The sequence below is a fragment of the Undibacterium sp. Xuan67W genome (assembly GCF_049340165.1).
Lineage (GTDB): Bacteria > Pseudomonadota > Gammaproteobacteria > Burkholderiales > Burkholderiaceae_D > Undibacterium.
In genome coordinates this window covers 1-57,671 of sequence record NZ_JBMPPN010000014.1, presented here as the reverse complement: position 1 = coordinate 57,671, position 57,671 = coordinate 1, and the positions used below count along the sequence as shown (strand labels likewise).

Genomic DNA, 57,671 nt, shown 5'->3' with positions numbered 1-57,671 from the left:
GGAGACCATCATCTGAAAAGCGCGCGAATACAGGAAGTCACCTACCAAAACTGAGGCAGCATTGCCAAACAGTGCGTTAGCTGTTTTTCTGCCGCGACGCATGGATGATTCGTCGACAACATCATCATGTAGTAATGTTGCTGTGTGGATGAATTCGACAATTGCCGCCAGCTCGTGGTGGTGCGTGCCTTGGTATTGGTAAGCGTTCGCCATTAGTAACACCAGTACCGGGCGTATTCTTTTTCCACCGGCGCTAATAATGTATTCAGCGATTTGATTGACCAGAGGTACTTCCGAATGAAGCTTGGTGCGTATCACCTGATTAACTAAAGCCATATCGGTGGCGATGGATTCAGTAATACTATTTTGAGTAGATGTTGTGGCAGACAAGGCGGTACCTGCAAAAAATGCGTGATTGCTTGAGAAGCGGGGATTATACGATGCCCTTGCTATTTCGCGCTGCACCTTACGGGAACTTCAGTGTAGCTTTGCTGCAAACTAATGGCATTCTTCTGATAGCTTGGGTGGAGGACGGTGCTTGAACCTAATGGGTAAAGCGCAAAAAGCAGAATTGCAGGAATGTTTTGACCGACTCGCTAAGTCTATGTATAATTGGAGGTTTTCCCGATTTCAATGCTTCATTCGGGTCAAAAAATTCGATTATTCATATCATTTGATGAGGTTTCACATGTACGCGGTCATAAAAACCGGTGGCAAACAATATAAAGTTGTCGCTGGTGAAAAACTTAAAGTAGAACAGATACCTGCAGACATTGGCTCCGAAATCACCATTGATCAAGTGCTCGCTTTGGGCGCAGGTGACACCATTAAATTTGGTGCTCCTTTGGTCGCAGGTGCTACGGTGCTGGCTACGGTAATTTCGCAAGGTCGTCACGACAAAGTGCGCATTTTCAAAATGCGTCGTCGCAAGCATTACCAAAAGCGTCAAGGCCATCGCCAAAATTACACAGAACTGCAAATCGTTTCTATCAACGGCTAAGCCGGTTGATTTAACTGACAATCCAAGGAGCTAATAAATGGCACACAAAAAAGGCGGCGGCACCACGCGCAACGGCCGTGACTCAGAGTCAAAACGCTTAGGCGTTAAAGTTTACGGCGGCCAAGCTATCAACGCTGGCGGCATCATCATTCGTCAACGCGGCACACGTGTTCACCCAGGTGAAAACGTCGGTATGGGTAAAGACCATACTCTGTTCGCATTGGTTAATGGCAAGGTACAGTTCGCAATCAAAGGCGCTGCTAAGCACCAATACGCGATTGTTGTAGCGGCGTAATTAGGGCCTTACAGCTAGTAGAATAAGGCGAAAGCCTGATAAAAAAGGCTCTGCCGTTGGTAGAGCCTTTTTAGTTTCAAGAGGTCCTGTATAAGTCAGCCTTTGTGTTTTACGGCGATTTATACAAGCTCTTTTTTGTTTTGGCAGTCTTCAGGCAAGATTGCAGATTCTGCTCTTTCTTTTCACGGGAACTGAGAATCGAAGTGCATATTGTTCCTATTCGGACGCACTGAATTTATAGGTGATACAAATGAAATTTATCGACGAAGCACGGATTGAAGTAATTGCAGGTGACGGCGGCAATGGCATTGCCTCGTTCTGCCGTGAAAAATTCAGACCTTTCGGTGGTCCTGATGGTGGTGACGGTGGCAAGGGCGGCAGTATTATTGCCGTCGCAGATCGTAATATCAATACGCTGGTCGACTACCGTTTTTCTAAGTTGCATAAAGCAAAAAATGGTGAAAATGGCCGTGGTGCAGACTGTTATGGCAAAGGTGCGGATGATATTTTCTTGCGTATGCCGGTAGGTACACAGATTGCAGATCGCAATACGGATGAAGTCATTGCCGATCTGACGGAGCACGGACAGCAGGTTGTTTTGGTTAAAGGTGGAGAAGGTGGCTGGGGCAATATCCACTTCAAATCTTCCACTAATCGCGCGCCACGTCAGCGTAGTGATGGTAAAGAGGGTGAACGTCGCGAACTGCGTCTCGAATTGAAAGTATTGGCTGACGTAGGGCTGCTGGGCTTGCCGAATGCGGGTAAGTCTACGTTTATCACAGCAGTATCCAATGCGCGACCTAAAATTGCCGACTATCCGTTCACGACCTTGCATCCGAATTTAGGTATGGTTCGAGTCAGTCATGAAAAAAGCTTCGTGATCGCCGACATCCCAGGTTTGATCGAGGGCGCTGCCGATGGTGTTGGTCTTGGCGTGCAATTCCTTAAACATTTGCAACGTACAGGCTTGTTATTGCATATTGTTGATCTCGCCCCATTTGATGATGGTGTTGATCCAGTTAAAGATGCTAAAGCTCTCATCAAGGAGTTGCGCAAATATGATGAGGCCTTATACGATAAGCCGCGCTGGCTAGTGCTTAATAAGCTCGATGTATTGACGGAAGATGAGCGCAAGAAAAAAGTAAAAGATTTCGTCAAGCGTTTTGGCTGGAAAGGTCCTGTTTTCGAAATCTCTGCCTTGAATCGTGAAGGTTGTGAAGATCTCGTTACCGAAATTTATGCATATCTTGCTGAAAAGCGCTTGCAAGAACAGCGCTCCCAGGAAACCCAGATGACGGAAGAGGCGCAGGGGATTTTGTCGATTGATCCTGATGATCCGCGTTTTAAAGTGTTGGATTGATCGATTCCTGTATTTTTTAAAAAAAGCCTGTTTTTCAGGCTTTTTTCATTTGTATTTTTAGAAATTTTTCCAAGAACTATATTTGTGAATTAAGAAATTTTTTTGGAAGTGAGAAAGATAGAAAAATACTTGATTAGTCGGATTTAATCTAAATTTTCGGAATGAAATTTAGTTTTTATGATTTCTATCCATATAAAGTATAATTTTGAGTGTTCTAGGTATCCTGTAGCTTAATTAAATTCGTACATCAACGATCATCTCATGCACTCAGTTATTCAAAGCACCAAGCGACTCATCATCAAAGTAGGCTCCTCACTTGTTACCAATGACGGCAAAGGGTTGGACCGCGTTGCCATTGAAAAATGGGCGGGTCAAATCGCTGAATTGCGTAAGCTGGGTAAGGAAGTGGTGTTAGTCAGTTCAGGCGCTATCGCCGAAGGGCGGCAGCGCCTCGGTTTTGATAGGCGTCCAACGGGAATACACGAATTACAGGCCTGCGCCGCAGTTGGGCAAATGGGCTTGGCGCAGATTTATGAAACCAGTTTCCGTGCGCATGGACTTGGTACCGCGCAAATTTTATTGACGCATGCTGATCTGGCAGACCGCGAACGCTACCTGAACGCGCGTTCTACTTTATTTACTCTACTTAGGTTTGGCATTGTTCCGGTAATTAATGAGAATGATACCGTCGTGACGGATGAAATTAAGTTCGGCGACAACGATACTTTAGGTGCTTTAGTCGCCAACCTGATTGAAGCTGATGCGCTGATCATTCTGACCGATCAAAAAGGTTTATATACGGCAGACCCGCGTAAGAATCCTGACGCACAATTTGTACGTGAGGCCAGAGCTGGTGATCCTGCCCTGGAGGCGATGGCTGGAGGCGTAGGCTCAAGCCTGGGAAGCGGTGGCATGCTGACCAAGATATTAGCCGCAAAGCGCGGTGCCAGTTCCGGAACGCATACGGTCATTGCGTGGGGCCGTGAGGATAACGTGCTGGTGCGCTTGGCTAAAGGGGAGGCGATTGGTACGCAACTGATCTCGCAAATGGCGCCGTTGGCAGCACGTAAGCAATGGATGGCAGATCATTTGCAGACAGCGGGACAAATCGTGCTAGATGCTGGTGCAGTACAAAAATTGATCACTGAGGGAAAATCGCTTCTGCCGATTGGTGTGCTTGATGTTCGCGGCGAATTTGGGCGTGGTGCTGTTGTGACTTGTTATAACGAAGCTGGTCAGGCAATTGCCAGAGGTCTGAGTAATTATGCCAGTGCCGAGGCACGAAGGATTAAGCGACATCCCTCGTCTGAGATTGCCGCGATTCTAGGTTTTGTAGAAGAGCCAGAATTGATTCACAGAGATAATATGGTACTGCTCTGATTGCTTAAAATTAAAGCAGCACCATCATCATTTCAACATAAGGATGCTCAGATCAACGCAGATTAATAAGGCTTAATAATCTGATGTCGTTTAATCCTGTCAACTATGACGCTGACTTTACCGGCGATGGAATTGCCTTCGCAAAAATAGTCATTAAATAGCGTGCTATGTTGTTTGTTGGCGCTCAATGCGGAGATGTTATCCCATTGATTGCGACGTGAGCGTGACCAGCTTCCATCGGGCCTGCCAAAGGCATACAACTTTTTTTCATAAGTTGCACAACGTATTCCTTCGTAACTCACATTTTTAGCGCCATTACTGCTCACGGCAATCAGACTGTAGCGAATAATGCCGTCACTGGTGATCGTGATGGATTTGCTGTCAATGGCAAAAGACTGGCTGCCGCTGTCGTAAAAGGAAACCATATTGCTGGCCTCTGGTGCTGCCGGAAGCTGCAATGCAAGTTCTTTCCATTCCTTTTCTGCCTCGTCGTCCACAGTTTGCGCATGCACGGGCAGTAACAGGCCAGATGCCAGCAATAAGGCAGTAGCGGCGTAAATTTTTTTTAACATAGTCGAAAATTCTGCAAAAGCGGCACGGTTATTCGGTTTTTTCAGAGGGCGGTGCCGAATCTGCATCCGCTACTTTAATGAGGTCAGACGTTGATGTGACAACTTGCAGATCAGGCTGCTCAACATGATGAAGCTCTTTCGTTGGTTGAGGGTTCTGCTTTAATTGACGATTCCCCTGACGCCCCGAACCTGGATGTTCGGTCCTGTGTACAAAACGTGACAACTCCTGGAGCGCCAGTTGATACACGCCGCGTTTGAATTCAATCACGACATCCAAGGGAACCCAATACTCATGCCAGCGCCAGGCATCAAATTCAGGATGGTTACTGGCTCGCAGGTTCACATCGCAATCACGACCCAGCATGCGCAGCAAAAACCAGATTTGTTTTTGTCCGCGATAGTGCCCGCGAATTTCGCGTTTAATGAAATGATCGGGAACCTCATAGCGCAGCCAGTCGCGTGTGCGACCAATGACCTTAACGTGCTCCGGCAATAAGCCTGTCTCTTCCTCAAGTTCGCGAAACATCGCTTGCTCAGGAGATTCTCCATACTTAATGCCACCCTGGGGAAATTGCCAGGAGTGTTCGCGTACACGTTTGCCCCACCAGACTTCATTGTTGGCGTTGAGCAATATAATGCCTACGTTAGGCCGAAAGCCTTCACGATCGAGCATGACCCTACCTCAAAACTTTCTGCGGCCAAGCGTCTTTTTCAGCAATTTGACGTAGTTCTGTCATCAGGAATTCATCGATGACAGTGATAATCATCGATCAATCAGCGCATTTTTTATGCGCAATATCCTTATTTATGTCGATCTCTGGTTGATTTCGAGCATATCGAGCGGTTTTCCATCATCAAATTGCTAAACAGTAGGCGCATTAGCCAGCTAATCCTTTAAAATTGAGTCGATTATAACCCTCAATTTTTGAAAAGAATCATTGTCATGCGCGCTACACGATTTTTTATTTCTACTTTAAAAGAAGCTCCTGCCGATGCGGAAATTGTCAGCCACAAACTGATGATGCGGGCGGGCATGATTAAGCGCCTCGGTTCCGGCATTTATAACTATATGCCGATGGGTTTACGCGTGATTCGTAAAGTGGAAGCCATCGTCCGCGAAGAGATGAATCGCTCCGGTGCCGTCGAGATGGTAATGCCGGTGGTCCAGCCTGCTGAGCTGTGGCAAGAGACGGGACGCTGGCAGCAATATGGTCCGGAACTCATGCGGGTGAAAGACCGGCATGGTCGTGATTTTATTATTCAGCCGACTTCGGAAGAGGCGATCACGGATGTGGCACGTCAGGAAATCCGTTCATATCGCCAGTTGCCGATTAATTTTTATCATATTCAGACCAAGTTCCGCGATGAGCGCCGTCCTCGTTTTGGATTGATGCGCGGTCGCGAATTTACGATGAAAGATGCTTATTCTTTTGATCGTGATGTCGAAGGCTTAAAAAAATCTTACCAAGTTATGTACGACGCGTATGTTCGTATTTTCACTCGCTTCGGTCTTGATTTTCGCGCGGTGGCTGCTGACAATGGTGCCATTGGCGGTTCCGGCTCGCATGAGTTCCACGTAATTGCCGATACCGGCGAAGACGCACTGGTATATTGCCCAACCTCCGAATTCGCCGCCAACATGGAAGCGGCAGAGGCAATGCCGCTGTTCGCTGAGCGTCAGGCTGCGACACAGACATTGACCAAGACGGCGACGCCAGGCAAAGCCAAATGTGAAGATGTTGCTGCCCTGCTGTCTATCCCTCTGGAACAAACAGTCAAGTCCATCGTGCTCACTGTCGAGACTGAAGAAAAAGACAAAATCAGCAAACAAGTCTGGCTGTTACTGCTGCGTGGCGACCATGAGTTGAATGAAATCAAGGCGAGCAAAGTCCCGGGGCTGGCGGACTACCGTTTTGCCACCGAAGACGAGATCGTAGAGCACTTCGGAACTAAGCCAGGTTACCTCGGTCCTATCAATACTAAGTTGCCGGTCAAGGTTGTTGCAGACCGTACGGTGGCGATGATGAGTGATTTTGTTTGCGGTGCGAACGAAGAAGATTTTCATTTTACCGGCGCTAACTGGGTGCGCGATTTGCCCGAGCCACTTGTTGCCGATTTGCGCAATGTAGTCACTGGTGATCCATCGCCGGACGGCAAGGGAGTATTGGCAATTCAGCGCGGAATTGAAGTCGGTCATGTATTCCAGTTGGGGACACGCTATTCCGAAGATATGAAAGCGACTTTCCTTGACGAAAACGGCAAGCCGCAATTCTTGCAAATGGGATGTTATGGAATCGGTGTGACGCGTATTCTGGGTGCGGCGATTGAGCAGAATTTTGACGACAAAGGCATTATCTGGCCTGCGGCGCTGGCGCCGTTTGAAGTTGTGATCTGCCCGATGGGCATGGAAAAAAGTGATGCGGTGAAGGCTGAGACCGAAAAGTTATATCAGGCACTGCTCGATGCAAATGTCGATGTCATGCTTGATGATCGTGGCGAGCGTCCAGGCGCGATGTTTGCGGACTGGGAGTTGATCGGTGTGCCGCATCGTATCGTCATCGGCGATCGTGGTTTGAAAGAAGGCAAGCTGGAATACAAAGGTCGTCGCGATGCTGAGGCGAGTGAATTACCCGTTGCCGATATGCTGGAATTTGTCTTAACCAAGTTAAGAGGTAAATAAAATACTGGTATGGAGTATGTTTTTAAGGTCCAGTCTTTTGTGCGCATTAAGTAGGTTTTTGATGGGTACTCCCTCGAAGAGTCGTGGTGTGTTTGCCGTGAGTGGGCTCTTGTTGCGTGGTGTTATATGCGCCGTTCTGCTTCGGGCAGGGGGTGCACAGGCGGGTAATCAAAAAGAAGAAGCGATGGCGGACTCAGTCCGTCTCGCTTTATCGAAAGCGGTGACCGATACCCGGCCGCCGATTCCGAGTTTTGACGACATCAATGCGCGCATCAGTTATTTGCATTGGCTGGGCGAGATGTCTGATCGCTTAAAACGGCGCTTGCCTGATTCTCAAACGCGACAGGAATTTCTGAAATCCGTCTGGTATGAATCCAAGCGTGCCGGCCTGGAGCCGGCAATGGTATTGGGTCTTATCCAGGTCGAGTCAGGGTTTCGTAAATATGCGACCTCGGTTGTCGGTGCGCGCGGTTATATGCAGGTCATGCCGTTCTGGTCACGAGTGATTGGCGACAGCGATGCGCAGAAGCTATTTCAGATGCAGTCGAATCTGCGTTATGGGTGTGCCATTCTGCGTATGTATATTGATATGGAAGCGGGTAATTTATATCTCGCTCTGGGGCGCTATAACGGTAGTCGCGGGCGACCCGAGTACCCGAATGCTGTTCTGGCGAACTGGAAGAACTGGGAATTTAAACGATAGGGTGGTTTCAATGCGATCTGCGAAAATCTGCGTTGCGAGGCGTTCAGTTTGAGCTATCAGCGAGAGGCGCGCTGGCCATGGCTGCTTTTTATCGTGGCAGCGCACATCGTTTTTATCATCGCTTTGTCGTCTGCCGGCAAGCGGCTGGAGCAGGGAGTGTCTTTATCAAGCAATTCGACTTTATTGGTTGAATTAATTTTTCCCGCGAAACCGCAGCAGCTCACACCATTGAACACGGGTGCAACGGTAACGACTCCGGTTACCAAGCAACCGGTATTATTGCCCGCCACTAAATCACCACAATCGACTCAAGCCGATATCGAGCGACCTGTAACGCCCACCGGATCTGTCTTTTCCATCACAGCGCCTGTCATCAGTACAGAGCCTGGGCTCAACCTCAATTTGGATACGCGTCAGATCAGCAAGGATTTGCAAGCACAGCAACGTGCATTGCCCTTTGCGCCAAAGGCCTCAGTGCCTGCCATTGCGATATTGGCAGACAAAATGGCCGCTGCAGCGATTCCCGGAGAGGTCACTTTTAAAACATTTACTACAGCAGACGGCACCCTGATTACCAAGGTGATGAGCGGACGAGGATCGTATTGCGTGATCGCCCCCAATCCTGCTGGCGGAGCAACCGTTATCCAGCGAGAAGCTCGCTCAAACCGTGTTGTGAGTTGCGGTAATTATTAAATCCAAGTTTCCTATTAGACCGATATCACTTTGTGACACGCAGGGGTAACAAGACTTCCCAAGGAATCATGCCGTCGCGATGTGAGTTCAGGCTTCACCGCTCGCTAATGGGCGACTGCTCTTCTGCAGCACAGCCTCACTATCGCCATCAGGCAGCTATTTCGCCAGATGCGCTTTGTAAGGGGTCATTGAAAAATCCTGCTGAAGCCGATTGATCTAGGTTCATGGGTCTGATCGGTTGCGGATCTCGATTAATGACTCAGTATGTCACTGAAGCAGATTGCGTTTAAAAACAAAAACGCCCGCGCGATGCGGGCGTTTTTGTTTGGGATTGGGATGCCATCTGCTACTTACATGGCCCCAATAAGTCTCCCAAAGCGACTACGATCAGCTTAAGACAGGTGACCGGAAATCAGCTTTGTCATTTCAAACATGGAGACTTGTTTTTTACCGCCAAAAACGGCTTTCAATTTGTCATCCGCGTTGATGTTGCGCTTGTTCGCTTCGTCTTGCAGTTGGTGCTTCTTGATGTATTCCCATACTTTTTTAGTCACTTCAGTACGTGGAATTGGTGCTGCACCGATGACTGCTGCCAATACTGGAGAAATTGTCATTGGCTTCATGAACGCTGCATTTGGCTTACGTGCAGGTGCTGCTGCTTTTGCTGCAGGAGCAGCTTTCTTTGGTGCAGCCGCTTTTGGAGCTGCTGCTTTTGCTGCTGGCTTTTTAGCTTCTGGAGCTGCTTTAGCCGGTGCTTTTTTTGGTGCTGTTGCCATATTGAGGCTCCTTCACAAATATCTTGGAAAATGCGCCATTTCACGCATCGCTAATAGTGGTGCGCTTTGCAGAGGGATGCAAGTGTTTTTTTGGCTTTTTGTTGAAAATGTATCGTAATGCGCAGAGGACAGCGTTTCATAGTGAAAAAAAACCGGATCAGGCCTGATTTTAGTGTGCTCAGGTCGATCCGGCTGACGGGTTCCGATGTGATCAGGCGCTAGCGTTTACCCGGCATCATTCCTTTCATGCTGCGTAACATTTTCATCATGCCACCACCTTGCAGCTTCTTCATCATGCTTTGCATCTGTTCAAATTGATTCAGCATGCGATTGACTTCCTGAATCTGTACACCTGCACCTGCTGCAATACGGCGTTTGCGTGAGGCTTTGATTAAATCTGGTTTTGCACGCTCTAGAGGAGTCATGGAATTAATCATACCTTCCATACGGCGTACATTTTTTTCGGCCTGGTCCATATTTGCACCGCTTGCTGCCTGTTGCATTTGGGCCGGAAGTTTGTCCATCAGATTCGATAAACCGCCCATCTTTTTCATCTGACTCAGTTGCAGTTTAAAGTCGTTCATGTCGAACTTGCCACCACCTTTGATTTTGTGGGCGAGATCTTGTGCCGCGGCGACGTCCATGCCTTTTTGGGCGGATTCGACCAGCGCCAGAATATCGCCCATACCCAAAATCCGATTTGCCATACGAACCGGATCAAAAGCTTCCAGGCCATCGAGTTTTTCAGCAACGCCGGCAAATTTAATCGGCTTGCCGGTGATGTGACGCACCGATAAGGCCGCGCCGCCTCGCGCATCGCCATCGAGCTTGGTGAGTACCACGCCAGTCAGGGGCAAGGCATCATTAAAGGCTTTGGCGGTATTCACGGCATCCTGACCCAGCATCGCATCCACCACAAACAAGGTCTCAATCGGCTTGACAGCAGCATGCAGGGCGGCGATTTCTTGCATCATCGCTTCATCAATACCAAGACGACCGGCAGTATCGATAATCAAGACATCGTGATAATGTTTTTTTGCATAATCGAGCGCTGCCAGCGCGATATCAACCGGTTTATCCGTTGGCAGTGACGGGAAAAAATCTGCACCAACTTGTACCGTAACCGTCTGCAATTGGCCAATCGCAGCGGGACGATATACGTCGGCAGAGACAGTCAGAACTTTTTTCTTTTTTTGCTCGCGCAAATATTTGGCGAGCTTACCGACAGTCGTGGTTTTACCGGCACCTTGCAAGCCAGCCATCAAAATAATTGCAGGCGGTTGTGTGGCAAAACTCAGTTGCGAAGCCTCTGGCCCGAGATCGGCACCCATCAGGCTGGCCAGTTCTTTTTGCACCACGCCGACCAGGGCTTGCCCTGGAGTCAGAGAGCTGATGACTTCTTCGCCCAGCGCTTTTTCTTTCACACGGGCGATCAGTTCACGTACGGCTGGCAAGGCGACGTCGGCCTCCAGCAAGGCCATGCGCACCTCGCGCAACATTTCAGCGGTATTGGATTCTGTCAAACGAGCCTCGCCACGCATGGTTTTCACCACTTTGGCAAGGCGTTGGGTCAAATTATCAAGCATGGATAGAATCTATATGAGTAAGTGAAAAACAATATTGCAGAGAGTAATCGCCTGAAGCGCTATAGCCTGACATTTTACCTGATCGCACCTTGTCAGACCTTGAATTAGTTCAGTCACCCCAATGCTAGAGAGTCTGACGAGTCTGGATTGCCGGAAAATTGATCGGCCTCAGGCTGAAAATCCGCACATATCAGTAGTAATACCGATGTTTCAGGAGGAATACTCATGTTAAATGAGAGACTTGTACTGTGATGCATAATAGGAACGTTTTCTGCTTAGTAAGCTGAAACACAGTAACAAACTATAAAAAATACGGAGACCATCATGTTGAACAATCGTTCGCGCCGCCTGGCGCTGAGGCTTTGCGCCTGCCTCAGTCTGTTATCCCCACTTAGTATTGTGCATAGCCATGCAATGGCCGAGGATGGGATTACGGACAGCGTGATTTTGCTCGGACAAACGGTAGGTCTGAGCGGTCAGATTGCCGGGCCGGTAAAGGAAATGAATGCAGGGGCGAATGCCTATTTTGAGCATATTAATAAAAATGGCGGCGTCAACGGTCGCAAAATCGAAGTCAAAATTCTTGACGATAAGTTTGATCCCGCTATCTCGGCGACCAATGCCGAGACACTGATCAAGAAAGAACACGTGTTTGCGCTGTTTCAGTCGCGCGGCACGCCGCATACCGAAGCTCTGCTGCCAGTGCTGGCGGAGAACAAAGTCCCGCTGATCGCGCCCAGTACAGGCGCTTCTCTGTTCCATGCACCAGTCAACCATTATCTATTTAATGTCCGTGCTAAATATCAGGACGAAGTACGGCGCGGCGTCGAACAATTTAATACGATCGGCTTGAAAGATATCGCCCTATTACATGTTGACGACACCTTTGGCCGCGATGGACTGGTCGGCTTTAATCAGGCGATGACTCATCATAAATTAGCGCCGGCGGCAATTGTGACATTTGACCGGGCCAAGCCGGATGTTGCAGCCGCAGTCAGGGCGGTGGTTGGTAGTAAGGCCAAAGCCGTCATTATTATTGGCTCCGCCGTTACTACAGTTGAGCTTATTAAAGAAGCGAGGGTACAGAATCCCGGATTGCAAATCATGACCTTATCGAATAATGCGTCCCAGTCTTTTGTCGATTCTCTTGGTAAGACTGGTATCGGTGTGATGGTGTCACAGATTATGCCCGCGCCACATACAGTCTCATCGGTCCTAGGACAAGAATTTAAAAATATCGCTATTGCGCAAGGCGTGAATGCATCCTATGCCGCGATGGAAGGTTTTGTCGCAGCCAAAGTCATGGTGGAAGGTTTGCGTCGTGCCGGACGTAATTTGACTAGGGATGGATTGATCCGCGCCTTAGAATCGATACGCCGTTACGATATTGGCGGCGTGATGCTTGGATATAGCGAAAAAGATCATACTGGCAGTGAGTTTGTCGAATTAACCATGATAGGTAGAGATGGTAAATTCCTGCGATGAATTTAATGTGGACTTAGGATCGCATGTAGGTGCGGGATGCCGGAATCAGGCGTGAGTTCAAGTTGAAGATTTCCGGTTTTTCGGAACGATTACTAAGTAAGCGATTATTTAGTCATTAAAAATCAGATACTTGCAAAAGCAATCGAGTTGGCACAGAGTCTGCTATAAATACGGAACAAATCACATGGATTGGCATAAAGTCGTTTTTGCAGCGTTACGCAACTATTTTATGTGAGGCCCAATTAAAAACACTGGAGACCACGATGTTAAAACCTGTCGCACCACAAACTTTGCTTACCCTGAGAAAATCACCAGTTGCCTCCATTGCCGTTTCTGTCATGCTGTTATCTTTCAGTATGCTAACGGGCGTTGCGCATGCCGACGACACAGTACGGCTTGGTAATCTCAAATTTGCGCATTATGGCGCGGTATCCTACATCAAAGAAATCGCCCCGAAATGCGGTATCAAGGTGGATGAAAAAGTTTTCCCTAAAGGGCTGGATGCAATGCAGGCGGTGATTGCGGGCGAACTGGATGTGGCCGCTGTATCGTCGGAGGCAGTGATTTCAGCCCGTGCCAGTGGTGCGCCGATTTTCATCGTGGCAGGTTTTGCCAAAGGTGGTGCTCGTTTGGTTACGCGCACCGATCTCGGTATCAAATCGATTAAAGAATTAAAGGGGAAAAAAGTCGGCGTCACCCGTGGCGGTATTCAGGATATTTTGCTGGCGGCAGAACTCTCACAGAATGGCCTGACGTACTCCGATCAGCCGGGTAAAGATGTGCAGATTATTTATCTCGGCTTCCCGGATCTGAATCAAGCCTTGCTGGGCAAAAACATTGATGCGATCATGCAGTCCGAACCGTATTCTGCGCAGGCAATCAACAAGGGTTTTGGTACAGAATTGCTCAAGCCCTATGACACGCCTATTGGCGAGCCAGTTCGTACCATGGTGATGACAGAAAAATTCTATAAAGAGAATCGCCCTCTTGCAGAAAAATTCATGCGTTGTTTTGTCGAGGCAACCAAGACCTTTATTGATAACAAAGACTTGGCTGAAAAATATGTCCGCGAAACTATCTTCAAAGGACAAATTACTAAAGATGACTTCGTCGCTGCTATTGGTAATTCGCCATACTCTTACGATGTGACGATCGAGCATATTCAGGTCACCACGGATCTGATGCAAAAATACGGCGTCGGCAAGATGGCCAAACCTCCGGTTGCCAAAGACTGGGTAAAAACTGATCTGCTTGATCAGGCCAAGAAAAACCTGAACATCAAATAAATAGTCAATAATCTACAAGCATCGCAACACACTAAACCCGCTGGCAAGATTGAGCGAGATGAGATCGTTCTCTTCTTGTCAGCGCGGATATTCTCAGAGGACAAAAGATGAAGCTGAAATGGCGTGAAATTGGCGCAGGGCTGGTTGTGCCTGCCATATTGATTGCAGTCTGGCATACCGTTACCACGATGGGCTGGGTGAATCCCCAGGTCTTGCCTGCACCTTTGGCAGTTGTAAAAAAATGGTGTGAATATGCGTCGCCCCTGGAGGCATTTGATCCGGCAAGTATGTCCCGTCTGGGCTGGCTATTTTCCGGTGAGTTGATACGTGACACGATCGGCAGTATGTACCGGGTGCTGGTCGGATTTATCGTCGGTGCCGGACTGGCATTGCCGCTGGGACTGGCGATGGGAGCCAGTCAGCGCGCTTATGCCTGGATGAATCCGCTGATGCAGGTCTTGCGTCCGATTCCGCCGATTGCCTATATCCCCTTATCGATTTTGTGGTTTGGGCTGGGGAATCCGCCGGCAATCTTCCTGATTGCGATTGGCGCTTTCTTCCCTGTGCTGATGAACACCATTGCCGGTGTACGCCATGTGGACGGCATCTATATCCGTGCGGCCCGTAACCTTGGTGCCAGCCAGACCACATTGTTTGTACGTGTGATGCTGCCCGCAGCAGTGCCCTATATTTTGTCGGGTGTACGTATCGGGATCGGTACGGCTTTTATCGTGGTGATCGTATCGGAAATGATCGCTGTGAATAATGGTCTGGGTTTTCGTATCCTCGAGGCGCGTGAGTACTTTTGGTCAGACAAAATTATCGCCGGCATGATCAGTATCGGTATGCTGGGTCTGGCAATTGATCTGGCGATGAACAAACTGAATAATCATTTACTGCGCTGGCACCGCGGTCTGGAGAATTAATATGACAGAGCAAGTGCAAATCAAAGTGAACGCGGTCAACAAGATTTTTAAAACCAGCGACCGCGAAGTTGTAGCATTAAAAAATATTCAGCTGGACATTCCGGAAGGGCAGTTCGTCTGCCTGCTCGGCCCATCTGGTTGCGGTAAATCGACACTGCTGAATGCCGTTGCAGGTTTTTCGCTACCCAGCTCGGGGACGATCATCACTGATGGTAAGCCGGTCTCCGGACCTGGTCCGGATCGTGGCATGGTGTTCCAGGAATATGCCTTATTCCCCTGGATGACGGTCGAGCAAAATATCGCCTTCGGTCTGGAAATCAAAGGTCTTGGCAAGGCCGAGATCCAGAAAAAAGTGATGGACTTACTGGCGATGCTGGGCTTGAGTGATTTCAAAAGTCGCTTTCCGAAAGATCTGTCGGGCGGCATGCGTCAGCGTGTGGCGATTGCCCGCGTACTCGCACTGGATTCACCTATCATGCTGATGGATGAACCTTTTGGTGCTTTGGATGCTCTGACGCGTCGCAATCTGCAAGATGAGTTATTGCGGATCTGGTCGGAGTTGAAAAAGACGATTATCTTTGTCACTCACAGTATTGAAGAGGCGATTTATCTGGCGGACCGTATCATCGTGATGACCTACCGCCCCGGTACTGTGAAGCGTGATCTGATCGTCGATTTGCCTCGTTTGCGCGATCCGTCCTCTGCAGAATTCAATGCCTTGAAACGTGAACTGGGCCAGCTTGTGATGGAGGAGCAGCAGCGACATCACACCGATGAATTGAAAATGGCGGCGGTAGACTGATTTCAGCAGGTCTGGTCCAGCCTCTCAATGCTATGCAAAACTAATGTTGCCGACTGATGAGACCTGCCCGATTTTTTCTGATCCGCTCAAAACTCGCCAGTATCGCATTGCTGACCGCATTGGTGATGCTGGCGATTGTTCTGGTGTGTTCTACGTATTGGGTCGCCACGACATTCGCCAGAGATGAGTTGCATCGTAGTGGCGATCGCCAGCTAAAACTGATTTCCCTCGATCTTGAGTCAGCGCTGGAAAAATACGAGACCCTGCCGTACTCAATATCTTATCTGCCGCTCGCTGCCCGGCTCTTGGCACAGCCTGATAATCAGCGACTCGTTTCTGAATTAAATGCATTGCTGCGAGACTTGCAGCTACAAGCCAAAGTTGCGTCTATCTATTTGATGGATGCGCAGGGTAAGACGATTGCCACCAGCAACTGGGACACGCCGCAAACCTACATGGGACAGAATTTCAGTTTCCGTCCCTATTTTCGTCAGGCGATGACGGGGCAGGCAGGACGTTTTTATGCCATCGGCAATACGACGAATATTCCCGGTTACTTTATTGCGCAAGCTGTCTATCCGGAAGGTGTACGGCCGTTTGTCAGAAATTCTTCGGCACAAGGTTTTTCTGCATCTGGACCGGCAACCGCGATTTCAGCAGCGCCTGTCAATCACATTCAACGCTCACCGATCGGCGTCATTGCGGTCAAAATCAGCCTGACCGAATTCGAGCAAGCCTGGCGCAGCAGTGAGGAGCCGATTGCTTTATCGGATCAACATGGGGTGGTGTTTCTCAGCAATCGGCCCGATTGGCAATACCACAGTTTGCGCGTACTCGATCCGGCGGCACAGCAAGCACTGGGGGCGACTTTACAATATGGGGGTAAAGCGATTACAACGATTAGCAGCTTGAATAGATCGTCGCGCCTCGATTTTGGTAGCTATGTCGCCCGACCAGTGGGGCGCCTGTCATGGCAATTAATCTTGTTTCCGTCCGAAGTAAAAATCCGGCTGGCAGGCGTCAAGGCCTCACTGGTTGCTTTGTTGCTGTTGGTTTTGAGTGCGACCGCTGCCGCAGTGGTGTATCAGCGTCGCCAGCGCATGAAAGAAGGTCTGCTGGCGCGCCAGGCATTACAAAGCGCTGCTGACGAATTAGAAGTGCGTATCGCACAGAGAACGCGGGAGCTGACGCTGGCGAATCAGCAACTAGCCGGTAAATATAGCAAACTTCAGGATGCAGAAAATCTGTTGCGCTCAACCCAGGATGAGATGGTACAAACCGGCAAACTCGCTATGCTAGGGCAGATGGCAGCCGGAATGACGCATGAGCTGAATCAGCCGCTGACCGCAATCCGCGCTTTTGCGGATAACGCAGTGACCTTTCTGGCACGTGGCAATCTGACGCAAGCTGGTGATAATCTCGCCCATATCAGTGATGCCAGTGCCAGGATGGGGCGCATCATTGCGCAGCTAAAAGGATTTGCCAGAAAAAGTCCTGAAGCCGTGGCGGTCGTGGATGTTGCGCAGTCTTTACGTGCTGCCGCCTTGCTGTTGCACAGCGACTTTGACCGGCACGGAGTGATATTGAACTTGCCGGATCAGCGCGGGATGCTGGTGCTCGGGGATGCGGTCCGGATCGAGCAGGTATTGATCAACCTGATACGCAATGCTCTGGACGCGACGCTGCAAATGCCAGTTACCGGCAGCCTGCAACAGGTCAGCGTTGAACTAGATGCCGATGCGCAGTACATCATTATTCGTATTATTGATGCCGGGACGGGACTACCTGATCATGTGATTCAGCATTTGTTTGAGCCGTTTTTTACGACCAAACCGTCGGATCAGGGGTTGGGTCTGGGGCTGGCGATTTCATCGTCGATTGTTCAGGCGATGAACGGCACTCTGAGTGCATCAAATCGTGTTGGCGGAGGTGCTGAATTCGTGGTCAGTCTTCCTCGTAGCGTGGATAAGTCTGACAGTCCCAGGAGTTGACAGATGGCAGATCTGGTGCTGGTGATAAGAGTGAAAAATAACATACTCTCCCTGAGTATTTTTTATATCGCCAATAGAATATTGCGCAATTAAGGGTATTTTTCTTCATTGATAGGGGAGTATATGATTTCAGGCGCGCTGAAAGTATCCGTGTCATCACATAAGTAGTATCAGGAGACAACGTTGGAAGCACTATTGATTGAAGATGAACAGGCCGTCAGACTGGCGACCTCGCAGACGCTGGAGCTGGGAGGCTTCAAGGTGCATGCTTACGCGAGCGTCGAGACGGCACAGTCCGCATTGCATCCGGCTTTTGCCGGCATTATCGTCAGCGATGTGCGCTTGCCGGGGCAGTCTGGTCTGGAGCTACTGACACAAGTACGCGCGCTCGACGCCGATTTGCCCGTCATTCTGATTACCGGACATGGCGATGTCAGTATGGCCGTCGCTGCGATGCGGGTTGGTGCTTATGATTTTATCGAAAAACCGTTTGCCTCGGAGCGCTTGCTTGAGACCTGCCTTAGGGCACAGGAAAAGCGCAAACTGGTCATGGACAATCGGCAATTGAAACAGCAACTCGCCAGCCAAAAATCGGTGCCGGAAATGCTGGGACATGCGCCGGTTATTGAACAGGTGCGCAAATTCATTCGTGCTATCGGGCCGAGTCCGGTTGATGTACTGATCAATGGTGCGACGGGCTCCGGCAAAGAAGTCGTGGCCCGGCAATTGCATCTGGCGAGTGGTCGCAGCGGTGAATTTGTCGCTATCAATTGCGGCGCATTGCCGGAGGCGATGTTTGAGAGTGAGATTTTTGGTCATGAAGCAGGGGCTTTTACCAGCGCGCAAAAACGTCGTATCGGCAAACTAGAATATGCTCACGGAGGTACGGTATTTCTCGATGAAATTGAGAGTATGCCGCTCGCATTGCAGGTGAAACTGCTACGCGTCTTACAGGAGCGGCGTCTGGAGCGTCTGGGTGGCAATGCCCAGATTGTTCTCGATTGTCGCGTGATCGCGGCGAGTAAGGTGGACTTATTGCAACTGAGTGAAGAGGCGAAGTTCCGTGAAGATTTGTATTATCGCCTCAGCGTGGTGAGTATTGATTTGCCTGTGCTCAAGCAAAGGCGCGAAGATATCCCGCTCCTGCTGAAGCATTTTGCCGACGCGGCAGCACAGCGTTATCAGATGCCAGTCCCACCATGGACGCCTGAGCACATGGCGGAATGGCAGCAACGCGACTGGCCGGGAAACGTGCGGGAACTTCGCAATTTTGCGGATAAATGGGTGCTTGGCGTGGCCGATCTGATACCAGCATCTGCCCGTGACCCTGTTGCCCCTATAAAGATAGCGGAGGTCGATAGTTTGCCCAGGCGTCTCGATGAATATGAGTCCAGCCTGATTCAGCACGCCTTGCAAGCTCATGATGGCAATGTCGCGCTGGCGGCAGAGCAGCTCGGTATTCCGAAAAAGACACTGTACGACAAAATAAAGAAGTACCAGTTAGCCGTCCGTCCTGCCTGATTTTGCCTTTGCTTGATTTGAGTCGATTATGATGACTGAGCTCTCTCAGCATCGTCTGTCATCAACGGAAACAAATCCCGAGCTACAGACTTGCTGACATGGTGTAAACTTAAGTGATGCAAACTTATCTTTCTTTCCTCGCAGCTGCTCTTTATGTGCTTGGCAGTTTCGTCCCTAATCAGCGCCGCTTGCTTGAGTCTGGTTTTACCTTTGCCGCATGGCTGATACATGCGGCCGCTTTATGGTTGACGATCTTTACGCCGGATGCGCTGCGTGTCGGTTTTGCCGTGATGCTTTCCTCTGCGCTCTGGGTATCGGTACTCGTGTATTGGCTTGAGAGCCGCAATCTTTCGCTGGACGGATTGAAGGTATTGCTATTGCCAAACGCGGCCCTGATGGTGATTCTGCCGGTATTTTTTCCGGGTAGTCTGGTTGCTCTGGCAGGGAAGACGACCATGTTTCCATGGCATTTGGGGATTGCCTTATTGTCGTATAGCACACTGACGATTGCTGCTTTTCATGCGGTTGTGATGATTTTGCAGGACGCACATTTGCATAAACCGAATAATCAAAGCCTGCCCGCCTGGCTGAATGCCGCGATTGAGCGCTTGCCTGCCTTGCTGACGATGGAAAAAATTCTGTTCCGCTTAATCACCATTGGCTTTGTTTTACTGAGCTTGACCGTTCTCTCCGGTGTGGTGTTTTCTGAACAGGTACTGGGTATTGCATTTAAATGGGATCACAAGACCGTATTATCCTTGTTCTCATGGTGTTTGTTTGGCGTCTTGCTGGTTGGTCGCAAGTGGCGCGGCTGGCGCGGTAAGACGGTGCTGAGTTTTACACTGAGCGGTTTTATTACGTTGTTGCTGGCATATGTCGGTAGTCGCTTTGTTCTCGAAGTGTTGTTGCACAGGAGCCTGTCATGAAATTATTGATGTGGCTGGTATTGGCCGCACTCGTTGTGCTTGCGATTCGTAAAAAAAGCCAGCAGCAGCCTGGAGCCGGGCAGGATGGCGGTGCCTTTACTGCTGGTCATCCGTCTAATCCGGCTAATATGGCGCAGGCATCAGCACAAAACGCTGAGGCGATGGTGTGCTGCGAAACTTGCCAGATTCACTTCCCCGCATCCGAGGCGGTCTACCGTGAGCAGCATGTGTATTGCAGCGTCGCCCATGCGGATCAGCATGCGTAGTCTTTCATATGCCGGCATTACTCAGCTTTGGCAGTATTCTTTAATACCCTTCAGTATTCTGATGATCATTGATCATGCCGACTGAAAACTCCTTATCGGCGTTGCCTAGCGCGACCTTCTGGCGTTCTTTACAAACGCTGAATGTATCGCGTCTGGTCGTGGCGCTTGTTTTACTCGCTTACCTGAATTTACGTAATGGCAAGGACTCGTGGCTGAGCGAGCAGTTATTGCTGAGCGAGGCTTGCGTGGTATATCTGTTGATTGCCATTGCTTTCATCGTCTTGAAATATCGCTACCAAAAACATTTCAAGTTACAGCTAGCCGCACAGATTGCGCTGGATATTGTCGTGATCTCTGTTATGTATCTGGCTTCGGGAGGGAATAAAAGCGGTCTGGCGATTTTGTATTTATTCCCGCTGGCGGGCGTCGGGATTCTGGCACCTTTATTGTGGGGATTGTTTTTTGCGGCTTTTGTGACCTTGTTCCTGCTACTGGAAAGTCTTTACAGAATTTTGCAGCAAGAAGATATTAATCTGAGTTCTCAGGCCGGTTTATATGGTGCTGCGTATTTTGCTGTCGTGTATGTGGTGAACCGGCTGGCAAAGAATCTGATACAGCAAGAAGCTCTGGCTGCCGAGCGTGGCCACGCACTGGCAATCCAACAGGCGATTAACCGACTGGTCATCTCAGATATGGGGGACGGTATTCTGGTGGTCGATCAGGCAGACCATCTGGTCGAGATGAATCCGGCTGCCGAGCGCATGCTGGGCGCGCATCTGATCAAGGAGGTCAGTCATATGCGCTTGCGGGATATTCCCGCCTTAAAACCGATCGCTGAAGTGCTGTCGACCAGGAGTGGTGCAACTCTGAATACGACGATGACGAATACTGGCATCATGCCCTGGGCGATGGAGGAAAATATTTCCTTCATCTCAATTCGTCATGCGGGAGATGCAACCTTCGACAGCAATTTGCCAGAAAACAATCTTCGCTCCGATTTTGTGACGCATCTTAAATTGCGCTTCATGGACGTGGATAGTGCCGATATTGATGGTTTTGGTCAGGATCAGGCGTCTTATACGATTATTTTTATGCAGGATGTCTCAGACATTGAGAATCAGGCACAGCAACTCAAGCTGGCGTCGATGGGGCGGCTGACTGCCAGTATTGCGCATGAGGTCAGAAATCCCTTGTCTTCGATCTCGTATGCGGCATCCTTGTTAAATGAAGACATAAGCAATCCGGCACAGACCCAGCGATTATTGAAAATCGTTGACGACAATGTGGCGCGCCTGAACCAGCTGATCGAAGATATTCTGAAATTATCACGCAAAGCACAGGCCGATACCAAGCCGTTTTCTTTGCTGCCGCTGGTGATTGAAATTGTTCAGGACTTTGTGGAAACCCGCGGACTCGATCCAGACTTGATTTATGTCGATCGTGCGATCACATTTCCTGTCGTATTTGATGTGGGGCATTTGCGCGAGGTGATTGTCAATCTATTGTCGAATGCCACCAGATATGCCAGTGGCGCACTGGGCAGCATCAAGATATTTGCTCAGGCCAGTACGATGCACAGGATGGAGTTACACATACAGGACGATGGACCGGGTATTGGTGCGGAAGTGCGTTCCCATCTATTCGAACCTTTTTACACGACATCGAGCAAGGGAACCGGACTGGGTTTGTACATGGCACGTGAGCTATGCTTGAATAACCATGCTTTGCTCGATTATGAATACCATGCCGATGATCCGACCACGATGTTCGGTGAATCGAGAGGTCGCTTTGTGATTAATTTTTCTTTGACTGAGTCATCTGCCCATGAGCACTAAAGACCTGCCAAACAGTCCGCGTATTCTGGTTGTGGATGATGAGGCGCATTTACGTGAGTTGCTGGAAATCACGCTCATCAAGATGGGACTCGATGTCGATAGTGCCGAGACCCTGGAGGTTGCGCGCCAGTATCTGAGTAAAACGACGTATTCGCTGGTTCTGACTGATATGCGCCTACCGGATGGTTCCGGGATGGAGCTGGTGCATGAAGTCGGCCTGCAATATAAAAACACGCCGATTGCGGTGATCACGGCATTTGGCAGTGCGGACAATGCGGTTGTAGCACTGAAAGCTGGTGCATTTGATTACGTGTCCAAGCCGGTTGCACTGGATCAGCTACGCAAACTGGTGCGCTCGGCATTGCAGACCAGTGAAGTACAAAGCAAGCAAAACGTCGAGACTGCACAGGTAGAAAAAATCACGGCATCTTCACTGATCGGACAGTCTGAGGGAATCCGCCATGTGCGTGCCCAGATCAGCCGCTTAGCCCGCAGTATGGCGCCCGTGATCATTACCGGCGAATCGGGAAGTGGCAAAGAACTGGCTGCCCGCGAAATCCATTTGAATAGTGCCCGCTCCGAAAAGGCTTTTATTGCGGTCAACTGCGGAGCCATTCCCGAGGCATTGATGGAAGCCGAATTTTTTGGTTATCGCAAAGGTGCTTTTACTGGTGCCAATGATGATCGCGATGGATTTTTTCAGGCGGCCAGCGGTGGCACGCTGATGCTGGACGAAGTCGCCGATCTGCCTCTGGCGATGCAGGTCAAGTTGCTGAGGGCAATCCAGGAGCGCCGGGTACGCAAGGTCGGCGCTACGACGGAAGAGCCAGTTGATGTTCGCATCATCAGTGCAACGCATCAGAATTTGGCGAATTGCGTGACCGCAGGGAAATTTCGTCAGGATTTGTACTATCGTCTGAATGTGATTGAGTTGCATTTGCCGCCATTGCGCGAACGCCTGACGGATATAGGCGAATTGTCCGAAGGGATTTTACAGCGGCTGACTGCATCCGCTCATACGAACCCCGATCGTTGTGCGACCTTGTTATCCGATAGTGCGCGTCAGGCACTTGCCGAATATGATTTTCCTGGGAATGTCCGCGAATTGGAAAACATCCTGGAGCGTGCGCTAGCCTTCGCCAACGACGGCTGTATCGAAGTCAGTGATCTGGCTTTACGTCCTTCGGCGAAGCCGCTAAGTAGCTCTGTCTCCGGGGCGAGTCTAGTGAGTACGGCATTGCCGGCGACCGTGGTAAGTTTGGATTCTGGTGATGCCTCGTTAGAAAAAGTGTTGTTACAGGACGCAGTCAGCGCCAGTCCGGTGACAACACTGCCGGGTGTTCATGCTGATATATCGATTTTTACTGAGCCGGAATTACCTTGTTCTTTGCCCGATTATCTGGAGCGTATTGAGAAAGAGGTGATACGCCGTGCCTTGGTCAAGACCAGGAATAACCGTACCCAAGCGGCTGAGCTCTTGGGGGTCAGTTTCCGGCAACTGCGCTACCAGATACAAAAACTGAAGATTCATGAGCCGGAATAAACCCGTTCTGCATCCTGCACAACCGGCATGGATGATCGATGCCGGTGGGCGTTGTCCTCAAGCTGAACAAAAGCCGTCGCCGAATTGTGATCATCGTCCCGACGGCGCTGAAATCTCACTATTGGTCATTCACAACATTAGCCTGCCAGCGGGTCAGTTCGGCGGTAGCGCCATTACTGATTTGTTTTTGAATCAGCTCGACGTCATGGCACATCCCAGTTTTACCTCGTTACAGGGCGTCCGGGTCTCTACCCATTTTTTGATACGGCGCGATGGCCAGGTGCTGCAATTCGTTCCTGTCAACTTGCGTGCCTGGCATGCTGGAGTCTCATCGTTTCAGGGGCAGTCAGCGTGTAATAATTTTTCAGTCGGGATTGAGTTGGAGGGGAGTGATCATCAGGCATTCGAGGAGGCGCAATATCTGTCACTGCAGAAATTGACTTTGGCCTTGATACAAGCCTGTCCGATACGACATATCGTCGGCCATCAGGATATTGCTCCTGGCCGCAAGACCGACCCCGGGCCATTTTTTAATTGGAAACAATATAAAAAATTGCTTGTTCATGCTGTTCAGCATGAATCCATGTTAGTACCCACTCATGCGCTGCCTAGCTTTCCTTTAATGCTTTGACTTTGTCAATCTGCAAAGCCAGCCGCAACAATAAAAAATATTCTCTTTTTAACAAAAAAAGCGATTGCGTATCTGCCAGCGCGGCACTAGAATTAGTGCAAATCAAATCTTGCGCACTACATATAGTGGTTTGATTCCAGTTTGTGGCCATTCTCTGTAATGAAGTTTTACTCTGTTTTAATGAGATAAATGATTTAAAAAACAGAGACTTGGCTAAGGTTTTAGATCTGAACTATGCAGTGTGCAACACCAGAAATCACGTAAAAGATCGATGATTGAATCAATGTCTCAATCAATGAGTACATCAAGGATTGCGTCATTCATATCATCGTTAAAGTTAATCAATTAAGTCTCAACCAATGCTGACCCCGGAGGCCAAATGCACTCTTCTCTAGAAATATCAACACCAAGTACCGCTGATCTGTCCGCTTTACAGTCGTCATCAGTCCACCATGCGCCAGCGACGCAAACGCCTGCCTATGGTGAGTACCGTATCATCCGTCGTAATGGTGCTGTAGTTGGGTTTGAGCCTTCCAAAATTGCTATTGCTGTGACTAAAGCCTTTTTGGCCGTTAACGGTGGCCAGGGTGCAGCATCGGCACGTATCCGCGAGCTCGTCGAGCAGTTAACCGCCAGTGTTGTGTCTGCTCTGGTGCGCAGACAGCCAACCGGCGGCACGTTTCATATAGAAGATATTCAGGATCAGGTTGAACTGGCATTGATGCGTTCTGGTGAACATGATGTTGCCCGTGCCTATGTCTTGTATCGTGCTAAGCGTCAGGAAGAACGTCGCCTTCAGTTAGAGTCACAACAATCCTCCAAAACAGATATCGCCGCACCGCAAATTCACGTCGTTGTTGACGGACAGCGCGTCGCACTCGACATCGCACAAGTACGTAAGCTGATCACAGCTGCCTGCGTCGGTCTGGACAAGCTGGCTGATCCGGAAGCGATTTTGTCCGAAACCCTGAAAAATCTGTACGACGGCGTACCGGTGGAAGAACTGCATAAATCAGCAATCCTGGCTGCGCGTGCGCTAATGGAAAAAGAGCCTGCATACAGCCAGGTGACGGCACGTCTCTTATTACATACAGTCCGTAAAGAAGTGTTCGGTAAAGAAGTTGCTCAGCAAGATGCGGCAGCCGAGTATGTGGATTACTTCCCTAAATTTATCAAAAAAGGTATTGAAGCTGATTTGCTGGATGCCAAGCTTGGTCAGTTTGATCTGAAAAAACTTGCCGATGCGCTGGTTGCCGATCGTGATCTGCAATTTGGCTATATTGGTTTGCAAACTTTGTATGATCGCTACTTCCTGCATGTGCGCGGCACCCGTATTGAAATGCCACAAGCATTCTACATGCGCGTTGCGATGGGTTTGGCGATCAGCGAAATCGATCGTGAAGCCCGTGCGATTGAGTTCTACAATCTCCTGTCCAGCTTTGATTTCATGAGCTCGACGCCGACTTTGTTTAACTCCGGCACACAGCGTTCACAGTTATCCTCATGCTATCTGACTACGGTAGCCGATGATCTCGATGGTATTTACGAAGCGATCAAAGAAAATGCCTTGCTGGCGAAATACGCCGGTGGCCTCGGTAATGACTGGACGCCAGTGCGTTCTCTTGGTGCGCACATCAAAGGTACGAATGGTAAATCACAGGGTGTAGTGCCGTTCCTGAAAGTCGTCAACGACACAGCCGTCGCGGTCAATCAAGGTGGCAAACGTAAAGGTGCTGTCTGCGCTTATCTCGAAACCTGGCACATGGATATCGAAGAGTTCCTCGACCTGCGTAAAAACACGGGTGATGATCGCCGCCGTACACATGACATGAATACCGCTAACTGGATTCCTGATCTGTTCATGAAGCGTGTCATGGAAAAAGGCGACTGGACTCTATTCTCCCCATCCGACGTACCTGATCTGCATGACAAATTCGGTAAAGCCTTCGAAACTGCTTACACCGCGTATGAAGCCAAAGCAGCCAGCGGCGAACTCGAACTGTCGAAAAAAATCCCGGCACTCGACTTGTGGCGCAAGATGTTGTCCATGTTGTTTGAAACAGGCCATCCTTGGATTACCTTCAAAGACCCATGCAACATCCGCTCACCGCAACAGCATGTTGGCGTAGTTCACTCGTCGAATCTGTGTACGGAAATTACCTTGAACACCAACGATAGTGAGATCGCGGTGTGCAATCTGGGTTCGGTCAACATGCCTGCACACATGAAAGATGGCAAGCTGGATCACATCAAGTTACAAAAAACTATCAGCACAGCGATGCGTATGCTGGATAACGTGATCGACATCAACTATTATGCAGTCAAGAAAGCGCGTGACTCGAATCTGCGTCATCGTCCGGTTGGTCTCGGTATCATGGGTTTCCAGGATTGCCTGCACATGATGCGTATCCCTTACGCTTCGATGGACGCAGTTCAGTTTGCTGATACATCGATGGAAGCCGTGTGTTATTACGCTTACCTGGCGTCGACAGAATTAGCAGAAGAGCGTGGTCGTTATAGCTCGTATCGTGGTTCGCTGTGGGATCGTGGCATCCTGCCGCAAGACTCTCTGAAGCTGCTGGCAGAAGAGCGTGGCGGATATCTGGAAGCTGATTTTTCTGAAACCATGGATTGGACAGTGATCCGTGACCGTATCAAACAATACGGTATGCGCAATTCGAACTGTGTTGCGATCGCGCCGACAGCAACGATCTCTAACATTATCGGTGTGTCTGCCTGTATTGAACCGACTTACCAGAATCTGTATGTGAAGTCGAATCTGTCCGGTGAATTTACTGAGATCAACGAACATCTGGTACGTGATCTGAAGGCACGTGGCTTGTGGGACGAAGTCATGATCTCTGATCTTAAATACTTTGACGGCAGCCTGGCAAAGATTGACCGCATTCCTGAAGATCTGCGCGAACTGTATGCAACCGCTTTTGAAGTCAGCCCATCCTGGTTGGTAGAAGCAGCATCCCGTCGTCAGAAATGGATAGATCAGGCGCAGTCTCTGAATATCTATATGGCAGGTGCGTCCGGTAAGAAACTGGATGAAACCTACAAACTGGCTTGGTTGCGTGGTTTGAAAACAACTTACTACCTGCGTACGATAGGTGCAACCCACACTGAAAAATCCACCAGCAAAACGGGTGCGCTGAACGCAGTGGCGGTTGATGGCGGCAGCGGTGGTTATTCTGCAAGCTCTGATACACCGGTAACGGCAGCGCCTGAGGCGGACGGTGCTGCGTGCTATCTGCGTCCCGGTGATGCAGGTTTTGAAGAGTGCGAAGCTTGCCAATAAGCTGGACGAGTCAGCGCTAGCTGGGAACATGTCGAGCAGAAAGAGCACTGTCTGACGACGGGCGCTTTCTGCCAGTCGCAAAGAACGATCTATTTAATAAGTAAGGAATACCAAATGCTTTCTTGGGATGATGAAGTCGCACCAGCCTCTGCTGCGCCAGCCGGATCACCAAAATCTGTTCAACAACCGGATCATGTGCAAGCGGGTCTGAGCTTGCGCACTCAGGAGATTGCGTTGAATCCCGCGCTGGTCGCCAAACCAGCCGTAGTAGCTCCGCAGGATATCGCCCGCCGCGTTAATGCCGCTGACAAACGCATCATCAACGGTCAGACTGACGTTAATCAACTTGTGCCGTTTAAATACAAATGGGCTTGGGATAAGTATTTGGCAGGTTGCGCCAATCACTGGATGCCGCAAGAAATCAATATGCAACGCGATATTGAACTTTGGAAAAGCCCAAATGGTCTGACCGAAGATGAGCGTCGCCTGGTCAAGCGCAATCTGGGATTTTTTGTGACAGCAGATTCACTTGCTGCAAATAATATTGTGCTGGGAACTTATCGTCACATTACAGCGCCAGAATGCCGCCAGTACCTGTTGCGTCAGGCTTTTGAAGAAGCGATTCATACGCACGCCTATCAATATATTGTTGAGTCACTGGGCCTAGATGAGGCTGAAATCTTCAATGCTTACAATGAAGTTGAGTCGATTCGTGATAAAGATCAGTTCTTGATTCCGTTCATTAATGCTTTGACCGATCCAGAATTCAAGACCGGCACAATGGAGACGGATCAGACATTGTTGAAGTCCTTGATCGTGTTTGCCTGTCTGATGGAAGGTTTATTTTTCTACGTCGGCTTCACACAAATTCTGGCGCTTGGTCGTCAGAATAAAATGATGGGCGCGGCAGAACAATATCAATATATTTTGCGTGATGAATCGATGCACTGCAATTTCGGAATCGATTTGATCAACACAATCAAGATGGAAAATCCGCATTTGTGGACCGCGACATTTAGAGATGAAATTAAATCGTTGTTTTTGCGTGCGGTAGAGTTGGAATATCGCTACGCAGAGGATACAATGCCGCGTGGAGTACTAGGTTTGAATGCGCCAATGTTCAAAGGTTATTTACGATTCATCGCAAATCGCCGTGCGCAACAAATCGGACTTGATACTTTGTTTCCGCAGGAAGAAAATCCTTTCCCGTGGATGAGCGAAATGATCGACCTGAAAAAAGAACGCAACTTTTTTGAAACCCGTGTGATTGAGTACCAAACTGGCGGCGCCCTGAATTGGGAATAAAACGCAGCAGCATTCAGATGCATCTGGATGTCTACTCAAGTTCACATGATGTGAAAAACGCGAGAGGCCTCACCAAACTGAATGGACAGTCATAGACCGAATCGATCTACTCTGTTTGTGCCGCGACACCACATAAGTGTCGCGGCTTTCGGTTTTGGAAAAACTCTCGAAACACAAGATACCGACGCCGGCATTTTTTAATGCGGGCGTTTTTTTTGGCTGATTGATTCTGGATGAGCTTATATCCGACGCAGATACATTCTGTGTCGATACGCTTGAGATCAAGCTGCCATATGGCTGAAGTGCTGCATCAGAAGAGGAGATGGAGCAGTTCAGCCGGTGCCAAATTCATTAGCGCAACCAACAGTTTGTTTGCGCCCATGAATAATCCGCTCGTTTCAGAGCTTCATTGAGCGGATTTTAATTGATCAATTTTTTCCATCAAATGAAGGAGAAACAAAATGGCAACAGCACCAAAACCACCAGAGGCAAAGAAAGCCGCTGCGAAAAAACCTGTAGCAAAAGCAGCAGCAAAGCCAGCAGCGAAAAAAGCAGTAGCTAAACCAGCGGCAAAGCCAGCAGCGAAAAAAGCAGCAGCTAAACCAGCGGCAAAGCCAGCAGCGAAAAAAGCAGCAGCTAAGCCAGTGGCAAAGCCAGCAGCGAAAAAAGCAGTAGCTAAGCCAGCGGCAAAGCCAGCAGCGAAAAAAGCAGTAGCTAAACCAGCGGCAAAGCCAGCAGCGAAAAAAGCAGCAGCTAAACCAGCGGCAAAGCCAGCAGCGAAAAAAGCAGCAGCTAAGCCAGCGGCAAAGCCAGCAGCGAAAAAAGCAGCAGCTAAGCCAGCGGCAAAGCCAGCAGCGAAAAAAGCAGTAGCTAAGCCAGTGGCAAAGCCAGCAGCGAAAAAAGCAGTAGCTAAACCAGCGGCAAAGCCAGCAGCGAAAAAAGCAGCAGCTAAACCAGCGGCAAAGCCAGCAGCGAAAAAAGCAGCAGCTAAACCAGCGGCAAAGCCAGCAGCGAAAAAAGCAGCAGCTAAGCCAGCGGCAAAGCCAGCAGCGAAAAAAGCAGCAGCTAAGCCAGCGGCAAAAGTAGCAGCTAAACCTGCGGCGAAGCCAGCAGCAAAAAAAGCAGCAGCAAAGCCAGCAGCTAAAGTAGCAGCTAAGCCAGCTACGCCAGATGCCAAAACCGTGGTGAGCCCAACAGCAGCTTGGCCTTTCCCGACAGGCACACGTCCAGCTTAATTCAGATAGCTTGGACGCCTGATCTTATTCAGGCACAATACCCACTGTGTGATATTCACTCAGTGGGTTTTTTTTAGGGGTCGTCCTGTGTTGCACGGAATTTTTACTTTTGTTATTGATACGATTGCTGGCCTGTTTGCGGGCTTTCTCTTACTCCGTTTCTGGATGCAAGTACAACGTGTCCGGCCTCCAATGGGACTTGCCCAATCAATCTTTCAATTAACAGACTGGCTAGTGCATCCGATCAGACGCGTCATTCCAGGATTTGCCGGTTACGACTGGGCGAGTCTGATTGCCGCTTTTTTCGTCGCATTACTAACGACGCTGGCCGATTTTCTGGTGGTATCCCAAGTGTCCTTGCCCGTGATCGCATTGCTGGCATTATTTAAATTGCTGCAATGTATCCTGTATGGTCTGATGGCATTACTTGTGCTGGAAGCGGTATTTAGCTGGGTCAATCCCCATGCGCCGTTTGCACCGTTTATCCGCACCCTGAATGATCCTATCTTGTCACCGATAAGAAAATTACTGCCTCCGCTTGGAGGGATCGACTTTTCACCGATGGCTGCATTAATCTTGCTTCAGGTATTTAATCGTCTCTTAGTTGAGTTGTTGCCAAGGCTGTTGTTGATGTGAGCAAGACCCTAAGCAGGTGCTGGTCCGGTCGATTGACGCACGGTCAGCTTGGTCTCCAGCATTTCACGTCGCAGCGGTAATTCTGCGTTGACGATACGGTTCACGAGGACACGTGCGGTCAATACCCCGATTTCGTATTTAGGCTGTGCAATGGTGGTCAGCGGAGGTGTGCTGAACGAAGCCAGAGCGATATCATCGTAGCCGATTACTGATAACTCTTCCGGAATCCGCACACCTGCTTGCTGGGCGGCACACAATCCCCCTATTGCCATCAGATCATTGCTCGCAAAAATGGCAGTAGGGCGATCGGGCAGGGCCAACAACTGCTGAAACGCGCTGAAGCCACCCTGGCTGGTAAAGTCGCTGTGTGCAAGGTAATCGCTGTTGAAATCTATGCCCGCCTCTTTCAGTGCACGCAGATAACCGGATACCCGGTCTCCACTAGGCAATAAGGTTTTCGGGCCTGATACGCAGGCGATACGGCGATGTCCCAGATCCAGCAGATATTTGGTCGCCAAATAGCCACCTTGTTCGTGGTCGGCTTCAATAAAATCAGCTGCGACACCGGGAACTTCCCTATCGACCAAGACCTTGGGAATCGCTTCGTCTGCCAATAATTGAGTAAGCTCCAGATCAATCCCAGACGACACCAGGATCAGGCCATCAATCCGTTTTTCCATGAGCACACGGGTGTATGCCGCTTGCTTCTTGGGATCATCATAGGAATTGCAGAGGATAATGTTATAGCCTAGCCGAAAGCTTTCATCTTCGATCCCCTGTATCACCTCAGCGAAATAAGGATTCGAATTATTCGGGATCATCATACCCAGAGTATGGGTCTTGTCATTCTTCAGGCTACGAGCGACGGCACTGGGGATATAGCGCAGCTCCTGAATGACGGACAGTACGCGTTCACGAGCATCTTCGCTGACGACGCGGGTATTGTTGATGACGTGAGAAACCGTGGTGGTGGACACGCGTGCTTTCTCAGCGACCTGCTTCATTGTTGCCATAAAATTTCATCCTCTCTCTGCATGAATTATGACGCATGAATTACAGAAAAAGGTGACTTTTAAAGAATTGACAATGTTGTTTTGATCTTTTCTTGATGCCTCAGGCTGGTTTTATTGCCAGTCCCGCCAGTACCATATCGACGATCAGTTTTTCCGCGTCGTCAAAATCTTTTTTACTCAATTGTTTGCGATTCATGACAAGGTTCATTTGCGTTGCGAAATCGGCATAGGATTGCGTCATTGCCCAGATTGCGAATAGCAGATGGGTAGGATTTACGGCGGCGATCTTACCTTCGGTGATCCATTTTTCAAAAATTTCTATGTCCTTGCGCAATAAAGGGACAACTTTTTTCCGGATATCGGCACCATACACTTTGGCTCCGCCGATGACTTCCATTGCATAGACCCGTGAACCCCAGGGCTGGTCACGTGAAAAGCGGAGTTTTGCCACGATGTAATCACGCAGCAATTCTTCCGGCTCACGGCTGTCGTCAGCAAGACTATTCATACGTTCCAGCCAGACATGCAATACATCATCCAGCACGCGCTGATAGAGCGCTTGTTTGCTTGGGAAGTAATACAGCAGGTTCTGTTTGGACAAACCAACTTGTTCCGCAATTGTGGCAACCGATGTGCCCTCGTAACCGCATTCGGCAAACAGGCGTACCGCTTGTGCCAGAATTTCTGCTTCTAATTTATCGCGATTTTGCAGACGCCGGTTAATCGTCGCTGATTTTGCTGAAGGCGCTTTACCGGGGAGATTTTTTTCAATGTCCAATAGTGTCATGACAGGTGCGTAAGAAGTGACTCAGTTGTTCGGAATTGGTATAGGCAACATTGAAACGGAACCAGACCGTACCGGCGGGGGCGATCGAAAAAAAATCGCCCGGGGACAATAATATGCCTGCTTTTAACGCCTGGTCTGCAATCAGTTTGGCGTTGAATTCTGGCGTAGACGGGGTTTGCCAGCCAGCGCTGATAAACATGCCGCCACGAGGTTTTGCCAATGGCCTCATGCCAGCCTGCTGCAACATGTGCATGCTGCTTTCCCGTGCAGTATCTAGCTGGTGGATAAGTTGTTCCAGCATCCGGCGATAAGGCCGGGCCGTAATTGCATATAACACCGCGCGCTCATTAATCTCCGAGGTAGTCAGTCCGGCCAGCATCTTGATCCGCACTAATTCGCTCACCAGGGAGGCTGATGCCGTGATCGAACCAACTCTTAATGCCGGTGATAGTGTTTTAGAAAAACTACCGACCCGTATCACACGACGTAATCCATCCATCGCGGCCAAAGAAGGATCGCTGCGTGCGCTCAGGTCCCGGTAAATGTCATCTTCAACGATCCAGAAATCAAAACGTTCTGCCATGCTCAGCAGACGGTGCGCCTGCGCATGGCTGAGTGAGGTGCCGAGGGGATTGTGTAACACGGTATTAACAAACATCAGCTTGGGCTGATGAATGGTCGCTTTCTCTTGCAGAACATCAAAATCCAGGCCTTGTTCGTCACGTGGTATGCCAACGGGGATGCAACCATGATGGCGAATCAGCGACAGCAGATTGCTATAGCCAGGATCTTCCACAAAAACACAGTCGCCCGGCTTTGTCAGCGTTCGCAAGATCAGATCAAAGCCATGGGTAGCGCCATGTGTCAGCACAATCTGATCCGGCTCAACTGCAAACAGCGCATCTCCCAGGCTGCTTGCCAGATGCTGCCGCAAACTAGGGAAGCCCAGTGGATTACCATAGCCGCGCATGCGGCAGGTCGGGATGCGCATCGCATGTCGAACCGCGTCCAGAATTGTTGATTCCCCATACCATTCCGGCGGCAGCCAGCCAGAACCCGCAGGCAGTGCATCTGATACACCGGTATATAAATCAGGACTCAACGCATCGATACTGAGGGGTAACACTTGTTGAGTCAGTGCAGGACGGGCAGAGGGACTTTCGCACCGCGCTACAAAATAACCCGAACCACGGCGTGACGACAGCAGACACGTTGTCAGCAAACGGTCATAGGATTCGACCACAGTAAAGGTGCTGACGCCATTCGATTTGGCAAACTGCCGCACCGAGGGCATCTTCGTGCCTATACCTAAGTCACCCGCATTCACCAGGGCAGTGATTGCCAGCACAATTTGATCCACCAGGCTGCCACGCTTGCTGCGATCAAGTTGCAGTACGGGCCAGCGCACTTCCTTGTCATCACCGTTCCGGTTGTCTGGCAATTTATCAACAGCATGGCCACTCTCTATTCCCTGTTGCATCTATACACCTCTACCTTATTCAATATTGCCCAATCTGATTACGAGTGATGACGCGCCTCAATAGCGATGCGCATCAACCGACTTTCATTGAACACGAGCCGGCGGTGTCTGACGGCATTCAGCTGGATTACCAACTGTAGTGCCTGGCTGACCAATACGGTTGCTGGTTTTTTCTGTATCTGTCTATGTCGCCATCTATGCTGCCGTCCTTATGCTGCTGCCTACTATTGCAACATAGTTTTACCAGATGGTAAATAGTTTTTCCAATAACAGGAGCTTCCCATGTATGAATCCCGTCCCGAAGAAATGAATCCGTTCTGGATGCCTTTTACTGCTAATCGTGATTTCAAAAGTAATCCGCGCCTGCTGGTCTCCGCTGAGGGAATGCATTACCGCGATGTCGATGGCAATACCATTCTCGATGGTACGGCAGGGTTATGGTGTGTACCGCTGGGACATGCACAGCCGAAATTGGTGAAAGCAGTGCAGGACATGGTGGCGCAACTGGATTTTGCGCCGACTTTCCAGATGGGGCATCCTTCCGCTTTTGAACTCGCTGATCGCCTGATGAGTTATACCAATCATCGCTTTGGCCAGGTTTTTTATACCAATTCAGGATCAGAGGCGGTCGATACCGCACTCAAGATGGCACTGGCATATCACCGTGCACGCGGCGATGCAACGCGTAACCGCCTGATCGGTCGCGAGCGCGGTTATCACGGCGTGGGCTTCGGGGGTATGTCTGTCGGTGGTATCGCGAATAATCGCAAAACTTTTGGCAGCTTGCTACCAGGCGTCGATCATTTACCGCATACCCATAATCTGGAAAAAAACGCATTCACCCGCGGCGAGCCAGAGTATGGTGCGCATCTCGCGGATGAGCTGGAGCGTCTGGTCGCTTTGCATGATGCCTCGACGATTGCGGCTGTCATCGTAGAGCCACTGGCAGGCTCTACCGGTGTCTTAGTACCGCCCAAAGGATATCTGAAACGGCTGCGGGAGCTTTGCACCAAGCATGGCATCTTGCTGATTTTTGATGAAGTGATTACGGGCTTCGGTCGCCTGACGACACCGTTCGCTTTTGATTATTTTGATGTTGAACCGGATCTGGTGACGGTGGCCAAAGGCTTGACGAATGGCGTGGTTCCTATGGGGGCAGTTTTTTCTAAACAGCATATTTATGATGCCTTCATGCAGGGTCCTGCCGGTATTGAGTTATTCCACGGCTATACCTATTCCGGTCATCCATTGGCCTGCGCTGCTGCACTAGCAAGTCTGGATATTTTTGAAGAGCAAAAAGTGCTTGAGCATGCGCGTGGCATGACAGAGTATTGGGCCGATGCCGTGCATTCGCTGAAAGGCTTGCCGCATGTAATCGATCTCCGCAATCTGGGACTGATTGCAGGGGTTGAGCTGGCATCCATACCAGGCAGGCCCGGCGCCAGAGCGTTCGATGCATTCAAACGCGCATTTGCCGATGGCATTCTGATCCGTGTCACGGGCGACATCATCGCTTTATCACCACCGCTGATATTAGAAAAATCACATATCGACGAACTCTTCGGCAAGCTGGCAAAAATTTTAAAAACGCTCGATTGAGTGATCTCTTCAACTCAATAACTATGAGCGTGTATCAGACCTAAGCCAGACGACTAACTATACAAATAATGAACCAGGACTTACTCAAAAAGACAAGCTGCTTACCATAATCAATATGGAATCCGCAGGTTCTATGCGGCTTGCGGAGGCATTTCGTGCCAACAGGCGCATGCAGCCTGCGGAGTCGTTTTGGGAATTTCTAAAAACCCTTTACCGATATCCCATGGAAACGCTTATTCCTATTTTTTCTATGTATCAGCGTTTCCGTTTTTTTGTGATGAGCGGTCTTGGTTTTTGCGTTATTCCTATGAACTAATTAACTAACTAACTAAATAAGTAAGAACGAAATGAGAAACCCATTATGAGTGCATTGATGAACCGAGATACCATTCCCCACTTCATCGCGGGTGAGAAGCAGGATACCAGCAGCGGGCGTTATGCCGACGTCTACAACCCGGCGCTGGGCGTGCCGGTTGCCCGTGTTGCACTGGCATCGGTTGAAGAGGTCGACCAGGCCGTTGCCGCCGCTGCCAACGCGTTCCCGTCCTGGGCAAATACGCCGCCACTGACGCGTGCGCGCGTGTTGTTCAGGTATCTGCAACTGCTGCAAGAACATGCAGATCGTTTTGCCGAAATGCTGACGCGGGAGCATGGTAAAACCTTTGCCGATGCCCAGGGTGAGGTTGCCCGCGGTATCGAAGTCGTCGAATTTGCCTGCGGTATTCCTCACCTCCTGAAAGGGGAATTCAGCGACCAGATCGCGCGTAGTATTGATGCCTGCTCATTCCGTCAGCCACTTGGCGTGGTCGCAGGGATTACACCATTCAATTTTCCGGCGATGGTACCGATGTGGATGTTTCCGGTAGCGCTTGCCTGCGGTAATACTTTTGTACTGAAGCCGTCGGAGCGTGATCCTTCGCCATCGATTCTGCATGCCGAATTGCTGAAGCAGGCTGGCTTGCCGGATGGTGTGTTCAATGTCGTACAAGGTGACAAGACCGCGGTTGATGCCTTGCTAGATCACCCGCAGGTACAGGCAATCAGCTTCGTCGGCTCCACCCCGATCGCCGAATATATTTATACCCGTGGCAGCGCCAATGGCAAGCGCGTACAGGCATTGGGCGGTGCAAAAAATCATATGGTCGTGATGCCGGATGCCGAGATGGAAATGGCAGTCGATGCCCTGATCGGCGCGGCATATGGTTCAGCGGGTGAACGTTGCATGGCAATTTCTGTCGCAGTTGCTGTGGGTGGTGCGGCCGATGAACTGGTTGCCGCCCTCGCAGAAAAAACACGAGCATTGAAAATCAATGACGGCATGGCTGCCGGAGCCGAAATGGGGCCGGTCGTCAGTCTCGCGGCCAAGCAGCGTATAGAAAAACTGATCGGTCAAGGCGTAGAGCAGGGCGCTGATCTGGTGGTTGACGGGCGCGGACACAAAGTGGCCGGGCGTGAGAATGGTTTCTTTATAGGGGGCACTTTATTTGATCGCGTAACGCCAGAAATGACGATTTATCAGGAAGAGATTTTTGGACCCGTATTGTGCGTGGTACGTGTGCCTGATATTGCGAGTGCGGTTCAACTGATCAATCAACATGAATATGGCAACGGCGTCGCGATTTTTACCCGCGATGGTGGTGTGGCGCGTGAGTTTGTCCGACAAATACAAGTCGGTATGGTTGGTGTCAATGTGCCTTTGCCTGTGCCGATGGCCTTCCATAGTTTTGGTGGCTGGAAGCGTAGTCTGTTTGGCGATCATCATGTCTATGGCCCTGAGGGGGTACGTTTTTATACCCGCACCAAGGCGGTCATGCAGCGCTGGCCTGATTCTGCAAAAGGCCATGGCAGTGCCGGTGCAGAATTTGCCTTTCCGCAAATGAAATAATAGGCAGAAATGTTCTGGAATGGTGCAGTGCAAATCAGAAATGTGCCAAATAGCAGCGTAAAAGTGGTAATTTTTGTTTTTACCAAGTGGTAAATATTGGCACGAGGTTTGCTAGCTGTTTCAGGGAATACCGAATGGGTGCCAGCAGCATTGTTAGTCGTCACAGATACTCAAAATAGCCACGGATAGCGGAATGAGAATGTCCGCTGTTTTCCCAGTCAAGATAATAAGTAGGAATGCATGATGATTGAATCTTCCTCTCCGCTGACACAGTGTTCGCCATTGTCTCAGCTAGCACATCTCGCTCAGCCAGATGCGAGCAACGAAGCACTCGCGGCGCGTTTTACTGACCTGGCTCCCGCCCTGAGCATGCGTCAGGCACTGATAGAAAGCCAGCGTTGCCTGTATTGTTACGATGCGCCTTGCACCCGTATTTGCCCATCTGATATTGATGTTGCCAGTTTTATCCGTAATATCGCCAATGAGAATATCAATGGCGCTGCCAAGACTATTCTGCAAGAGAATATTCTAGGTGGCAGTTGTTCTCGTGTATGCCCGACTGAAATCCTGTGTGAACAAGCTTGCGTGCGCAATCATGATGCTGAAGCTCAGCCGGTCAAGATCGGGCTGTTGCAGCGTCATGCGATTGATCATATGGATTTTCAATCTCATCCATTTCAGCGTGCTGCCGCGACTGGGCGCACGGTCGCGGTGGTTGGCGCGGGACCCGCTGGCCTGTCCTGCGCGCATCGCCTGGCGATGCTGGGCAATGACGTCGTTATTTTTGAATCCCACGCGAAACCGGGTGGCCTGAACGAGTATGGGATTGCCAAATACAAGCTGACTGAGGATTTTGCTCAGCGTGAAGTGCAGTTCTTGCTTGAAATAGGCGGCATCACGATTCAGTACGAACATACCTTGGGCGGTAATTTACAGCTCAGCGAGTTACGTGAAAAATATGATGCGGTGTTTCTCGGTATCGGTCTTGGCGCTAGCCGTCAACTTGGCCTGACAGGAGAAGATGCTCCCGGTTTGCTGGCAGCAGTCGATTACATTGCCGAATTGCGTCAGGCTAATGATCTGAGTAAATTACCGCTCCCATCAACATGCCTTGTGATCGGCGCAGGGAATACCGCCATTGATATGGCAGTACAGATCGCCAAACTTGGCGCGGAGGATGTCACCGTAGTGTATCGCCGTGGCACAGAGGCGATGTCAGCCACCGGGCATGAGCAGGAGATCGCTAAGGCGCATCAGGTCAGATTAAAAACCTGGGCTCAGCCTCAGCAGGTATTGCTGGATGATGCCGGTAAGGTACGTGGTATGCTCTTTGAGAAAACGCGTATGGAAGGCAATCGTCTGATGGGTACTGGTGAGACATTTGAACTGCCTGCACAGGCGATTTTTAAAGCCATCGGTCAGTCTTTGGATGCAGTCTCACTCAGCGATCCTCTAGCCCATGACCTGTCAAAAGACGGCGATAAAATTGCGGTCGATGATCAGTTCCGTACCTCACTTATTGGCGTCTATGCGGGAGGCGATTGCGTGGCTCCCGGGCAGGATCTGACAGTGCAGGCAGTTCAGCACGGCAAACTTGCCGCTGCAGCGATTCATCAGAACCTGATGTCTGCAGCATTGTCCACAACATCGCCCGCTCCATCATCCAGCTCAACGACAAAAAGGGAGGTTGCATAATGGCCGATCTCAGCATTAATTTCGCCGGTATTAAAGCACCGAATCCATTCTGGCTCGCGTCCGCACCACCGACAGACAAAGCCTATAACGTGATCCGAGCCTTTGAAGCCGGTTGGGGTGGTGTTGTCTGGAAAACTTTGGGCGAAGATCCGGCACCCGTGAATGTGTCTTCACGCTATTCCGCGCACTTTGGCAAAAATCGTGAAGTCATCGGTTTCAATAATATTGAGCTGATCACCGACCGCAGCCTGGAGATTAATCTGCGTGAAATCACGCAGGTAAAAAAAGACTGGCCGGATCGCGCTATGATCGTTTCCATGATGTATCCATGCGAGGAGTCAATCTGGAAATCCGTATTGCCACTGGTGGAAGCAACCGGCGCGGACGCGATTGAACTGAATTTCGGTTGCCCGCACGGCATGCCAGAACGCGGTATGGGGGCGGCGGTAGGGCAGGTGCCGGAATATGTAGAAATGGTCACGCGCTGGTGCAAGCAATATTGCTCTTTGCCAGTGATCGTTAAACTCACTCCCAATATCACTGACGTCCGTATGCCAGCACGCGCTGCGCATAATGGTGGCGCCGATGCAGTCTCGCTGATCAATACCATCAACTCAATTACCTCGATTGACCTTGATAGCATGGTAGCGCGTCCTATCGTCGGCGGTAAGAGCACGCATGGCGGTTATTGCGGTTCTGCCGTGAAGCCAATTGCTTTAAATATGGTGGCAGAAATCGCCCGGGATCCTGCGACGCAGGGCTTGCCGATTTCCGGTATTGGGGGCATCGGTAACTGGCGTGACGCGGCAGAATTCATAGCTCTCGGTGCGGGTTCGGTGCAGGTGTGTACAGCAGCGATGTTGCATGGTTTTCGCATCGTCGAAGACATGAAAGATGGTCTGTCACGCTGGATGGATGAAAAAGGCTACACCACGATTGAGGATTTTCGTGGCAAGGCGGTTGCTAACACGACCGACTGGAAATATCTGAATACGAACTTCAAATCCATCGCGCAGATCAATCAGGATAATTGTATTCAATGCGGCCGTTGCTATATCGCCTGCGAAGACACATCGCATCAATCGATCGCTCAGCTGATCGCTGAAAATGGTCAGCGCACATACGAAGTAATTAAAGAAGAATGTGTAGGCTGCAACCTCTGTCAAATCACGTGCCCGGTTGAAAACTGTATTACGATGGTCGCAGAAGACACAGGCAAACCGTATATGAACTGGACCCAGGATCCGCGTAATCCACGAGCAGAAAATTTGATCAAAGCATAAAAGTGCCTCCATCAATCTACGGATTGCGCTCGATCCAGAGCGCAATCCTTTTGCATTCATAGGCAGCATCGCTAGCGTAGCTAAACCGATAATACCGATAACACTGGCATTACGGACAGCACAGATAAACCACCGAAGGAGAGGCAAACGTGAACAAATCAGCGGCAAGCAGCGAACTCTGGAACGAAGATCTGGCACCGACCAGCGAGGCGCAGCGCACCTGGCGCTGGTATCATTTTGCGGCTCTGTGGGTGGGTATGGTGATGTGTATTCCTGCCTATACTCTGGCGGCAAGCCTGATCGAAGGCGGTATGTCTGCATCAGAAGCCGTGGTGACGGTTTTCCTTGCGAATGCGATCGTGCTGGTGCCGATGCTGTTGATTGGTCACGCTGGTACTAAATACGGTATTCCTTATGCTGTATTGGCGCGTAGTTCCTTCGGCACCAAAGGCGCACGCCTGCCAGCCTTGATGCGGGCGATTGTTGCCTGTGGCTGGTACGGTATCCAGACCTGGTTTGGCGGTATGATGATTTATACGCTGGCAGGTGTGTTGCTCGGCCACTCTCTCGGTGGCGACAAGATCGCCGGTCTCGGCATCAATGGCGCGCAGTTCGCTTGCTTCCTCGCTTTCTGGGCTATCCAGTTCTGGTACATCTTTCACGGTATGGATTCCATCCGTAAATTAGAAACCTACACGGCGCCCTTAAAAATCGTGATTTGTTTTGTCTTGTTGGGCTGGGTATATCACAAGGCAGGCGGTTTTGGCCCGATTCTTGATCAGCCATCGCAGTTTGTCGAAGGCGGTAAAAAAGCAGGGCAGTTCTGGACAACATTCTGGCCTTCACTGACAGCAATGATCGGTTTTTGGGCGACGCTGGCATTGAATATTCCTGACTTCACACGCTTTGCTAAATCACAGCGCGATCAGGTGCTGGGACAAAGTGTCGGTTTGCCGGTACCCATGGGTTTGCTGGCGATGCTGGCAGTGATCGTGACTTCGGCAACCGTAGTGTTATATGGCAAGGCGATCTGGGATCCGGTCGATCTGGCGAGCCGCATGACGGGAGTAGCGGTGCTGATTGCGTTGCTGATTTTGCTGATTGATACCGTCAGCGTAAATCTGGCTGCGAACCTGGTAGGACCTGCCTATGATTTTTCTGCACTCAGTCCCAAACTGATCAGTTATAAAACCGGTGGCTACATCACAGCGTTTATCGCGATTGCGTTGATGCCATGGAAAATACTGGAATCAACGCAGGGATATATTTTTACCTGGCTGATCGGCTATTCTGCTTTGCTGGGGCCGATTGCCGGGATACTGATTATTGATTATTACTTCATCCGTAAAACCACGCTCGACGTTGATCAGTTGTATCAGGAGAATGGCAAATATTCTTATGGAAATGGCTGGAATATGGCGGCCATCGCCGCCTTCGTCATCGGTGTGGTGCCGAATATTCCCGGTTTCTTGAACGCGGCTTTCCCTACCTCATTCCCTGATACCTCCGATCTGTTTAAAACGATCTATACCTACGCTTGGTTTGTCGGCCTGGTGTTGTCGGGATTCGTGTATCTGGTCCTGATGAAGGGCAAGCCGGATCAACTCCTAGTCGTACCGCAACCGCAATAAAGCATGATTATTGATTGAATCATCGTTACGCTATTCCAGAACTATCAGGAGACCAGTATGAGCATATTGATACGCGGCGGTACCGTCGTGAACGCAGACCGTGAATTCAAGGCAGATGTCTTGTGCGCTGATGGAAAAATCGTCGCTATCGGCGAGAATTTACCTGCGCCTGCCGGTGCTCAGGTCGTTGATGCAGGCGGACAATATGTCATGCCAGGCGGGATCGATCCTCACACACATATGAATCTGCCTTTCATGGGTACGGTTACGGCAGATGATTTCTTTACCGGCACTGCTGCTGGTCTGGCTGGTGGTACGACGACCATTATCGATTTTGTGATCCCGAATCCACAGCAGTCGCTGACGGAGGCCTATCAGACCTGGCGCGGCTGGGCGAAAAAATCAGCCGGCGACTACAGTTTTCATGTAGCCGTGACATGGTGGGACGATAGCGTACATGCCGATATGGGAACGCTGGTACGTGACTACGGCGTGAATAGTTTCAAGCATTTTATGGCCTATAAAAACGCCATCATGGCCGATGATGAGGTCCTGGTAAAAAGCTTCAAGCGTGCTTTAGAGTTGGGCGCAATGCCGACGGTACATGCTGAAAACGGCGAGTTGGTTTTTTTACTTCAGCAAGAGTTATTGAAAAAAGGGTTTACCGGTCCGGAGGCGCATCCGTTATCACGCCCGCCTATGGTCGAGGGCGAGGCGGCGAATCGCGCGATTGCCATTGCGAATGTCCTGAATACGCCAATCTATATCGTCCATGTCTCTTGCATTGAATCACTGGAAGCGATTACCCGTGCCCGTAGCAAAGGTCAGCGCGTATTCGGTGAAGTATTGGCCGGGCATTTGACGATTGACGATAGTGTCTATCGCCATCCTGATTTTGAATATGCTGCTGGTCATGTGATGAGCCCACCATTTCGGTCTAAAGAACACCAGGCGGCATTGTGGCAAGGGCTGCAAGGCGGCAACCTGCATACAACGGCGACCGATCATTGCACCTTTTGCGACAGCCAAAAAGCGGCGGGGAAAAATGACTTTACCAAAATCCCGAATGGCTGTGGTGGTGTAGAAGATCGTATGGCCGTCATCTGGGATGCCGGTGTCAACAGCGGCAAACTGACACCCTCTGAATTCGTCAAGGTGACCTCAACCAATGCGGCGCAGATTTTTAATATCTATCCGCGTAAAGGCGTGGTTGCGGTTGGTGCTGATGCCGATATCGTCATCTGGGATCCGCAGGGATCAAGGACGATTTCGGCCAAGACACAATTTGCGAAAGGCGGCTTTAATGTATTTGAAGGACGTACTGTGCGCGGCATTCCTAGTCATACAGTCAGCGGCGGCAAGCTGGTATTTAAACAGGGTGAATTGTTCGCGGTAGAGGGCGCGGGACAACATGTGGACAGACCGGCGTTCTCACCAATGTTTGATGCCCTGGGACGCATGGCCCAGCATGCTGCACCTCTTGCTGTGCAGCGCTAATGCCGATATTCAGGCAGTAATTCTGCCTTAAAAACAGACTGTAAAAAGAGACTTTAAAACCGGACTAACAACAAGCTTCAAAACTAAGTTCTAATCTGTAGTAAAGAAAAGGAATAAGCATGAATACGGATGGCGTAAGAATTAACGGTGATCGTCTGTGGAACTCGCTGATGGAGCTGGCGCAGATCGGCGCCACCGCTAAAGGTGGCGTGAAGCGCCTCGCTCTGACGGATCTCGATAAACAAGGTCGCGATCTGGTAACTGGTTGGGCCAGAGAGGCAGGTATGTCGGTCACAGTAGACCAGATCGGTAATGTATTTATGCGTCGCGATGGCACTAACAATGCCTTGCCACCAATTGTATCTGGAAGCCATATCGACACCCAGCCAACCGGCGGCAAGTTTGATGGCAATTACGGTGTGCTGGCTGCGCTTGAAGTAGTGCGAACCCTGAACGATCATCAGATCAAAACGGAAGCGCCGATTGAGGTCGCATTCTGGACTAATGAAGAGGGTTCGCGCTTTGTTCCTGTCATGATGGGTTCTGGTGTGTTCTGCGGCGCATTTTCGCTAGAGCATGCGTACGCGGCTAAGGATGTCGATGGCAAGACCGTCAAAGATGAGCTTGAAAGGATCGGCTATCTGGGTCAGCAAACACCCGGTGATCATCCCATCGGTGCGTATTTTGAGACCCACATTGAACAAGGCCCGGTACTCGAAGATGCCGACAAAGTGATTGGTGTTGTTCCTGCCGTGATGGGCTTGTCCTGGTATGACTGTGTCGTTACCGGCATGGAAGCACACGCAGGTCCGACGCCAATGCATCTGCGTAAAGACGCTCTGCAAATTGCCACCAGAATCATGCAGGAAGTGGTCAACATCGGTAATCGTTATCCGCCGTACGGACGCGGCACGGTCGGCATGGTGCAGGTTTTTCCGAATAGTCGTAATGTGATTCCCGGTGAGGTCAAATTCAGTATCGATTTACGCAACGTCAATGATGCCTTGCTAAATACCATGCATGAAGAGATTCTGACATTTGTCGGTAAGACAGCGAGTGACAGTGGCCTGAATATCACGATTGACAGAGTGTCCTACTACCCGCCTTGCCCATTCCATCCCGACTGTGTTGATGCGGTGCGCAGCGCTACAGATAAACTCGGTTATTCAACGATGGATGTTGTATCCGGAGCAGGGCATGATGCGATTTATACAGCGCGCCTGGCACCGTCCGGTATGATTTTTGTCCCGTGCAAAGACGGGATCAGCCACAACGAAATTGAAGACGCAAAGTCAGAGCATCTTGAGGCAGGCTGCAATGTCTTGCTGCTGGCAATGCTGGAGCGAGCTAAAGTCGTCGCGTAATCCAGCTGAGGTGAATGCTTAGTGTTAGATGCGCAGGGCTTAGTGCTTAGTATTTAGTACTTAGTTTCACCACCCAAGCTTGCCATGAATGTAGATTCAATTCCTGTTACTGGTTGATATTCGAACCGCTAGTGCGAATGTCAACCGGATCGGGAGGCGTAATTAGTTTTTCTCCTTCTGCTAAAGCACACATTTCAAAAGCATTGTTATTGTATTATTGCCACTCTTTCTTTGATTTGAGCAGATGATGATCACTACAACGATGCAGCGCGTATTTTCTTCCGTGTTTCTGCTTGCACTAAGCTGGTCCGCACAAGCGGCGATCACTCTGTCTGACCCAGTTCCTGTCGGGCCGCAAGTGAAAATCGGTAAACTCGCTAACGGCCTGACCTACTATATCCAAAAAAATACCAAACCCGAGCAGCGTGTCGAGCTCAGGCTTGTGGTCAAAGCGGGCTCTATTTTAGAAGACGAAGATCAGCAAGGTCTCGCTCACTTCACCGAGCACATGGCGTTCAACGGTTCTCGCCATTTTAAAAAACATGAACTGATTTCTTATTTGCAGTCGATTGGCGTGAAATTTGGTGCTGATCTGAATGCCTATACCAGTTTTGACGAGACGGTGTATATCTTGCCCATCCCGACAGACAAAAAAGATAATTTAGAAACGGGATTCCTGGTTCTTGAGGACTGGGCGCAAGGCATCTCGATGAATGACGCTGATATTGACAAAGAGCGCGACATTATTCTGGAAGAAGCACGTCTCGGCAAAGGCGCGACTGACCGTATGAATAAACTGGTATTACCGGAGGTATTTAACGGATCAAAATATGCCGAGCGTTTGCCGATTGGTAAAGAAGACATCATCAAAAACTTTAAATATGAGGCCATCAGACGGTTCTACGCTGACTGGTATCGCCCTGATTTAATGGCAGTTGTTGTGATCGGTGATGTTGATCCGGTTCAGGCTGAAAAAATGATCGTTGCACATTTTTCAGGCTTACAAAATCCGGCGAAAGAGCGTGTCCGCGACTATGCAAAAATTCCCGACCGTCCTGAATCAAAAAGCCTGGTAGTCACGGATAAAGAGGCGACTAATAATGTTGTCCTGATCCGTTATCCTGTTCGCACATCCGCTCAGGAAAAGACCATGGCGGATTATCGTCAGAACATGATAAAAAGACTTGTCGCTAATATGATGGCGCAGCGTTTGCAAGAACTGACACTACAGGCAACGCCGCCGTTTTTGGGTGCGTCGAATTCACTGGGAATGATCGTTCGCGGCTATGAGTCATATTCATCCTATGCCGTGCTGGGACGCGGTGGCGTTGAGCCGGCAGTCCGTGCGGTGGTTCAAGAGAATGAAAAAGCGCGTCAATATGGCTTTAGTAACGAGGAACTGGAACGCGCTAAAAAAATGCAGCTACGAAATATAGAAAGTGCCTATAACGAACGTGATAAAACTAATTCCGTTACTTATGCTTCCGAATATATTCGTCATTTCCTGACGCAGGAAACCATCCCCGGCATCGTCAATGAATTCGCTTATTTCAATGAGCTTTTGCCTGGAATTAATCTGGCTGAGGTGAACGATTATGTGCGTCGTTCTATTCCCGTCGCAACACAAAAATTAGTAGTCTATATGGGCTCGGATAAGACTGAGGTACCTGCGCCGACAGAGAGCGCATTACTGCAATTGGTCAATGCCGCGGAAAAAATGCCTGTTGTGGCGAACGAACAAAAAAAGGTCGCCGCTAGCCTGATGGAGCGTCCGGTAAAACCGGGTAGCATCGTGTCAGAAAAACCCAATAAAGACCTCGATCTTCTTGAGCTTGAATTATCAAACGGCGTAAAGGTGATTCTCAAGACCACCGATTTTAAAAACGATCAGGTCCTGATCAGTGCCACTCGTTTCGGAGGTCAGTCTCTGTATGGTGACAAGGATAATTTCAATGCCCGTTATGCTAACGCGGTTGTCTGGAATATGGGCTTAAAGACGTTTTCGCCGACGGATATTCCTAAGGTACTGGCAGGAAAGTCAGCCAATTTGCAGACCAGCAGCGGTTTTTATACCGAGAGCTTTAGCGGCAATGCCGGCACCGCCGATGTAGAAGCCTTATTCCAGTTACTGTATTTAAGAATGACAAGTCCTCGTAAAGATGAGGAATTATTTAAAGCATTCGTTAGTAAAAGTCAGGACGCCACAAAAAATACCATGGCCAATCCTGAATCGATATTTAACGACACGCTGATATCGACACTCTTCAATGACCATCCTCGTCTGGTACATACTGCAAAGCCAGAAGACTTTAGCAAAATCGATCTCGACAGATCAATGACGATTTTTAATGAACGTTTTAGCAGCGCAAAAGGATTGACCTTTATCATCGTTGGCAGCTTCGATGTCGATAAAATGAAACCGCTGATCACTAGCTATCTGGCAAATTTGCCGACGTCGGAGCTCCCCGTTAAATACAAGGACCTAGGATTGCATGCCGTATCGGGCGTTATCAAGAAAGAGGTAAGAGTCGGCAGTGAACAAAAGAGCCGGGTTTCTATTACGTTCAACGGCGATGCTCGTTATTCCAAAGAAGAAAACTTACGTTTCCACGCGATGATTGAAGTCATGAATTTGCGTATTACAGATATTTTGCGCGAAAAAATGGCCTTGATTTATGGTGGCGGTATGAGCGGTGCGCTTAGCCGCACACCGACGCAAACTTACCGCATCGGTGTCATGCTGCCATGCGGCCCTGACAACGTAGACAAAGTGATTGCAACGATGTTTGCAGAAATTGAAAAAATGAAAATAGTAGGACCATTGCCATCTGATCTCAATAAGGTCAAACAGAACTGGCTTAAAGAACGCCAGACCCAGATGCGCACTAACGGATATTGGCTGGGTAATTTGCAGGATTCAGTGTTATATGGAACCGATATGGCAGAAATGCTGAGTTACGAAAAACGACTTGAGGACGTTACCGTCTATGATGTGAAAGAAGCGGCTAAGCTCTACTTTAATACGAACAATTATGTGCAACTCGTGATGTATCCTGAGAAGTAATTAATGCAGTAGTGCAGTAGTGCAGTAGTGCAGTGATGAATGCAGTGATGCGGTGAAGTAAACGATGTAAGCAAGAATGACTATCGCTTATTTTGCTGAGGTGTCGCAATAGAGCAGTGTGCAGAATGGGTTGCGCTCTGCTCTTTTTTTGTTGGTATGGGTCTGGAAGAAAAAATGAATCTCTTGCATCCTGCGATCAGCATGCTGCACTAATTACTGCATGCAGCATCGTCTTTATTTTTATTCGCTTTTTCACTTTACATCACAGGGACATCCATGGATCTGATCATACGACATGCCAATTTGCCAGATGGTCGCCGCGATATTGATATCGCGATACAGGGCGGACGTATTATGGCTGTCGATCACGCGCTTCCTATGCAAGCCAGTGAGGAGATCGATGCTGCTGGCGATCTGGCGTCTCCTCCTTTTGTTGATGCACATTTTCATATGGATGCAACGCTGAGCTATGGGCAACCGCGTGTTAATCAGTCAGGTACTTTATTGGAAGGTATTGCTCTGTGGGGTGAGCTCAAGCCTTTACTCACACAAGAAGCCTTGGTTGAGCGGGCAATGCAGTATTGTGATTGGGCGGTGGGTCGCGGCCTGCTCGCGATCCGTTCACATGTGGATATTTGTGACGATCGTTTACTGGCAGTCGAGGCTTTGCTCGAAGTGAAAAAACGTGTAGCACCGTATATCGATCTGCAATTGGTCGCTTTTCCACAAGACGGTATTTTGCGTAGTGCAACGGCATTCGATAATTTACAGCGCGCCATGTTGATGGGTGTTGATGTGGTCGGAGGAATTCCGCACTTCGAGCGTACCATGGCGGACGGCGCAGAATCGGTCAGACTGCTATGTGAGTTTGCCGCGCAAAAGGGCTATCGCGTCGACATGCACTGTGACGAGTCCGATGATCCCATGTCGCGCCATATCGAGACACTCGCCTATCACACACAGAGGCTAGGCATGCAAGGCAGGGTCACCGGCTCGCATCTGACATCAATGCATTCAATGGACAATTACTATGTCAGTAAATTATTGCCGCTGATCCGCGAAGCCGGCGTAGCCGCAATCGCAAACCCGCTCATCAATATCACATTACAAGGCCGTCACGACAGCTATCCGAAGCGCCGCGGCATGACCCGTGTGCCTGAGATGCTAGCAGCCGGAATCACCGTTGCCTTTGGTCAGGATTGCACAATGGATCCCTGGTACAGCCTGGGATCAGGAGACATGCTGGAAGTCGCCCACATGGGACTACATGTCGCGCAAATGACCGGTCAGCAGGCAATGCAGCAATGCTACGCAGCGGTGACGGAGATGCCGGCGCAAATTCTAGGCTTGGAGAATTACGGTATCTACGCGGGTGCCAACGCCGACCTCGTGATTCTCGATGCAGGCAGCACCATCGAAGCAATCCGCCTGCGCGCGCCGCGCCGCTGTGTGATACGGCGTGGCAAGGTAATCAGCCAAAGCCCTGCTGCGTTGGCGAGTTTGAGTTTGCCGGGGCGACCTGCATTCGCCGATTTCCGGCTTCGGTCATAAATGCTTACAACATACAGCCCTGAATATCTGAACTTTACTTAATATTCTGCTTCTAATTTTCAATCTTGTATTACCGTGATGTTGCATCATGTTATTACCTTATGCTGTTTTGATCGTTCACCTAGTCATCCTAGTTACCAAGAGAGGCTTCTCATGCACAGACCCATTTCAGCCAGTCTATTACTACTCTCCCTTGCCGGAAGCGCTTACGCACAAGTCGTGCAAAATGATGAGCAGCGCAGCACTCTGAGTGATCAGCAGGAAGTTGCTGTGACGATTTACAACGAGAATCTTGCGCTGATAAAAGATCAGCGGAAGTTGCAATTGAAGCGTGGCGCATCGGCGCTTGCTTTTCGCGATGTCAGTGCCAGAATGCGGCCAGAGACGGCCTTGTTGCGTAGCGTGACAGCACCGGGTAGTTTGTCTGTCGTTGAGCAGAATTTTAATTTTGATTTGCTGACACCACAAAAACTATTGGAAAAATATGTGGGTCGTAACGTCAATATTATTCGCACCAATACGGCAACCGGAGCGGAAACGACCGAGTCGGCTCAAGTGTTGTCTGCCAATAATGGCGTGGTGTTGAAGATCGGTGATCGCATAGAAACTGGTTTGCCTGGCCGCATTATTTACCCTGATGTCCCTGCGAATTTGCGTGACCGTCCTACCCTTGTGATGGCACTCGATAACAACGGCGCGCAGCAACAAGATGTCGAACTTAGTTACCTGACGGGCGGTTTGTCATGGAAGGCTGATTATGTCATCGAACTGAATGCCACTGACGATAAACTTGATATTTCGGGTTGGGTCACACTGGGTAATACCAGCGGTGCTACGTATCGCAATGCCAAGCTGCAACTGGTGGCTGGTGACGTGCATCAGGTCACGCAAAGAGTTGAGGTTACCGGCAGTTCAAGAGCGAAATCGGATACTCGACTAGCGATGGTGGCAGCTCCGGCCATGGCCGAAGAGTCTTTGTTTGAATATCATTTGTACACACTGGACAGGCCAACCACCATTGCAGAAAATCAGACCAAGCAAGTGGCATTGCTGGCCGCTTCCGGTGTCTTGGCGCGTAAGGAATTGCTCTTGACTGGCAATGACTATTATTACCAGAGCAGTTACGGTGATCTCGGTCAAAAAATGAAGATAGGTGTCTTCGTTGAGTTCGACAATAAAGAGGCATCCCAATTGGGTATGCCTTTACCCAAAGGTGTCGTACGTGTTTACAAAAAAGACGGTAAAGGCAATGCACAGTTCATCGGTGAGGACAGTATCGATCACACACCGAAAAATGAAAAAGTCCGACTTAAACTAGGTGATGCTTTTGACGTGACCGCCGATAAGAAACAGACTGACTTCAAAAAACTCGCAGGCTCCGGCAAGTACAACTATGTATTTGAAAGCGCCTATGAGCTAGTGTTAAAAAATGCAAAAAAAGAAGCTGTTGTCGTGACTGTGCAAGAACCTATGCCAGGAGACTGGCAAGTACTGAACACCAGCCACCCGTTCACCAAAAGCGCCAGCAACACGGCGGTATGGAAAATCACCGTGCCAGCCGAGGGGAACACTAAGCTGACTTACCGTAGCCTGGTGAAGTATTGAGTTGAGTCGTCTCCTGGTCGAGTTGCCAGCTTTCACTAAGCATTACCTTGGTAGTGCCAAGTTTTATGACGACTTGGTGCAATCGATTCTGAGATTTTCGTCACTCCAGAAACGAACCTGCAAGCTGCATGCGGCTTTCAGAGGCATTTCATGCCAGAAGGCGCATCCCGCTTGCGGATTCTTTTTTAAAAATGATCTGATAGTTACAGCATTACGACATAAGTCTTAAACGATCACAGGAACATCCCACCGGATGCCTCGACACGCTGCGCATTGATCCAGCCGCTGCCATCCGACAACAAAGATGCGATTACTCCGCCGATATCATCCGGCAAACCGACGCGGCCTAATGCTGTCTGGCTCGCGACAAACTGATTCAGCTGCTGGTTGTCTCTGACAGCGCCGCCGCCAAAGTCCGTCTCAATCGCGCCTGGTGCGATGACATTCACGGAGATGCCGCGTGGTCCGAGTTCTTTAGCCAGGTATTTTGTCAAGACTTCGATCGCGCCTTTCATCGACGCATACGCGACATAGCCAGGCAAGGCAAAGCGAGTCAGTCCAGTTGAGACATTCAAAATACGTCCATGATCCGCGATCAGTGGCAGCAAGGCCTGCGTCAGGAAAAATACACCCTTGAACTGAATATTCACTAACTGATCAAACTGCGCTTCACTGGTCTCGGCAAACGTCGCATGAATACCGATCCCCGCGTTGTTCACCAAAAAATCAAAATGCTGACGTTGCCAGGTCTGGTTCAATGCCGCGTGTACCTGATTGCTGAACTCGGCGAAGCTGCTTACCTTGCCAACATCGAGTTGCAGCGCAACCGCTTTACGGCCCAGCGCTTCGATCTCGGCAACGACGGCCAGTGCATCTGATTGCTTGCTTTGATAGGTCAGAATGATATCGACGCCTTGGGCCGCGAGTTTCAGTGCGGCGTTTTTGCCCAGACCACGACTACCACCGGTAATGATTGCGATTTTTTGAGTCATTTTGCTGCTCCTGGTTAATGTAGATTAAATGTGTATTGCCCAAATTGTTTGGGATGGAGGCAGTGTATAACTTGATTTAACTGGTATAAAGATAGTTAAAATGATTGCACTGTTCGTCAATAACGAACAATAAATAACGAATAATAAATAGCGAACAATAAATAACAGACGGAGCCTTACCATGAATCGACTGGAAGCCATGCAAATCTATGTGCGGGTTGCCGAGCTTGCCAGCTTTACGCAGGCGGCAGACAGTCTTGGTCTGCCCAAGGCCAGCATCTCTACCGCCATCAAACAGCTAGAAAGCTTGCTCGGCACGCGGCTGCTTAACCGCACCACGCGCACGGTGCAGATGACGCAGGACGGCGTCTTGTTCTATGAGCGCAGCAAAGACATGCTCGCCGACATGGATGAGTTGCAGACGATGTTTCAGCAAGGTGAGGGCGAGATTAGCGGGCGTTTGCGCATTGATTTACCGATTGGTGTCGCGCGTTATATTCTGATTCCCCGTTTGCCGGAATTCCTACAGGGTTTGCCTAAGCTAGAAGTTGAAATCAGCAGCACCGATCGCCGGGTCGATCTGGTCAGAGAAGGCTTTGATTGCGTGATGCGTATCGGTGCGCTCAGCAGCTTGGGTGAGAGCGCACTGATTGCCAGACAGCTAGGCGAGCTGCGGCAAATTAATTGTGTCAGCCCCGATTATCTTGCACGCTTTGGCACACCACAGTCGCTGGACGACTTGCGCCAGCATCGCCTGATTCACTACACCGCCAACTTTGGCGGCAAGCCGGTGGGGTTTGAATATGTCGACAACGGACAAAATAAAACCCTGAAGATGACTGGCAGCATCACCGTCAATAATAGCGATGCTTATCAGGCCGCCTGTCTGGCGGGCTTTGGCATTATCCAGGTGCCGGTGACCGGCATGCAGCGCGAGCTGATTGCTGCGGGACGGCTGGTCGAGATTTTGCCCGCTTACACCGCACAAGCCATGCCCGTTTCTTTGTTATACGCCAACCGGCGACACCTGCCCAAACGCACACAGCGTCTGATGAACTGGATCGCGGAGGTGATGGCACCATATCTGGTGTCACCAGATTCGCGCGGTACCTAGTGGTACAAGGAGTTTGTCGTCGCGCTCAGGTAATACGAGCTCACTTCAATTGCCTATAAAAACCACTGACTATTCAAATAATTTGTAAAGCATGCTTGACATCTGGTTTGTTGATAACTAATATGTAAAACATGCTTTACATCGTAATCGAGGTAAAAAAGTTGGGCAGCGAAAAATAGTTTGAATCGCTGCTTATTTTTTGCAGAGCCGTGTCAAGTTTCCTTGACTTGGTGCAGTGGAACGCAGACTCGTTAAAACTTTGAGCAAGCGAACGAAAATCTAGTCATCACCATAGAAAAAAACGCAGTAAAAACCGAAGTAATCGCGCAGAAAAAAACCAAAGTCAGCAAGGTGACCATTCACCCTGCTTTTTTTAACGGCATCAGTGTCAAGCAGGCTTTACATTTTGTTTAAGGAGACCCAAATGAATGAAGCAGCGTATTCAAAAAGAGACAAAGAAATAGCAAGGAAATACCGCAAGGAACTAGGCTTGTCGGTTGTGCTGTACGTGATTGTTTTGCTCGTTTCAATTAGTTATGCAAAGCCGATGGCGGACAGTGTGCTCCGTACTTTGATCGTCATGACGCCAGTGATTCCCGCGTTTGGGGCACTGTGGGCGATCGTACGTAATTTCAAGCGCATGGATGATTATGTCCGCGTCTGGCTGCTCGAGGTGGTGGCGATTTCCGGTGCCATCACCGCGTTTTTTAGCTTCAGTTACGGGTTTCTGGAGGGGATAGGTTTTCCTCGTTTGAGCGGGTTTGTCACCTACGGCATTTTTATGGGGTGCTGGTGCCTGATTATCGGTATTCGCAAAATTCTGGAGCGTGAAAAATGAAAAACATCGTCAAAGAATTACGAACCCAGAGAGACTTAAGTCAAGCCGCGCTCGCCGACTTGCTGGATGTCTCGCGACAGACGGTGAACGCGATTGAAACCGAGCGTTATGACCCTAGCTTGCCACTAGCTTTTACGATCAGCAAATTATTTGGATTGCCGATTGAAAAAATTTTCTTCGTCGATTGAGCCAGATAATCCGCTAAGCCGATAAAGAATGTACTCAGAGATGAACTCAGTTGATTTTAGAAATTCAGTTCAGTAACAACGACTAATAAACTGTTAATAATTGATAGAGGAATTACCATGAGCTTCCCATCTTTTTGCCAAAACAAAATATCCTATTTCGCAATCATTGTCGCCATCGTTACGGCGATTTCGTCCAGCAGCAGTAAAGCGGCTGACGCATCTGCTATTGCATCGACTGACACGTCCGCTGTTGCTAATGAAGTGTCCAGACCCAGTACGGCGACGGACTATCAGATCGGTAGTATGTATGTCGAACAGTACCTCAACCCGAATGCAAAAGGCGCACCTGTCATCCTAATCCCCGGCTTATCCAGCGGTGCTTACGTTTGGGATGACACGGTCAAAGCGCTACAAAATAAGCACAGTATTTATGTGATCACCCTCGCAGGCTTTAATGGAAAACCCGCGATGCCCGGCGCCAAATTGCTTAAAGCCAAAGAATCACTGGCGGAGTTAATACGAACAAAGAACATCCAAAAGCCGGTATTGGTTGGTCACAGTTTAGGCGGGGCTCTATCGATTTGGTTTGCGGAGGATTATTCCAATCTGATTAGTGGTGTTTTTGCTGTTGACGGCTTGCCTGTAATGCCACGATCCGAAAATATGACTGCCGAACAGAGACAAGCCATGAGCCAGGGAATGAAAACGCAAATGTCCGGCGTCACCCAAGAAGTTTTCGCCGATCAGCAACTGAAATATATGCAAGTGATCGGCGTCATTGACCAGGAACTTGCAAAAAAACTGGCCATCCGCAGTGCGACCAGTGACCGCACCGCATTTGTTGACTACATGGCTGAATTGTTTGCTACCGACATGCGCAAAGATCTGCCTTCGATCACTGTTCCCTTAGCCGTTGTATCGCCGTATTACGAAAAAGATTTTGTATCGATGCCTATGTCAGAGGATCAAAAAACAGCTTATTACGCATCGCTGCTATCCGGAGTGAAGAACTTGCAGATGATCTCAATAAGCAATGCGAGGCACTTTGTCATGCTCGATCAACCTGCCATCTTTAATGACAAGCTACAGAGTTTTATGAATTCAATTCACTGAGTTAGATATGCTCTGATCAAATCCGCGCAGCAGTCGCAGCGCGGATTTTTTATCATCTGGGTAGACAGATATTGCGCTGATGACGCGCTGGTAGAATCTCGCCACCCGCAACGCTTTTACGATCTCTGAGCAATCCCTTAGCAAGCCTTTAGCAACCCCAGGAATGCAAGCTCGCCGTAGGCGTATTCTTGCCGGGTTTTGCTGTGGATGACATCAGAACAATCACAGCCGTACTGTTTGGGCCGTCTATTTCAATAATGAAATCCGGGAAACCATCGCCGTCCATATCCGTAATCCCGACGATGCGTGAGGCCCAGCCATAATAGCCAAGCGCGTACTCAAACTGCTTACCATCGTATTCAATAAAGTACGTTGCACCTTCACCGTAGGGCGCACCGTTTTTTCCCTTCAGTCCATTTTGAATCCGCATGCCAAACGGCACCTCGTTCAGTTTTAAGCGATATTGATAATCGAGTTCGGGGTTGAGAATATGTCCACCGTTTTTAAACACGTACAGAGGATGCTTACCCGCTTTGATCGGTGATCCGGGCACGCGCAGATGCAAGATGCCATCACTTTCCTGCTCTGTGAATTCAGCAGATGAACTTGCCGGAGGAGCGTTTTCTTCCGGTATCTGGCGAACGATTTTGTTCAACCATTCCGGGTTTTTGTCGGCTGGGGATTGCGCCTCGATATGCAAGACGTTCTCTTCGATGATCAGGCTATACCATTGATCCCTTGGCCATTTTGCCGGCACCAGATGTTCAAATTGTTTTGGCACACCATAACTACCAACATCTTGACGCCACTCACCGACTTTAAGCAGCGCACCGGGCTCCTTGTCCGCTGCGTAACTCAAGGATGTCAGTAGCAAGCTTGCCGACAATAAGATGCGTGATGGAATGGTTTTCATAATGATGACGTGAGCTAATGTGTTATCTCAATGAATTCAATCAAGCTAATGCGATGTACTTTTAAGATAGATCGCTTCCATGTAATGCATCAACCGGCCAGTACGTCATGCCTACCGTTTATCCAGATAACCCCAGGCAACGCCTATGAGCAGGCCACCGGTATGTGCCCAGTTCGCGATCGAACCCAGTACGCCAACCCAACATAAAACAAACCAGCCGAGCATCATTACAATCGTCTGTTGCGTCAGGATGATGCCAAATCGCGGGTTGGTGCGTCCTTGCATCCAGATGTAACCAAACAAGCCATACAGCACACCCGACATGCCGCCAAAGAATGGCGATTGCGTCAGCAAAAATTGCACGAGATTTGATCCGATACCAAGCACGACAATAAACAGCAAATAAAACGCCGTACTTCGCCTGCTCTCAATCAGCTTACCCAGATCCCACATCGCCATCATATTAAACACCAGATGCATGACACCAAAATGAATAAATATCGGTGTGATGAGACGCCAGACTTCACCATGCATAATATTGTCCAGGCCGTGGCTGGCCGGATCGGCAATCCATAGCGGGCTTAGTATGGCATCGACTGCGCCTAGCTTAGACAATAGCGCGACCAAGAGACTGATGGCGATCAGCGCATTCGATACGCTGAGATATTTTTTAATCGTGAACATGGGTTGTAGGATCACTCTTCGTCGTCAAATTCTTCGGCAAGATTTTTCCAGCCATGACGTGCAGCGAATGTGCAGAATTCTTCCGGAGCTTCCAGCACGATCAGCTTTCTTTCTTGCAGGCCCAGATCGCTATGTCCAAAGTCCGGCCCGACATAACCGAGTTCACGCAACTTCGCCATGATCTGACTGAGCAGCACTTTATCGTTGTACAAGCCATTTTCGATCGGTGCGGCAAAGTCGATGTAGACATCAATGATGCCGTAGCCTTCATCAAAAATCCGTATCGCTTTGACGTCGTGGCTAGCGCCGCTGGAGTCAGTGGCTTTGAACGGGCCGCTTAATTGGATGTCTGTGTCTATTGTCATTTTGGGATTTGAAATTGAATTGAGAATTGAGTGATGAGAAAAAACGTACAGTTGAATAAGGCTATGTTTAACAATTTTTCAGTGAAGACTGCTCGCTTTTTGATATTAAGTAACGTTATTACACGATGGTTCCTAGCTCTCAGGCCGTAGATACTGTCTTGCAGATCAAGCGAATTCTGGATTAAAAGGGGTTTTAGACTTAAGGATCGTAAAAGCCAAAGAAAGTAATTTTCGCATACAAGCAACGATAGCGAGCATCTTAGGTTTTCCTGC

Annotated in this window: 48 protein-coding genes (1 of these 48 running past the window's edge); 36 read left to right on the top strand and 12 right to left on the bottom strand. The window is 49.6% G+C overall.

Features of this window, described 5'->3' with window-relative positions:
- Positions 1-336: the 5' end (the start) of an octaprenyl diphosphate synthase gene (gene ispB / locus ACO0LE_RS13465; protein ID WP_422960909.1), read on the bottom strand. Its footprint begins 594 nt before the window's first position; 336 of the gene's 930 nt are visible here — the first part of the coding sequence; the start codon lies at positions 334-336; its stop codon lies off the left edge, out of view.
- 352 nt (positions 337-688) lie between these two features.
- Here ispB and rplU point away from each other — a divergent pair, with 352 nt between their 5' ends.
- The 4 genes from rplU (at position 689) to proB (ending at position 4,035) form a co-directional block, all read left to right on the top strand.
- Positions 689-1,000 (top strand): 50S ribosomal protein L21, encoded by a 312-nt coding sequence (gene rplU, locus ACO0LE_RS13460; protein ID WP_262835192.1) that lies wholly within the window; start codon positions 689-691, stop codon positions 998-1,000.
- Between the two features lie 37 nt (positions 1,001-1,037).
- Entirely contained in the window at positions 1,038-1,295 is a 258-nt protein-coding gene (gene rpmA, locus ACO0LE_RS13455; protein ID WP_422955693.1) for a 50S ribosomal protein L27, read from the top strand.
- Positions 1,296-1,545: 250 nt separating this feature from the next.
- Positions 1,546-2,655 (top strand): GTPase ObgE, encoded by a 1,110-nt coding sequence (gene obgE / locus ACO0LE_RS13450; RefSeq protein WP_422960867.1) that lies wholly within the window; start codon positions 1,546-1,548, stop codon positions 2,653-2,655.
- A 261-nt stretch (positions 2,656-2,916) separates the two neighbouring features.
- Positions 2,917-4,035, top strand: coding sequence for a glutamate 5-kinase (proB, locus tag ACO0LE_RS13445; RefSeq protein ID WP_422960866.1), 1,119 nt, complete (start codon positions 2,917-2,919; stop codon positions 4,033-4,035).
- A 62-nt stretch (positions 4,036-4,097) separates the two neighbouring features.
- On the opposite strand, the gene ACO0LE_RS13440 is transcribed toward proB, so the two are convergent.
- Together ACO0LE_RS13440 and ACO0LE_RS13435 are read right to left on the bottom strand one after the other, a co-directional pair.
- Complete coding sequence (locus tag ACO0LE_RS13440) at positions 4,098-4,607, bottom strand: CNP1-like family protein (RefSeq protein ID WP_422960865.1); 510 nt, start codon at positions 4,605-4,607, stop codon at positions 4,098-4,100.
- Positions 4,608-4,635: 28 nt separating this feature from the next.
- Entirely contained in the window at positions 4,636-5,280 is a 645-nt protein-coding gene (locus tag ACO0LE_RS13435; RefSeq protein ID WP_422960864.1) for an RNA pyrophosphohydrolase, read from the bottom strand.
- Positions 5,281-5,550: 270 nt separating this feature from the next.
- Here ACO0LE_RS13435 and ACO0LE_RS13430 point away from each other — a divergent pair, with 270 nt between their 5' ends.
- The 3 genes from ACO0LE_RS13430 to ACO0LE_RS13420 all read left to right on the top strand — a co-directional run bounded on the left by ACO0LE_RS13430 (position 5,551) and on the right by ACO0LE_RS13420 (position 8,683).
- A complete protein-coding gene (locus ACO0LE_RS13430; protein ID WP_422960863.1) occupies positions 5,551-7,287 on the top strand; it encodes a proline--tRNA ligase in 1,737 nt (578 codons plus the stop codon).
- Positions 7,288-7,348: 61 nt separating this feature from the next.
- Positions 7,349-7,990, top strand: coding sequence for a lytic transglycosylase domain-containing protein (locus ACO0LE_RS13425; RefSeq protein WP_422960862.1), 642 nt, complete (start codon positions 7,349-7,351; stop codon positions 7,988-7,990).
- A gap of 48 nt (positions 7,991-8,038) precedes the next feature.
- Positions 8,039-8,683: a hypothetical protein gene (locus ACO0LE_RS13420; RefSeq protein ID WP_422960861.1), complete on the top strand. Its 645-nt coding sequence runs from the start codon at positions 8,039-8,041 to the stop codon at positions 8,681-8,683.
- A 392-nt stretch (positions 8,684-9,075) separates the two neighbouring features.
- On the opposite strand, the gene ACO0LE_RS13415 is transcribed toward ACO0LE_RS13420, so the two are convergent.
- Together ACO0LE_RS13415 and ffh are read right to left on the bottom strand one after the other, a co-directional pair.
- Positions 9,076-9,459: an SWIB/MDM2 domain-containing protein gene (locus ACO0LE_RS13415; protein WP_422960860.1), complete on the bottom strand. Its 384-nt coding sequence runs from the start codon at positions 9,457-9,459 to the stop codon at positions 9,076-9,078.
- Between the two features lie 218 nt (positions 9,460-9,677).
- Positions 9,678-11,045 carry a signal recognition particle protein gene (gene ffh / locus ACO0LE_RS13410; RefSeq protein ID WP_422960859.1) on the bottom strand — a complete coding sequence of 456 codons (1,368 nt, stop codon included), beginning with the start codon at positions 11,043-11,045 and terminating at the stop codon, positions 9,678-9,680.
- Positions 11,046-11,369: 324 nt separating this feature from the next.
- Here ffh and ACO0LE_RS13405 point away from each other — a divergent pair, with 324 nt between their 5' ends.
- The 15 genes from ACO0LE_RS13405 to ACO0LE_RS13335 all read left to right on the top strand — a co-directional run bounded on the left by ACO0LE_RS13405 (position 11,370) and on the right by ACO0LE_RS13335 (position 30,737).
- Entirely contained in the window at positions 11,370-12,530 is a 1,161-nt protein-coding gene (locus ACO0LE_RS13405) for an ABC transporter substrate-binding protein (protein WP_422960858.1), read from the top strand.
- Between the two features lie 338 nt (positions 12,531-12,868).
- On the top strand, positions 12,869-13,816 hold the full coding sequence (locus ACO0LE_RS13400) for an ABC transporter substrate-binding protein (protein ID WP_422960908.1): 948 nt from the start codon (positions 12,869-12,871) through the stop codon (positions 13,814-13,816).
- Positions 13,817-13,923: 107 nt separating this feature from the next.
- Complete coding sequence (locus ACO0LE_RS13395) at positions 13,924-14,742, top strand: ABC transporter permease (protein WP_422960857.1); 819 nt, start codon at positions 13,924-13,926, stop codon at positions 14,740-14,742.
- 1 nt (position 14,743) lies between these two features.
- Complete coding sequence (locus ACO0LE_RS13390; protein WP_422960856.1) at positions 14,744-15,544, top strand: ABC transporter ATP-binding protein; 801 nt, start codon at positions 14,744-14,746, stop codon at positions 15,542-15,544.
- Between the two features lie 56 nt (positions 15,545-15,600).
- Positions 15,601-17,535, top strand: coding sequence for a sensor histidine kinase (locus ACO0LE_RS13385; RefSeq protein WP_422960855.1), 1,935 nt, complete (start codon positions 15,601-15,603; stop codon positions 17,533-17,535).
- Positions 17,536-17,718: 183 nt separating this feature from the next.
- The gene (locus ACO0LE_RS13380; RefSeq protein WP_422960854.1) at positions 17,719-19,056 is read left to right on the top strand and encodes a sigma-54-dependent transcriptional regulator; all 1,338 of its coding nucleotides are present in this window, start codon (positions 17,719-17,721) and stop codon (positions 19,054-19,056) included.
- Between the two features lie 116 nt (positions 19,057-19,172).
- A complete protein-coding gene (locus ACO0LE_RS13375; RefSeq protein ID WP_422960853.1) occupies positions 19,173-19,982 on the top strand; it encodes a cytochrome C assembly family protein in 810 nt (269 codons plus the stop codon).
- Positions 19,979-20,248 carry a PP0621 family protein gene (locus ACO0LE_RS13370; protein ID WP_422960852.1) on the top strand — a complete coding sequence of 90 codons (270 nt, stop codon included), beginning with the start codon at positions 19,979-19,981 and terminating at the stop codon, positions 20,246-20,248. The genes ACO0LE_RS13375 and ACO0LE_RS13370 overlap by 4 nt, the downstream gene beginning before the upstream one ends.
- 74 nt (positions 20,249-20,322) lie before the next feature.
- Complete coding sequence (locus tag ACO0LE_RS13365; RefSeq protein ID WP_422960851.1) at positions 20,323-22,083, top strand: two-component system sensor histidine kinase NtrB; 1,761 nt, start codon at positions 20,323-20,325, stop codon at positions 22,081-22,083.
- Positions 22,073-23,626 carry a sigma 54-interacting transcriptional regulator gene (locus ACO0LE_RS13360; protein ID WP_422960850.1) on the top strand — a complete coding sequence of 518 codons (1,554 nt, stop codon included), beginning with the start codon at positions 22,073-22,075 and terminating at the stop codon, positions 23,624-23,626. Before ACO0LE_RS13365 ends, ACO0LE_RS13360 begins: the two co-directional genes overlap by 11 nt.
- Positions 23,613-24,257, top strand: coding sequence for a 1,6-anhydro-N-acetylmuramyl-L-alanine amidase AmpD (ampD, locus tag ACO0LE_RS13355; RefSeq protein WP_422960849.1), 645 nt, complete (start codon positions 23,613-23,615; stop codon positions 24,255-24,257). Before ACO0LE_RS13360 ends, ampD begins: the two co-directional genes overlap by 14 nt.
- Positions 24,258-24,636: 379 nt before the next feature.
- The gene (locus ACO0LE_RS13350; protein ID WP_422960848.1) at positions 24,637-27,561 is read left to right on the top strand and encodes a ribonucleoside-diphosphate reductase subunit alpha; all 2,925 of its coding nucleotides are present in this window, start codon (positions 24,637-24,639) and stop codon (positions 27,559-27,561) included.
- Positions 27,562-27,675: 114 nt separating this feature from the next.
- A complete protein-coding gene (locus ACO0LE_RS13345; protein WP_422960847.1) occupies positions 27,676-28,866 on the top strand; it encodes a ribonucleotide-diphosphate reductase subunit beta in 1,191 nt (396 codons plus the stop codon).
- A 461-nt stretch (positions 28,867-29,327) separates the two neighbouring features.
- Positions 29,328-30,101: a histone gene (locus ACO0LE_RS13340; protein ID WP_422960846.1), complete on the top strand. Its 774-nt coding sequence runs from the start codon at positions 29,328-29,330 to the stop codon at positions 30,099-30,101.
- A gap of 87 nt (positions 30,102-30,188) precedes the next feature.
- On the top strand, positions 30,189-30,737 hold the full coding sequence (locus ACO0LE_RS13335) for a YggT family protein (protein ID WP_422960845.1): 549 nt from the start codon (positions 30,189-30,191) through the stop codon (positions 30,735-30,737).
- An 8-nt stretch (positions 30,738-30,745) separates the two neighbouring features.
- Here ACO0LE_RS13335 and ACO0LE_RS13330 read toward each other — a convergent pair whose 3' ends face one another.
- The 3 genes from ACO0LE_RS13330 to ACO0LE_RS13320 all read right to left on the bottom strand — a co-directional run bounded on the left by ACO0LE_RS13330 (position 30,746) and on the right by ACO0LE_RS13320 (position 34,017).
- Positions 30,746-31,750 carry a LacI family DNA-binding transcriptional regulator gene (locus tag ACO0LE_RS13330; RefSeq protein WP_422960844.1) on the bottom strand — a complete coding sequence of 335 codons (1,005 nt, stop codon included), beginning with the start codon at positions 31,748-31,750 and terminating at the stop codon, positions 30,746-30,748.
- A 100-nt stretch (positions 31,751-31,850) separates the two neighbouring features.
- On the bottom strand, positions 31,851-32,537 hold the full coding sequence (locus tag ACO0LE_RS13325) for a TetR/AcrR family transcriptional regulator (protein ID WP_422960843.1): 687 nt from the start codon (positions 32,535-32,537) through the stop codon (positions 31,851-31,853).
- Positions 32,518-34,017, bottom strand: coding sequence for a PLP-dependent aminotransferase family protein (locus tag ACO0LE_RS13320; RefSeq protein WP_422960842.1), 1,500 nt, complete (start codon positions 34,015-34,017; stop codon positions 32,518-32,520). Before ACO0LE_RS13320 ends, ACO0LE_RS13325 begins: the two co-directional genes overlap by 20 nt.
- A gap of 282 nt (positions 34,018-34,299) precedes the next feature.
- Here ACO0LE_RS13320 and ACO0LE_RS13315 point away from each other — a divergent pair, with 282 nt between their 5' ends.
- The 10 genes from ACO0LE_RS13315 (at position 34,300) to ACO0LE_RS13270 (ending at position 51,191) form a co-directional block, all read left to right on the top strand.
- Positions 34,300-35,616, top strand: a complete 1,317-nt coding sequence (locus ACO0LE_RS13315) for an aspartate aminotransferase family protein (RefSeq protein WP_422960841.1) — start codon at positions 34,300-34,302, stop codon at positions 35,614-35,616.
- 361 nt (positions 35,617-35,977) lie between these two features.
- Positions 35,978-37,501, top strand: coding sequence for a CoA-acylating methylmalonate-semialdehyde dehydrogenase (locus tag ACO0LE_RS13310; RefSeq protein ID WP_422960840.1), 1,524 nt, complete (start codon positions 35,978-35,980; stop codon positions 37,499-37,501).
- A 243-nt stretch (positions 37,502-37,744) separates the two neighbouring features.
- Positions 37,745-39,196: an NAD(P)-dependent oxidoreductase gene (locus ACO0LE_RS13305; protein WP_422960839.1), complete on the top strand. Its 1,452-nt coding sequence runs from the start codon at positions 37,745-37,747 to the stop codon at positions 39,194-39,196.
- Positions 39,196-40,479 carry an NAD-dependent dihydropyrimidine dehydrogenase subunit PreA gene (gene preA, locus ACO0LE_RS13300; protein ID WP_422960838.1) on the top strand — a complete coding sequence of 428 codons (1,284 nt, stop codon included), beginning with the start codon at positions 39,196-39,198 and terminating at the stop codon, positions 40,477-40,479. Before ACO0LE_RS13305 ends, preA begins: the two co-directional genes overlap by 1 nt.
- Before the next feature lie 149 nt (positions 40,480-40,628).
- Positions 40,629-42,110 (top strand): NCS1 family nucleobase:cation symporter-1, encoded by a 1,482-nt coding sequence (locus ACO0LE_RS13295; protein ID WP_422960837.1) that lies wholly within the window; start codon positions 40,629-40,631, stop codon positions 42,108-42,110.
- Positions 42,111-42,167: 57 nt separating this feature from the next.
- Positions 42,168-43,607 carry a dihydropyrimidinase gene (gene hydA, locus ACO0LE_RS13290; protein ID WP_422960836.1) on the top strand — a complete coding sequence of 480 codons (1,440 nt, stop codon included), beginning with the start codon at positions 42,168-42,170 and terminating at the stop codon, positions 43,605-43,607.
- A 119-nt stretch (positions 43,608-43,726) separates the two neighbouring features.
- On the top strand, positions 43,727-44,971 hold the full coding sequence (locus tag ACO0LE_RS13285; protein ID WP_422960835.1) for a Zn-dependent hydrolase: 1,245 nt from the start codon (positions 43,727-43,729) through the stop codon (positions 44,969-44,971).
- Between the two features lie 247 nt (positions 44,972-45,218).
- Entirely contained in the window at positions 45,219-48,035 is a 2,817-nt protein-coding gene (locus tag ACO0LE_RS13280) for a M16 family metallopeptidase (RefSeq protein WP_422960834.1), read from the top strand.
- A gap of 276 nt (positions 48,036-48,311) precedes the next feature.
- Entirely contained in the window at positions 48,312-49,586 is a 1,275-nt protein-coding gene (locus tag ACO0LE_RS13275; protein ID WP_422960833.1) for an amidohydrolase family protein, read from the top strand.
- A gap of 153 nt (positions 49,587-49,739) precedes the next feature.
- Positions 49,740-51,191 carry a DUF4139 domain-containing protein gene (locus ACO0LE_RS13270; protein WP_422960832.1) on the top strand — a complete coding sequence of 484 codons (1,452 nt, stop codon included), beginning with the start codon at positions 49,740-49,742 and terminating at the stop codon, positions 51,189-51,191.
- 233 nt (positions 51,192-51,424) lie between these two features.
- Here the strand turns inward: ACO0LE_RS13270 and ACO0LE_RS13265 are convergent, their stop codons facing one another.
- A complete protein-coding gene (locus ACO0LE_RS13265) occupies positions 51,425-52,183 on the bottom strand; it encodes an SDR family NAD(P)-dependent oxidoreductase (protein ID WP_422960831.1) in 759 nt (252 codons plus the stop codon).
- 181 nt (positions 52,184-52,364) lie between these two features.
- Between ACO0LE_RS13265 and ACO0LE_RS13260 the strand changes: the two genes are divergently transcribed.
- The 4 genes from ACO0LE_RS13260 to ACO0LE_RS13245 all read left to right on the top strand — a co-directional run bounded on the left by ACO0LE_RS13260 (position 52,365) and on the right by ACO0LE_RS13245 (position 55,436).
- The gene (locus tag ACO0LE_RS13260) at positions 52,365-53,297 is read left to right on the top strand and encodes a LysR family transcriptional regulator (protein WP_422960830.1); all 933 of its coding nucleotides are present in this window, start codon (positions 52,365-52,367) and stop codon (positions 53,295-53,297) included.
- 424 nt (positions 53,298-53,721) lie between these two features.
- Entirely contained in the window at positions 53,722-54,135 is a 414-nt protein-coding gene (locus ACO0LE_RS13255) for a hypothetical protein (protein ID WP_422960829.1), read from the top strand.
- Positions 54,132-54,323 (top strand): helix-turn-helix transcriptional regulator, encoded by a 192-nt coding sequence (locus ACO0LE_RS13250; protein WP_422960828.1) that lies wholly within the window; start codon positions 54,132-54,134, stop codon positions 54,321-54,323. The genes ACO0LE_RS13255 and ACO0LE_RS13250 overlap by 4 nt, the downstream gene beginning before the upstream one ends.
- Positions 54,324-54,440: 117 nt before the next feature.
- Positions 54,441-55,436, top strand: a complete 996-nt coding sequence (locus ACO0LE_RS13245) for an alpha/beta fold hydrolase (RefSeq protein WP_422960827.1) — start codon at positions 54,441-54,443, stop codon at positions 55,434-55,436.
- Between the two features lie 148 nt (positions 55,437-55,584).
- On the opposite strand, the gene ACO0LE_RS13240 is transcribed toward ACO0LE_RS13245, so the two are convergent.
- The 3 genes from ACO0LE_RS13240 to ACO0LE_RS13230 all read right to left on the bottom strand — a co-directional run bounded on the left by ACO0LE_RS13240 (position 55,585) and on the right by ACO0LE_RS13230 (position 57,398).
- Complete coding sequence (locus tag ACO0LE_RS13240; RefSeq protein WP_422960826.1) at positions 55,585-56,349, bottom strand: hypothetical protein; 765 nt, start codon at positions 56,347-56,349, stop codon at positions 55,585-55,587.
- Positions 56,350-56,460: 111 nt separating this feature from the next.
- Positions 56,461-57,033, bottom strand: a complete 573-nt coding sequence (locus tag ACO0LE_RS13235; protein WP_422960825.1) for a rhomboid family intramembrane serine protease — start codon at positions 57,031-57,033, stop codon at positions 56,461-56,463.
- 11 nt (positions 57,034-57,044) lie between these two features.
- Positions 57,045-57,398 (bottom strand): hypothetical protein, encoded by a 354-nt coding sequence (locus tag ACO0LE_RS13230; protein WP_422960824.1) that lies wholly within the window; start codon positions 57,396-57,398, stop codon positions 57,045-57,047.
- Between the last annotated feature and the right edge of the window lie 273 nt (positions 57,399-57,671).

Coding starts and splice junctions, on each gene's coding strand:
- ACO0LE_RS13395 (WP_422960857.1), top strand. CDS start 13,924: ATGAAGCTGAAATGGCGTGAAATTGGCGCAGGGCTGGTTGTGCCTGCC.
- ACO0LE_RS13270 (WP_422960832.1), top strand. CDS start 49,740: ATGCACAGACCCATTTCAGCCAGTCTATTACTACTCTCCCTTGCCGGA.
- ACO0LE_RS13405 (WP_422960858.1), top strand. CDS start 11,370: ATGTTGAACAATCGTTCGCGCCGCCTGGCGCTGAGGCTTTGCGCCTGC.
- ACO0LE_RS13415 (WP_422960860.1), bottom strand. CDS start 9,459: ATGGCAACAGCACCAAAAAAAGCACCGGCTAAAGCAGCTCCAGAAGCT.
- ACO0LE_RS13280 (WP_422960834.1), top strand. CDS start 45,219: ATGATCACTACAACGATGCAGCGCGTATTTTCTTCCGTGTTTCTGCTT.
- ACO0LE_RS13285 (WP_422960835.1), top strand. CDS start 43,727: ATGAATACGGATGGCGTAAGAATTAACGGTGATCGTCTGTGGAACTCG.
- ACO0LE_RS13235 (WP_422960825.1), bottom strand. CDS start 57,033: ATGTTCACGATTAAAAAATATCTCAGCGTATCGAATGCGCTGATCGCC.
- rpmA (WP_422955693.1), top strand. CDS start 1,038: ATGGCACACAAAAAAGGCGGCGGCACCACGCGCAACGGCCGTGACTCA.
- ACO0LE_RS13330 (WP_422960844.1), bottom strand. CDS start 31,750: ATGGCAACAATGAAGCAGGTCGCTGAGAAAGCACGCGTGTCCACCACC.
- ffh (WP_422960859.1), bottom strand. CDS start 11,045: ATGCTTGATAATTTGACCCAACGCCTTGCCAAAGTGGTGAAAACCATG.
- ACO0LE_RS13440 (WP_422960865.1), bottom strand. CDS start 4,607: ATGTTAAAAAAAATTTACGCCGCTACTGCCTTATTGCTGGCATCTGGC.
- hydA (WP_422960836.1), top strand. CDS start 42,168: ATGAGCATATTGATACGCGGCGGTACCGTCGTGAACGCAGACCGTGAA.
- ACO0LE_RS13345 (WP_422960847.1), top strand. CDS start 27,676: ATGCTTTCTTGGGATGATGAAGTCGCACCAGCCTCTGCTGCGCCAGCC.
- ACO0LE_RS13315 (WP_422960841.1), top strand. CDS start 34,300: ATGTATGAATCCCGTCCCGAAGAAATGAATCCGTTCTGGATGCCTTTT.
- ACO0LE_RS13260 (WP_422960830.1), top strand. CDS start 52,365: ATGAATCGACTGGAAGCCATGCAAATCTATGTGCGGGTTGCCGAGCTT.
- ACO0LE_RS13310 (WP_422960840.1), top strand. CDS start 35,978: ATGAGTGCATTGATGAACCGAGATACCATTCCCCACTTCATCGCGGGT.
- ampD (WP_422960849.1), top strand. CDS start 23,613: ATGAGCCGGAATAAACCCGTTCTGCATCCTGCACAACCGGCATGGATG.
- preA (WP_422960838.1), top strand. CDS start 39,196: ATGGCCGATCTCAGCATTAATTTCGCCGGTATTAAAGCACCGAATCCA.
- ACO0LE_RS13250 (WP_422960828.1), top strand. CDS start 54,132: ATGAAAAACATCGTCAAAGAATTACGAACCCAGAGAGACTTAAGTCAA.
- ACO0LE_RS13350 (WP_422960848.1), top strand. CDS start 24,637: ATGCACTCTTCTCTAGAAATATCAACACCAAGTACCGCTGATCTGTCC.
- ACO0LE_RS13255 (WP_422960829.1), top strand. CDS start 53,722: ATGAATGAAGCAGCGTATTCAAAAAGAGACAAAGAAATAGCAAGGAAA.
- ACO0LE_RS13425 (WP_422960862.1), top strand. CDS start 7,349: ATGGGTACTCCCTCGAAGAGTCGTGGTGTGTTTGCCGTGAGTGGGCTC.
- obgE (WP_422960867.1), top strand. CDS start 1,546: ATGAAATTTATCGACGAAGCACGGATTGAAGTAATTGCAGGTGACGGC.
- ACO0LE_RS13375 (WP_422960853.1), top strand. CDS start 19,173: ATGCAAACTTATCTTTCTTTCCTCGCAGCTGCTCTTTATGTGCTTGGC.
- ACO0LE_RS13385 (WP_422960855.1), top strand. CDS start 15,601: ATGAGACCTGCCCGATTTTTTCTGATCCGCTCAAAACTCGCCAGTATC.
- ACO0LE_RS13435 (WP_422960864.1), bottom strand. CDS start 5,280: ATGCTCGATCGTGAAGGCTTTCGGCCTAACGTAGGCATTATATTGCTC.
- ACO0LE_RS13305 (WP_422960839.1), top strand. CDS start 37,745: ATGATTGAATCTTCCTCTCCGCTGACACAGTGTTCGCCATTGTCTCAG.
- ACO0LE_RS13275 (WP_422960833.1), top strand. CDS start 48,312: ATGGATCTGATCATACGACATGCCAATTTGCCAGATGGTCGCCGCGAT.
- ACO0LE_RS13320 (WP_422960842.1), bottom strand. CDS start 34,017: ATGCAACAGGGAATAGAGAGTGGCCATGCTGTTGATAAATTGCCAGAC.
- ACO0LE_RS13265 (WP_422960831.1), bottom strand. CDS start 52,183: ATGACTCAAAAAATCGCAATCATTACCGGTGGTAGTCGTGGTCTGGGC.
- ACO0LE_RS13340 (WP_422960846.1), top strand. CDS start 29,328: ATGGCAACAGCACCAAAACCACCAGAGGCAAAGAAAGCCGCTGCGAAA.
- ACO0LE_RS13400 (WP_422960908.1), top strand. CDS start 12,869: ATGCTGTTATCTTTCAGTATGCTAACGGGCGTTGCGCATGCCGACGAC.
- ACO0LE_RS13325 (WP_422960843.1), bottom strand. CDS start 32,537: ATGACACTATTGGACATTGAAAAAAATCTCCCCGGTAAAGCGCCTTCA.
- ACO0LE_RS13240 (WP_422960826.1), bottom strand. CDS start 56,349: ATGAAAACCATTCCATCACGCATCTTATTGTCGGCAAGCTTGCTACTG.
- ACO0LE_RS13390 (WP_422960856.1), top strand. CDS start 14,744: ATGACAGAGCAAGTGCAAATCAAAGTGAACGCGGTCAACAAGATTTTT.
- ACO0LE_RS13360 (WP_422960850.1), top strand. CDS start 22,073: ATGAGCACTAAAGACCTGCCAAACAGTCCGCGTATTCTGGTTGTGGAT.
- ACO0LE_RS13370 (WP_422960852.1), top strand. CDS start 19,979: ATGAAATTATTGATGTGGCTGGTATTGGCCGCACTCGTTGTGCTTGCG.
- ACO0LE_RS13245 (WP_422960827.1), top strand. CDS start 54,441: ATGAGCTTCCCATCTTTTTGCCAAAACAAAATATCCTATTTCGCAATC.
- rplU (WP_262835192.1), top strand. CDS start 689: ATGTACGCGGTCATAAAAACCGGTGGCAAACAATATAAAGTTGTCGCT.
- ACO0LE_RS13365 (WP_422960851.1), top strand. CDS start 20,323: ATGCCGACTGAAAACTCCTTATCGGCGTTGCCTAGCGCGACCTTCTGG.
- ACO0LE_RS13230 (WP_422960824.1), bottom strand. CDS start 57,398: ATGACAATAGACACAGACATCCAATTAAGCGGCCCGTTCAAAGCCACT.
- proB (WP_422960866.1), top strand. CDS start 2,917: ATGCACTCAGTTATTCAAAGCACCAAGCGACTCATCATCAAAGTAGGC.
- ACO0LE_RS13430 (WP_422960863.1), top strand. CDS start 5,551: ATGCGCGCTACACGATTTTTTATTTCTACTTTAAAAGAAGCTCCTGCC.